This window comes from Cohaesibacter haloalkalitolerans (assembly GCF_003574655.1).
Taxonomy (GTDB): domain Bacteria; phylum Pseudomonadota; class Alphaproteobacteria; order Rhizobiales; family Cohaesibacteraceae; genus Cohaesibacter; species Cohaesibacter haloalkalitolerans.
The window spans coordinates 115,344-173,014 of record NZ_QNUM01000007.1 but is presented as its reverse complement, the minus strand read 5'-3'; the positions used below and the strand labels follow the sequence as shown (position 1 = coordinate 173,014).

The 57,671-nt window shown below is 58.5% G+C and carries 49 protein-coding genes (2 of these 49 cut by a window edge); 33 read left to right on the top strand and 16 right to left on the bottom strand.

Features of this window, described 5'->3' with window-relative positions; genetic code table 11:
• A protein-coding gene (gene nqrF / locus DSL70_RS17810) for an NADH:ubiquinone reductase (Na(+)-transporting) subunit F (RefSeq protein ID WP_119309315.1) crosses the window boundary here: on the top strand, positions 1 to 992 show its 3' portion. It extends 229 nt beyond the left edge of the window; the window shows 992 of its 1,221 coding nt (coding positions 230-1,221); its start codon lies beyond the left edge, outside the window; its stop codon occupies positions 990 to 992.
• Positions 993 to 1,080: 88 nt separating this feature from the next.
• Here the strand turns inward: nqrF and DSL70_RS17805 are convergent, their stop codons facing one another.
• Together DSL70_RS17805 and DSL70_RS17800 are read right to left on the bottom strand one after the other, a co-directional pair.
• Positions 1,081 to 1,740, bottom strand: a complete 660-nt coding sequence (locus tag DSL70_RS17805; RefSeq protein WP_119309314.1) for a hypothetical protein — start codon at positions 1,738 to 1,740, stop codon at positions 1,081 to 1,083.
• Between the two features lie 110 nt (positions 1,741 to 1,850).
• Positions 1,851 to 2,279, bottom strand: coding sequence for a GFA family protein (locus DSL70_RS17800; RefSeq protein ID WP_119309313.1), 429 nt, complete (start codon positions 2,277 to 2,279; stop codon positions 1,851 to 1,853).
• Between the two features lie 401 nt (positions 2,280 to 2,680).
• On the opposite strand from DSL70_RS17800, the gene DSL70_RS17795 reads away from it, so the two are divergent.
• Positions 2,681 to 3,379: a GntR family transcriptional regulator gene (locus tag DSL70_RS17795; RefSeq protein ID WP_119309312.1), complete on the top strand. Its 699-nt coding sequence runs from the start codon at positions 2,681 to 2,683 to the stop codon at positions 3,377 to 3,379.
• Here the strand turns inward: DSL70_RS17795 and DSL70_RS17790 are convergent.
• The 3 genes from DSL70_RS17790 to gcvP form a co-directional block, all read right to left on the bottom strand.
• Entirely contained in the window at positions 3,376 to 3,624 is a 249-nt protein-coding gene (locus DSL70_RS17790) for a hypothetical protein (RefSeq protein ID WP_119309311.1), read from the bottom strand. The two genes, DSL70_RS17795 and DSL70_RS17790, sit on opposite strands and share 4 nt — an antisense overlap.
• Before the next feature lie 783 nt (positions 3,625 to 4,407).
• Entirely contained in the window at positions 4,408 to 5,823 is a 1,416-nt protein-coding gene (locus DSL70_RS17785; RefSeq protein WP_119309310.1) for an L-serine ammonia-lyase, read from the bottom strand.
• A gap of 113 nt (positions 5,824 to 5,936) precedes the next feature.
• Complete coding sequence (gcvP, locus tag DSL70_RS17780) at positions 5,937 to 8,804, bottom strand: aminomethyl-transferring glycine dehydrogenase (protein WP_119309400.1); 2,868 nt, start codon at positions 8,802 to 8,804, stop codon at positions 5,937 to 5,939.
• Positions 8,805 to 9,111: 307 nt separating this feature from the next.
• Here gcvP and DSL70_RS17775 point away from each other — a divergent pair, with 307 nt between their 5' ends.
• Positions 9,112 to 9,789, top strand: coding sequence for a helix-turn-helix domain-containing protein (locus DSL70_RS17775; protein ID WP_205563324.1), 678 nt, complete (start codon positions 9,112 to 9,114; stop codon positions 9,787 to 9,789).
• Positions 9,790 to 9,823: 34 nt separating this feature from the next.
• Complete coding sequence (locus tag DSL70_RS17770) at positions 9,824 to 10,318, top strand: GNAT family N-acetyltransferase (RefSeq protein WP_119309309.1); 495 nt, start codon at positions 9,824 to 9,826, stop codon at positions 10,316 to 10,318.
• 15 nt (positions 10,319 to 10,333) lie between these two features.
• On the opposite strand, the gene DSL70_RS17765 is transcribed toward DSL70_RS17770, so the two are convergent.
• Complete coding sequence (locus tag DSL70_RS17765) at positions 10,334 to 11,293, bottom strand: DUF4424 family protein (RefSeq protein WP_162916876.1); 960 nt, start codon at positions 11,291 to 11,293, stop codon at positions 10,334 to 10,336.
• A gap of 299 nt (positions 11,294 to 11,592) precedes the next feature.
• Complete coding sequence (locus DSL70_RS17760; RefSeq protein WP_119309307.1) at positions 11,593 to 12,408, bottom strand: tellurite resistance TerB family protein; 816 nt, start codon at positions 12,406 to 12,408, stop codon at positions 11,593 to 11,595.
• Between the two features lie 274 nt (positions 12,409 to 12,682).
• On the opposite strand from DSL70_RS17760, the gene DSL70_RS17755 reads away from it, so the two are divergent.
• The 10 genes from DSL70_RS17755 to DSL70_RS17710 all read left to right on the top strand — a co-directional run bounded on the left by DSL70_RS17755 (position 12,683) and on the right by DSL70_RS17710 (position 24,796).
• Positions 12,683 to 12,904 carry an RND transporter gene (locus tag DSL70_RS17755; RefSeq protein ID WP_119309398.1) on the top strand — a complete coding sequence of 74 codons (222 nt, stop codon included), beginning with the start codon at positions 12,683 to 12,685 and terminating at the stop codon, positions 12,902 to 12,904.
• Positions 12,905 to 13,478: 574 nt separating this feature from the next.
• The gene (locus DSL70_RS17750; RefSeq protein ID WP_119309306.1) at positions 13,479 to 14,348 is read left to right on the top strand and encodes a LysR substrate-binding domain-containing protein; all 870 of its coding nucleotides are present in this window, start codon (positions 13,479 to 13,481) and stop codon (positions 14,346 to 14,348) included.
• Between the two features lie 139 nt (positions 14,349 to 14,487).
• On the top strand, positions 14,488 to 16,542 hold the full coding sequence (locus DSL70_RS17745) for an ABC transporter substrate-binding protein (protein ID WP_119309305.1): 2,055 nt from the start codon (positions 14,488 to 14,490) through the stop codon (positions 16,540 to 16,542).
• A 100-nt stretch (positions 16,543 to 16,642) separates the two neighbouring features.
• Positions 16,643 to 17,638: an ABC transporter permease gene (locus DSL70_RS17740; protein ID WP_205563323.1), complete on the top strand. Its 996-nt coding sequence runs from the start codon at positions 16,643 to 16,645 to the stop codon at positions 17,636 to 17,638.
• Positions 17,639 to 17,640: 2 nt separating this feature from the next.
• A complete protein-coding gene (locus DSL70_RS17735) occupies positions 17,641 to 18,816 on the top strand; it encodes an ABC transporter permease (RefSeq protein ID WP_245418262.1) in 1,176 nt (391 codons plus the stop codon).
• A 19-nt stretch (positions 18,817 to 18,835) separates the two neighbouring features.
• Positions 18,836 to 19,837 (top strand): ABC transporter ATP-binding protein, encoded by a 1,002-nt coding sequence (locus DSL70_RS17730; protein WP_119309304.1) that lies wholly within the window; start codon positions 18,836 to 18,838, stop codon positions 19,835 to 19,837.
• Entirely contained in the window at positions 19,834 to 21,015 is a 1,182-nt protein-coding gene (locus DSL70_RS17725) for an ABC transporter ATP-binding protein (protein ID WP_245418261.1), read from the top strand. Before DSL70_RS17730 ends, DSL70_RS17725 begins: the two co-directional genes overlap by 4 nt.
• A gap of 140 nt (positions 21,016 to 21,155) precedes the next feature.
• Positions 21,156 to 22,370, top strand: coding sequence for a 2-aminoethylphosphonate--pyruvate transaminase (locus tag DSL70_RS17720; protein WP_119309303.1), 1,215 nt, complete (start codon positions 21,156 to 21,158; stop codon positions 22,368 to 22,370).
• 23 nt (positions 22,371 to 22,393) lie between these two features.
• Positions 22,394 to 23,167: a phosphonoacetaldehyde hydrolase gene (gene phnX, locus DSL70_RS17715; protein WP_119309302.1), complete on the top strand. Its 774-nt coding sequence runs from the start codon at positions 22,394 to 22,396 to the stop codon at positions 23,165 to 23,167.
• 24 nt (positions 23,168 to 23,191) lie between these two features.
• The gene (locus DSL70_RS17710) at positions 23,192 to 24,796 is read left to right on the top strand and encodes a sulfatase-like hydrolase/transferase (RefSeq protein ID WP_119309301.1); all 1,605 of its coding nucleotides are present in this window, start codon (positions 23,192 to 23,194) and stop codon (positions 24,794 to 24,796) included.
• A 36-nt stretch (positions 24,797 to 24,832) separates the two neighbouring features.
• On the opposite strand, the gene DSL70_RS17705 is transcribed toward DSL70_RS17710, so the two are convergent.
• Complete coding sequence (locus tag DSL70_RS17705; RefSeq protein WP_119309300.1) at positions 24,833 to 25,654, bottom strand: metallophosphoesterase; 822 nt, start codon at positions 25,652 to 25,654, stop codon at positions 24,833 to 24,835.
• An 84-nt stretch (positions 25,655 to 25,738) separates the two neighbouring features.
• On the bottom strand, positions 25,739 to 26,104 hold the full coding sequence (locus DSL70_RS22320; RefSeq protein WP_162916874.1) for a hypothetical protein: 366 nt from the start codon (positions 26,102 to 26,104) through the stop codon (positions 25,739 to 25,741).
• An 81-nt stretch (positions 26,105 to 26,185) separates the two neighbouring features.
• On the opposite strand from DSL70_RS22320, the gene DSL70_RS17700 reads away from it, so the two are divergent.
• The 14 genes from DSL70_RS17700 to pntB all read left to right on the top strand — a co-directional run bounded on the left by DSL70_RS17700 (position 26,186) and on the right by pntB (position 41,042).
• Positions 26,186 to 27,004, top strand: coding sequence for a DeoR/GlpR family DNA-binding transcription regulator (locus DSL70_RS17700; RefSeq protein WP_119309299.1), 819 nt, complete (start codon positions 26,186 to 26,188; stop codon positions 27,002 to 27,004).
• Complete coding sequence (locus tag DSL70_RS17695; protein ID WP_119309298.1) at positions 27,001 to 28,086, top strand: ABC transporter ATP-binding protein; 1,086 nt, start codon at positions 27,001 to 27,003, stop codon at positions 28,084 to 28,086. Before DSL70_RS17700 ends, DSL70_RS17695 begins: the two co-directional genes overlap by 4 nt.
• A gap of 52 nt (positions 28,087 to 28,138) precedes the next feature.
• Positions 28,139 to 29,419, top strand: a complete 1,281-nt coding sequence (locus DSL70_RS17690) for an ABC transporter substrate-binding protein (RefSeq protein WP_119309297.1) — start codon at positions 28,139 to 28,141, stop codon at positions 29,417 to 29,419.
• 90 nt (positions 29,420 to 29,509) lie between these two features.
• Positions 29,510 to 30,379, top strand: a complete 870-nt coding sequence (locus DSL70_RS17685; RefSeq protein ID WP_119309296.1) for a carbohydrate ABC transporter permease — start codon at positions 29,510 to 29,512, stop codon at positions 30,377 to 30,379.
• Positions 30,376 to 31,209, top strand: coding sequence for a carbohydrate ABC transporter permease (locus DSL70_RS17680; protein WP_205563322.1), 834 nt, complete (start codon positions 30,376 to 30,378; stop codon positions 31,207 to 31,209). The genes DSL70_RS17685 and DSL70_RS17680 overlap by 4 nt, the downstream gene beginning before the upstream one ends.
• Positions 31,210 to 31,262: 53 nt before the next feature.
• A complete protein-coding gene (locus DSL70_RS17675; protein WP_119309295.1) occupies positions 31,263 to 32,084 on the top strand; it encodes a sugar phosphate isomerase/epimerase family protein in 822 nt (273 codons plus the stop codon).
• A 415-nt stretch (positions 32,085 to 32,499) separates the two neighbouring features.
• Positions 32,500 to 33,249 carry an energy-coupling factor ABC transporter ATP-binding protein gene (locus DSL70_RS17670; RefSeq protein ID WP_119309294.1) on the top strand — a complete coding sequence of 250 codons (750 nt, stop codon included), beginning with the start codon at positions 32,500 to 32,502 and terminating at the stop codon, positions 33,247 to 33,249.
• Complete coding sequence (locus tag DSL70_RS17665) at positions 33,249 to 33,902, top strand: energy-coupling factor transporter transmembrane component T family protein (protein WP_119309293.1); 654 nt, start codon at positions 33,249 to 33,251, stop codon at positions 33,900 to 33,902. Before DSL70_RS17670 ends, DSL70_RS17665 begins: the two co-directional genes overlap by 1 nt.
• Before the next feature lie 20 nt (positions 33,903 to 33,922).
• Entirely contained in the window at positions 33,923 to 34,468 is a 546-nt protein-coding gene (locus tag DSL70_RS17660; RefSeq protein WP_119309292.1) for a biotin transporter BioY, read from the top strand.
• Positions 34,469 to 34,723: 255 nt separating this feature from the next.
• Positions 34,724 to 35,206, top strand: coding sequence for a GNAT family N-acetyltransferase (locus DSL70_RS17655; RefSeq protein WP_119309291.1), 483 nt, complete (start codon positions 34,724 to 34,726; stop codon positions 35,204 to 35,206).
• Positions 35,207 to 35,411: 205 nt separating this feature from the next.
• Positions 35,412 to 36,419: a glucokinase gene (locus DSL70_RS17650; protein ID WP_119309290.1), complete on the top strand. Its 1,008-nt coding sequence runs from the start codon at positions 35,412 to 35,414 to the stop codon at positions 36,417 to 36,419.
• A gap of 339 nt (positions 36,420 to 36,758) precedes the next feature.
• Positions 36,759 to 37,457, top strand: a complete 699-nt coding sequence (pgl, locus tag DSL70_RS17645; protein ID WP_162916872.1) for a 6-phosphogluconolactonase — start codon at positions 36,759 to 36,761, stop codon at positions 37,455 to 37,457.
• A 591-nt stretch (positions 37,458 to 38,048) separates the two neighbouring features.
• A complete protein-coding gene (locus tag DSL70_RS17640) occupies positions 38,049 to 39,620 on the top strand; it encodes a Re/Si-specific NAD(P)(+) transhydrogenase subunit alpha (RefSeq protein WP_119309288.1) in 1,572 nt (523 codons plus the stop codon).
• A 15-nt stretch (positions 39,621 to 39,635) separates the two neighbouring features.
• Positions 39,636 to 41,042 (top strand): Re/Si-specific NAD(P)(+) transhydrogenase subunit beta, encoded by a 1,407-nt coding sequence (pntB, locus tag DSL70_RS17635; RefSeq protein WP_119309287.1) that lies wholly within the window; start codon positions 39,636 to 39,638, stop codon positions 41,040 to 41,042.
• An 88-nt stretch (positions 41,043 to 41,130) separates the two neighbouring features.
• On the opposite strand, the gene DSL70_RS17630 is transcribed toward pntB, so the two are convergent.
• A complete protein-coding gene (locus DSL70_RS17630) occupies positions 41,131 to 42,045 on the bottom strand; it encodes a LysR family transcriptional regulator (protein WP_119309286.1) in 915 nt (304 codons plus the stop codon).
• Positions 42,046 to 42,167: 122 nt separating this feature from the next.
• On the opposite strand from DSL70_RS17630, the gene DSL70_RS17625 reads away from it, so the two are divergent.
• Positions 42,168 to 43,019 (top strand): SDR family oxidoreductase, encoded by an 852-nt coding sequence (locus DSL70_RS17625; protein ID WP_119309285.1) that lies wholly within the window; start codon positions 42,168 to 42,170, stop codon positions 43,017 to 43,019.
• Positions 43,020 to 43,476: 457 nt separating this feature from the next.
• Positions 43,477 to 43,818, top strand: coding sequence for a DMT family protein (locus tag DSL70_RS17620; protein WP_119309284.1), 342 nt, complete (start codon positions 43,477 to 43,479; stop codon positions 43,816 to 43,818).
• A 13-nt stretch (positions 43,819 to 43,831) separates the two neighbouring features.
• On the opposite strand, the gene nagA is transcribed toward DSL70_RS17620, so the two are convergent.
• The 3 genes from nagA to DSL70_RS17605 all read right to left on the bottom strand — a co-directional run bounded on the left by nagA (position 43,832) and on the right by DSL70_RS17605 (position 46,952).
• Complete coding sequence (nagA, locus tag DSL70_RS17615) at positions 43,832 to 44,992, bottom strand: N-acetylglucosamine-6-phosphate deacetylase (RefSeq protein WP_119309283.1); 1,161 nt, start codon at positions 44,990 to 44,992, stop codon at positions 43,832 to 43,834.
• A 171-nt stretch (positions 44,993 to 45,163) separates the two neighbouring features.
• Positions 45,164 to 46,066 carry a GntR family transcriptional regulator gene (locus DSL70_RS17610; RefSeq protein WP_162916870.1) on the bottom strand — a complete coding sequence of 301 codons (903 nt, stop codon included), beginning with the start codon at positions 46,064 to 46,066 and terminating at the stop codon, positions 45,164 to 45,166.
• Positions 46,023 to 46,952, bottom strand: a complete 930-nt coding sequence (locus DSL70_RS17605; RefSeq protein ID WP_162916868.1) for a glucosamine kinase nucleotide-binding domain-containing protein — start codon at positions 46,950 to 46,952, stop codon at positions 46,023 to 46,025. The genes DSL70_RS17610 and DSL70_RS17605 overlap by 44 nt, the downstream gene beginning before the upstream one ends.
• Before the next feature lie 385 nt (positions 46,953 to 47,337).
• Between DSL70_RS17605 and guaD the strand changes: the two genes are divergently transcribed.
• The gene (gene guaD, locus DSL70_RS17600) at positions 47,338 to 48,642 is read left to right on the top strand and encodes a guanine deaminase (protein ID WP_119309280.1); all 1,305 of its coding nucleotides are present in this window, start codon (positions 47,338 to 47,340) and stop codon (positions 48,640 to 48,642) included.
• A 9-nt stretch (positions 48,643 to 48,651) separates the two neighbouring features.
• On the opposite strand, the gene DSL70_RS17595 is transcribed toward guaD, so the two are convergent.
• Positions 48,652 to 49,905, bottom strand: a complete 1,254-nt coding sequence (locus tag DSL70_RS17595; protein WP_119309279.1) for an NAD(P)/FAD-dependent oxidoreductase — start codon at positions 49,903 to 49,905, stop codon at positions 48,652 to 48,654.
• A gap of 367 nt (positions 49,906 to 50,272) precedes the next feature.
• Between DSL70_RS17595 and purU the strand changes: the two genes are divergently transcribed.
• Both purU and DSL70_RS17585 read left to right on the top strand, forming a co-directional pair.
• A complete protein-coding gene (gene purU, locus DSL70_RS17590) occupies positions 50,273 to 51,145 on the top strand; it encodes a formyltetrahydrofolate deformylase (protein WP_119309278.1) in 873 nt (290 codons plus the stop codon).
• Positions 51,146 to 51,624: 479 nt separating this feature from the next.
• Positions 51,625 to 52,266 (top strand): TetR/AcrR family transcriptional regulator, encoded by a 642-nt coding sequence (locus DSL70_RS17585; protein WP_119309277.1) that lies wholly within the window; start codon positions 51,625 to 51,627, stop codon positions 52,264 to 52,266.
• Positions 52,267 to 52,317: 51 nt separating this feature from the next.
• Here DSL70_RS17585 and pbpC read toward each other — a convergent pair whose 3' ends face one another.
• Together pbpC and DSL70_RS17575 are read right to left on the bottom strand one after the other, a co-directional pair.
• Positions 52,318 to 54,426 (bottom strand): penicillin-binding protein 1C, encoded by a 2,109-nt coding sequence (gene pbpC, locus DSL70_RS17580; protein WP_245418260.1) that lies wholly within the window; start codon positions 54,424 to 54,426, stop codon positions 52,318 to 52,320.
• 48 nt (positions 54,427 to 54,474) lie between these two features.
• On the bottom strand, positions 54,475 to 57,671 hold the 3' portion of the coding sequence (locus DSL70_RS17575) for an alpha-2-macroglobulin family protein (protein WP_119309276.1). Its footprint extends 2,353 nt past the window's final position; 3,197 of the gene's 5,550 nt are visible here — the last part of the coding sequence; its start codon lies off the right edge, out of view — the gene reads right to left on this strand; the stop codon is at positions 54,475 to 54,477.

Genomic DNA, 57,671 nt, shown 5'->3' with positions numbered 1-57,671 from the left:
GCCGGTGTAAGGTCTTCGAAGGCGGCGGGTCCATCCTGCCGACCGAAGAGGCGCACATCACCAAGCGCGAAGCCAAGGAAGGCGCTCGCCTTTCCTGTCAGGTCGCTGTCAAACAGGACATGAAGATCGAAGTGCCTGAAGAGGTCTTCGGTGTCAAGAAATGGGAATGCACGGTGCGGTCCAACGACAACGTTGCGACCTTCATCAAAAATCTGGTGCTCGAACTGCCGGCTGGTGAACATGTTCACTTCCGCGCCGGTGGTTACATCCAGATTGCTGCTCCGGCTCATCAGGTTGCCTACAAGGACTTCGATGTTGCTGAGGAATATCGTGAAGACTGGGACAAGTTCAATCTGTGGCAGTATGTTTCCAAGGTTGATGAGCCCATCGAACGCGCCTATTCCATGGCCAACTATCCTGAAGAAGAAGGCATCATCATGCTCAACGTACGTATCGCTTCGCCTCCTCCGGGGCAGCCGAACGTACCTCCGGGGCAGATGTCCTCCTATATCTTCAACCTGAAGCCAGGTGACAAGGTCACAATTTCCGGTCCGTTCGGCGAGTTCTTCGCCCGCGATACCAAGAAGGAAATGATCTTCGTCGGTGGTGGCGCCGGTATGGCTCCGATGCGTTCGCACATCTTCGATCAGCTCAAGCGGATCAAGACCGATCGCAAGATCACCTTCTGGTATGGTGCCCGTTCCAAGCGCGAAATGTTCTTTGTTGAAGATTTCGACCAGCTGGCAGCCGAAAATCCGAACTTCACTTGGCATGTTGCCTTGTCGGATGCGCTGCCGGATGACAACTGGACCGGCTACACCGGCTTCATTCACAACGTTCTCTACGAACAGTATCTGCGTGATCATGAAGCACCGGAAGACTGCGAATACTACATGTGCGGTCCTCCGATCATGAACCAGTCCGTGATCAACATGCTGCTCGATCTGGGCGTTGATCGCGAAGACATCATGCTCGACGACTTTGGCGGCTAACGCCGGTCCAAGAGAAGAGACAAGGAAGGCCGGAGCAGAGATGCTTCGGCCTTTTCTTTTGGGCTCCCGGGGAGGGGCTGGCCGCCGATCAAGGCTTGCCAAGGCCTGCGTTGCATAAAACATCGACTTCATAGACTTCGCCGTCCCGTTGCCATGCTGTGCTCTTGAAGTCCCAGTTGTGGTTCTCTGCCTTCTTGCGCTTGGCGGCCACGGCATCAAGGCTGATCTTGGCGTAGGCCTTGACGTGACGCGGCTGGCTAAGAACCTGCATCGTGGTCATGCCCTGCTTCTTGAGATGTTGCAGGTTCAGCTCGCACCGTTGTCTCGGGTCGGAGCCGTTCCACTTGACTTTGCTCAGAGGCACATTCTTGGCGATGAAGTCACGGGAGACAGTGCGCTTGGTCCCTGCGCCCACTTCGCGGTTTTCAAGGCGCGTGGACCATGTATCCGCAGGGCTGCCTTCCCAGTACCGGGCGCCGTGGGACATCATCACCTCCATCGCGACAATCCGTTCGCCGTTGGTGGCCTTGGCGTAAAGGTGCAGGATGAAGTCATGGTGGGTGCTCTTGATCGCCGTGTAGCCGGAGGCATTGGCTGAGACCTGAACCTGGGCCAGATCAATCCCGGTTGGCTTGATCTCGACTTTTTCGATCCAGTCGGCGGCATTGGCCGCGACCGGCAGCAGGGCTGCGCCGCTGAGGACAGAAGTGGCGACGAGGGCGGTGAAAATGAATTTCTTGCTGGACATTGTATTTCCTTTTCGGTTGCTCGCTATACCCAGTGGACGCGATGCAACCGAAAAAGGTTCATGTCGAATTCATTTTTAATTCAAAAATCGTCTTCTTTGTTGAAAATGGCTTATTCATCATACCGTTTATAGCGCAAGATACCTGCCAGCCGCGCCTTTCCAGCATTGTCTCTTGGATGGTTGACACCGTCATGAACCAGGATTTCGTCAAAGTCGAACGGGCTGACGCCCTCTATGCAGGCGACGTTGATGCCATATTCGTCCGGATTGGAGCGACGCTTGTGATGGGTGTAGATGCCGCATTTTGAGCAGAAATAATGCTCCGCTGTCATGGTGCCGAATTGATAGAGGGTGAGGAACTCTTTCCCTTCCAGAAACTCGATGCCATCGAGTGGTGTCGAAACCGCAGCAGCTCCACGCATCCTGCATATGGAGCAGGTACAGCGACGGGGTGGCTTGTCATCCTTGGAAATGGTGACCCTGTATTTGATGCTGCCGCAATGGCAGGCGGCGTTGTAAGTATGTCCCGGCTTGATCAATCCCGGTCTCCTTCTGTCAGTGAGTTGCGATCAAAGTCTGCCGCCAATGGGAAGCAAAAGCAAGCCACGGCGAAAGGGAAGGGGCGGGCTCATGGAGATGACGCCGACACCTGCCGCGCTTGATGCCAATCCTTCTTTGGAGAGCCAACCAAGGTGAACCTGACAGCTCTCTTATGATTGGTATGAGAATAAGGAGAGTAAATCATACCACATTCAGAGATTTGGCATAGTCATTCTCTAATGCATCGCTGCAATTGATGATTGTCAAAAATTGAATTGACGTAACTCATAGTAGAAGAGATGCAAGTCTGTAGAATGACGCCCAATTGACCGCTTCATATACTTTGCTCCCGGGTGCTAAAAGCCACCCGGGACTGGCTCTCACAGGAAGCATCATTCTGGTGAAAAAGAACGGCTATCATGAGATCAAGGAGCATGTCGCAGCCATGATCCGCAGCAAGCAGTGGCCTCCGGGTTATCTGTTGCCCTCGGAGATCGATCTTGCAGCGCAATTTGACTGCGCCAGAGCGACGGTCAACCGCGCCTTGACCGAGTTGGCGGATGAACAGATCATTGATCGCAAACGCAAGGCCGGAAGCCGGGTACGCGATGGCAGCGAACGGATCGTCAATCTGAGATTCCAGTTTCCCTGTCGCGAGGTGACGTCTACGGGCAAGACTCACAAATATGTATCGTTGAAGCGGGAAGCCTGCCCCTTGCCGGAAATGCTACAGGACGAAGGCGCCACTGGTGAAGCGCCCGAGGCTCTCAAGCTGGAAGGGGTACATTATGCCAACGACCAGCCATTCCAGTTTGAACAGACCTGGATCCGCCGTGATGCTTCTTCGGGGAGAGAAGGAGAGATGCCAGACCATTCGGCGCCCTGCCTGAGGCTGTTGCAGAAAAGCCCCTATTTTCATGGCAGCATAACCATTTCCGTCGCTCGGGCGACGCAGGAGGAGGCCCGATATCTCGGGATCAGAACCGGCGATCCGCTGTTGATCAAGGATCTGGTCCTGACGGAAGGGCAGGGTGGTACGCCGGTCGCCCGTATGCGAATGAGCTATCGGGCCAGCTATACGTTTGCCGGAACCTTTTAGCGGCAGGCCGCCTTGTCTTCGGCAATAACCTGCTCAATGGCACCCATCAGTACGGGATAGTCATAGCCAACGGCACCACTGTTCACGCGGTCGCGGCCAATGCTGTAGGCGAGGATTTGCGTATCAAGTTTTGCAAAGGTTGCTTCGACGCCCATTGTGCAGGTGCTAGATGAAATTGCTTCCGCATCCAGTGCGATGGAACGGGCTGCTTCCAGAAGCTCGAGGTCTTGTGGTGCGATTGCCATAGTATTCTCCTACTTTTGTATAAGAGTACTTACTGAATTTTACGGAGGGACGCATCTAAAAATCGGAGCGATCATCGTTTTTGCACTGCAAAATGATCAACTTCGCAAGAACAGGAAACCAGGCGGCTTAAGGGCGTATCTATCTGGACAGATTGATAGGCCGCCGAAGATTTGCGGAGGCGATAAGCCTATCGATAGGACGGAGAGCGAGGCGGGTTTTGCTCTGCGCTAACACTCCGGCAGGTTGACGGCCAGCCCGCCGCCAGATAGGCCGCCGAAGCTTTGCGGAGTCGATAAGCCTATCGACAGAATGGAGAGCGAGGCAGGCTTTGCGCTGCGCTAACACTCCGGCAGATTGACGGCTAGTCCGCCGCCAGATAGGCCGCCGAAGCCCTGCAGAGGCGATAAGCCTATCGACAGAATGGAGAGCGAGGCAGGCTTTGCGCTGCGCTAACACTCCGGCAGATTGACGGCTAGTCCGCCGCCAGATAGGCCGCCGAAGCCTTGCTGAGGCGATAAGCCTATCGACAGGACAGAGAGCGAGGCTTGCTTTGCGCTGCGCTAACACTCCGGCAGGTTGACGGCCAGCCCGCCGCCAGATAGGCCGCCGAAGCCCTGCTGAGGCGATAAGCCTATCGACAGAATGGAGAGCGAGGCAGGCTTTGCGCTGCGCTAACACTCCGGCAGATTGACTGCCAGCCCGCCGCCAGATAGGCCGCCGAAGCTTTGCGGAGGCGAAAAGCCTATAGACAGAATAGAGAGCGAGGCGGGTTTTGCTCTGCGCTAACACTCCGGCAGATTGACTGCCAGCCCGCCGAGCGACGTCTCCTTGTATTTCTCGTCCATGTCGCGGCCGGTTTCCCTCAGGGTTTCTATGCAGTTGTCGAGCGGCATGAAATGGGAACCATCGCCATATAGGGCAAGGGAGGCCGCAGACACTGCCTTGATGGCGCCAAGGCCATTGCGCTCGATGCAGGGTACTTGCACGAGGCCCTTGACCGGATCGCAGGTCATGCCGAGGTGATGTTCAAGGGCGATCTCGGCGGCATTCTCGATCTGTTCGTTGCTGCCTCCGAGCGCGGCGCAAAGGCCCGCAGCTGCCATAGCCGCTGCAGACCCGACCTCGGCCTGACATCCAGCCTCAGCCCCCGATATGGAAGCATTGTGCTTGATGAGGCCGCCAATGGCGGCGGCCGTCAACAGGAAGGCTGTGGTGCCGTCGTCGTTGGAACCCGGGCAATGGTCGCGGTAATAGCGCAGCACGGAGGGGACGACGCCCGCCGCTCCGTTGGTCGGAGCCGTGACGACCCGACCGCCAGCGGCATTCTCCTCATTGACCGCCATCGCGTAACAGCTCAGCCAATCATTGACCTGATGCGGCATCGGCATGTTGTTGCCATGTGCGCCAAGGAGTTGCTGGTGAATATGTCGAGCTCGCCGTTTGACCTGGAGCCCGCCGGGCAGAGTTCCATCCCGCGCGAGCCCGCGGTTCATCGCCGACAGCATCGCTTTCCAGATGCGTTCAATGCCTGCATCAAGGGCTTCGCGGCTGAGGCTGACTTCTTCATTGGCCCGCTTCATCGCGGCAATGGAAAGGCCCGAGCGCTGGCCCATCGCCAACATTTCCGATGCCGAGCCGAAGGGATAGGGATAGCCCGCCTCGGCCTGAGCCTGATGCAGGGCGTCCGGCTTGTGGCTGATCTTTTCTTCCATCTCGCTGGCGGTGACGATGAAGCCGCCGCCTATGGAATAGTAGGTCACTGTGGCGAGTTGGCGATTGCCCTCGCCATAGGCGAACAGCCGCATGCCGTTGGCGTGGCCGGGCAGGGGCGGGCCATAATCGAAGACCAGATCATCCTCCGGATGGAAGCGCAGGCGTGGGAAGCCCTCCGGCTCAATGAATTTTTCCTCGCGCACCCGTGCTTCCTCAGCCTCGGCGGCGTCCGGGTCCAGAGTTTCCGGCCGGTAGCCGATGAGGCCGAGAATGACGGCGCGGTCCGTCGCATGGCCCTTGCCGGTAAATGCCAGCGAGCCATGCAGCGAGCATCCAACGCGCCTTACCTGATCGGCGGATACGCCCATGAACCGCCCGGCCCTGAGATCGTCCATGAACTGCACCGCCGCATTCATCGGCCCCATGGTGTGTGACGATGATGGGCCAATGCCGATCTTGAAGATGTCGAAGATGGAAAGGAACATGGCGATGACCTTGGCAGAGTCCGAAAGTGGCAGAGACGATGCGATAGAAGAATGGCAGGAAGATGGGCCTTCCTGCCATTCTCAATGTCTTTCAGTGCAGCAACCGGTTGAGGTTACTCCCCGTCTTCCTCATAGGCGTCCACCGGTGGGCAGGTGCAGATGAGGTGGCGGTCGCCATAGGCGTTGTCGACGCGGTTGACCGGCGGCCAGTATTTGTCGACCTCGAAGGCACCCGCCGGGAAACATCCCTGCTTGCGGGAGTAGGGCCGATCCCACTCGCCGACAAGGTCACGCACGGTGTGCGGGGCATTCTTCAGCGGGTTGTTTTCCTTGTCGATCTTGCCGTCCTCGATATCCTGAGCCTCGCGGCGAATGTCGAGCATGGCGGCGATGAAACGGTCCAGCTCGGCCTTGGGTTCGGATTCGGTCGGCTCAACCATCAGCGTGCCCGGAACCGGGAAGCTCATGGTTGGTGCGTGGAAGCCGTTGTCCATCAGGCGCTTGGCGATATCGTCAACGGTCACGCCGCAGCTGTCCTTGAGCGGGCGGGTTTCCAGAATGCATTCATGGGCCACCCGGCCAGTCTCGGACTTGTAGAGGATATCATAGGCGCCCTTGAGGCTGGCTGCGATATAGTTGGCGTTGAGGATCGCCACCTTGGTGGCCTGCGTCAGACCGGCGCCCCCCATCAGCAGGCAATAGGCCCAGCTGACCGGCAGGATCGATGGCGAGCCGAATGGAGCCGCAGACACCGGACCGATGGCCGCGTTGCGTTCTGGATGGCCGGGCAGGTAAGGGGCGAGATGCGCCTTGACACCGATCGGGCCCATGCCCGGACCGCCGCCGCCGTGGGGAATGCAGAAGGTCTTGTGCAGGTTGAGGTGGCTGACGTCACCGCCGATGTCGCCGGGGCGGGACAGGCCGACCATGGCGTTCATGTTGGCCCCGTCGATATAGACCTGACCCCCATGCTGGTGGGTGATGGCACAGACATCCTGCACCGTTTCCTCGAACACGCCATGGGTCGAGGGGTAGGTAATCATGCAGGCGGCCAGATTGGCGCTGTGCTTTTCCGCCTTGGCGCGGAAGTCTTCAAGATCGATGTCGCCATTCTCGGCCGATTTGACCACGACCACATCCCAGCCAGCCATGTGGGCCGATGCCGGGTTGGTGCCGTGGGCCGACGTCGGGATGAGGCAGACATTGCGATGCCCCTGACCATTGGCAATGTGGTAGTTGCGAATGGTGATGAGACCGGCATACTCGCCCTGTGCGCCGGAATTCGGCTGCTGGGAAATGGCGTCATAGCCGGTGACCAGACAGAGCTTCTTGTTGAGATCCTCGATCATCTCCTTGTAGCCCAGCGCCTGATCGTCCGGCACGAACGGGTGCAGGTTGGCAAATTCCGGCCAGGTGATGGGGATCATCTCGATGGTCGCGTTGAGCTTCATCGTGCAGGAGCCAAGCGGGATCATCGCTCGGTCGAGCGCCAGATCGCGGTCGGCCAGACGCCGCATATAGCGGGTGATCTCGGCCTCGGCGCGGTTGAGATGGAAGATCGGATGGGTCAGATAGTCGGTCGTGCGCAGGTTGGCCGTCGGCAGTCGATAGGGGATGTCCTGCTCGCGCTCATGCTCGAATGCGCCATAGGTCAGCTCGCCGCCAAAACTCTTCCAGACCGCTTCCACGGTTTCCGGACGGGTCTGCTCGTCAAGGCTGATGCCGATCTTGCTGGTACCGACCTTGCGCAGGTTGATGCCATTGGCAACGGCAGCATTGAGGATGACGCCCTGCAGCGCGCCGACTTCAACGGTGATGGTGTCAAAGAACACATCCGGCTCTGGCTTGAAGCCGAGCTTCTCAAGGCCGTCGACCAGACGCACGGTCTTGCGGTGGACGTATTGCGCAATCGCCTTGATGCCGTCCGGACCATGATAGACCGCATACATCGAGGCGATGACGGCCAGCAGCGCCTGCGCGGTGCAGACGTTGGAGTTGGCCTTCTCGCGGCGGATATGCTGTTCGCGGGTCTGAAGGGCAAGGCGATAGGCCTTGCGGCCATGGCTGTCGATGGTCACGCCGATGATGCGGCCCGGCATCGAGCGTTTGAATTCATCACGGCAGGACATGTAGGCAGCATGCGGGCCGCCATAGCCCAGCGGTACGCCGAAGCGCTGGGTCGAGCCGACAGCGATATCCGCGCCCATTTCGCCCGGGGATTTGAGCAGCGCCAGCGCCAGCGGATCGGCAATCACGATGCCGAGCGCCTTGTTGGCGTGCAGGGCTTCCATGGCGCCGGTGAAATCGCGCACATGGCCGTGGGTGCCCGGATACTGGAAGATCGCGCCGAACACCTCGGTGGCGTCAAGGTCTTCCGGTGCGGCAACCTTGACCTCAATGCCCAGCGGCTCGGCACGGGTCTGAATCACGGCAATATTCTGCGGGTGGCAGTTTTCGTCAACGAAGAAGACATTCGCCTTGGACTTGGAAGCCCGCTGCGCCATGGTCATGGCCTCGGCTGCGGCGGTGGCTTCATCAAGCAGCGATGCGTTGGCGATTTCAAGACCGGTGAGGTCGGAGACCATAGTCTGGAAGTTGAGCAGAGCTTCAAGGCGACCCTGACTGATCTCTGGCTGATAGGGGGTGTAGGCTGTGTACCATGCCGGGTTTTCAAGGATGTTCCGCAGGATCACCGGCGGCGTTGTGGTGCCATAGTAGCCCTGACCGATCAGCGAGGTCAGCAGCTTGTTCTTGGAGGCAACCTTGCGCATGTGGTGCAGGGTGTCGCCCTCGGTCAGCGCCCCGCCAAAGCGTAGCGGCTCCTTCTGACGAATGGAGGCGGGAACCGTCGCATCGATCAGCTCGTCGAGGGTGGTAAAGCCGATGACCTTGAGCATTTCGGCCATCTCGGAGGGAGACGGACCGATATGGCGTCGGTTGGCAAAATCATAGGCTTCATAATCGGTCAGTTTGAAGGTCATCGCCTGCTCCTCAATCCTTGTTCCTGCCTTGTCCATGTCTTTGGCTGTCACGCCCCGGATGGTGACAGGCTCGGCATGAAATTCAAGGAAAATAATCGGCAAGGGCCTTACAGGAAACAGACGTTAGGCCCGGGAAACTGCCGATTCTCACGCATTGTTGTTGTAAAGTTTCTTATAGGGGAATTTTCCCCTATATGCAATAATGATGCATAGACTTGTCAAAATCTATCAAGAGAAGGTTTTTGACCTCAGCTGAGATTCGTGCGATTTTGTCGGCAAATCAGCCGTAAAGGGAAAGGATGCGGGCATGGGTGATCTGGAGCGTGGAGAGTTTGGCACCATCGAGAGCCTTCAGGACGACACATCCGTCACGGAAGCCGTGCCCGGAGCCCTTGCGCCTGCCGGTGCCTCGGCCCCCAGCGCTCCCGGCATGGACGAGCTTGGCCAGATGGTGCGCGAGGCGCGCAAGAAGAAGGGCTGGACCCTGGAAGAGACCGGCCGCCACGCCGGTATCGGTCGGTCGACCCTCTCCAAGATCGAGAACGGCCAGACCAGCCCCGGCTTTGATATCGTCCGCCGCCTGACGCAGGCCCTTGAGCTGGAGACCCCGAACCTGTTTCTGCAAAGCGGCAAGAGCGATTTCACCGGCCGCCGGGACGTGACACGCAAGGGCGAGGGCGAGACCAAGGTCACTGCCACCTATTCCCATGAGCTTCTGTGCAATGAACTGACCAGCAAGGCGATGTTGCCCTATGTCAGCACCATCAAGGCGCGAGATATTTCCGACTTTGGCGACTGGATCCGCCACCGGGGCGAGGAATTCATGTTCGTGCTGTCCGGTGAGCTGGAACTGCACACCGAGCATTACCGCCCTCTTGCCATGAAGGCGGGGGACAGCGTTTATTATGACAGCTCCATGGGGCACTGCTGCGTGACAACTGGCGAGGAAGATGCCGTCGTGCTCTGGGTTAGTCTGGAACGCTAGGCTGCGGGCCTCTTATCAGGAAAGAGATACCGTCATGAAAATCAGAACCGCCAGCACGGATGACGCCGCTGCCATTGCCGCGATCTATAATGATGCCGTGCGCAATACGACAGCCATCTGGAATGACGACACGGTCTCTGTCGGGAACCGCGCCGACTGGATCGCCGCCAAGCTGGCCGATGGCTGGCCGCTGCTGGTGATCGACGATGAGGCGGGTCTGCTGGCTGGATACGCCACCTTTGGCCCCTGGCGGGCATGGGATGGCTATCGGCATACGGTCGAGCATTCGGTTTATGTCGAGAAGGATCATCGCGGGCAGGGGATTGGCAAGGTGCTGATGGTTGCCCTCATCGAAGAGGCGCGCAAACGCGATTTCCATGTCATGGTCGCAGGCATCGAGGCTGGCAACACCGCTTCCATCCGGTTGCACCAGAGCCTTGGGTTCAGCGACGCCGGGCTGTTGCGCGAAGTTGGGACCAAATTCGGCAAATGGCTCGACCTCGCCTTTCTGCAGCTTACCCTCGATTAGACATCCTGCCAGGCCCTACCAGTCCGGCATTTCGACAACCATCATGTCGATGTCCCGATCGGGCACGAAATTCTGGGCGCGAAACTCGAACTGTGTCGGTGCGATCTTCTTGATGCCGTTGATGCAAAGAGTGATCAGGTTGTCCGGCTTCTCCTTGTCGAGGACAAGGCGGAAGTCGCCGATCGGACCGAGCCAGTTGTTGGCGGTCTGCAGGATATAGCGCACTTCCTTGCTGATGGTTTCCGGATGTCCCCCCTTGACCAGAAGCTTGCGGAAGCCGCGAATGAAGCTGTCCTCAATGCAGAAGCGGTCGACATTGTTCAGCACGCCATATTGTTCATTGACGATGCCGCCGCCGACCACCGGCGTGTAGCTGTGGTCGAGAACCGTACGGCTGTTGGCCGGAAATTCCTGCCACCAGTAATAGGTTGCCTTGACCTTCCAGTTCTTGCCGTACCATTCCTCGCCCGGTGTCCAGTCGATGAGTCCCTGATCGGCCAGCAGCTTTCGGGAACTCACGGGAATGTTTTCCACCTGATCATAATAGTCCGGCGAAAAGCGATGCAGTGGCACGCCATTGTCGACCAGCAGCTTTGTATAGTCCCGGCCGTTCATCGTCAGCTTGATTTCCAGATCAGGCGGCACCGGACGCCCGTTGGACAGCACCGTGAAGCCGAGGAAATTGACCGGATCGCTGTTGTCGATGCCATAGTTCTCTTCCGGCTCGGCGGAAATTTCCGGCACGGGGAAGGCAACCAGCATGCGCTTGCTTTCGCTCGAATGATTGAAGAACTCATAGTGGATGCGGATCTGGCTGGGGCTGATATAGAGATCTTCCACATCGAGCGAAATATCGGGCGTCTCCACCAGCTCGATGCCGCCCGCTTCGATCATTGCTGTGGAGTCATTGGCGTGGGCACCCTGTGGCATGGTCACCCCGGCGGCCAGCAGGGCTGACGAAAGGACTGTTGGCACGAGGGCGCGTCTGGAAAGGGAAGCGCAAGGGAGAAATGAGCAGAACATGGCAGCCTCACTCGAATACAACAAAAGAAATGCTCAAGGAGGGGCCTCCTGTTGGGATCGGCCCCCCGGCAATGTGTTGTATGAAGCTTAGCCGCAACCGCCGGGGCAGACCAGACGTTTTGCAAGGTGAACAGCGCCTTTTTCCCCGATGGAGAACAGGAATGTTGCGCTGGCACGTAAATGTCCTGCGACAGAACGCGAGGGCTATGGCGGAGCCGGCCTTTTAGCTACCGGCGCCGGGGGTGAAGGTGTCAGTCCTGCGCTGACAGAAGGGTCTGATGGATCTGTTCGGTCAGCTCCGGCTCCAGGCCCAATCGGGCCGCCAGCAAGGTGAGATAGGCCTGCTCGGATGGCGTGTCCGGCTCGATCGCCAGCAAGGAGGCCAGATAGACCTCCATCGCCTGTTCCCGGCTTTGAACTTGCGAAACAAGACTGTCGATATCGAGGGGCTTGTTGAGCTGATCGAGAAGGAAGGCCTTTTCTTCGGCGCTCAGATCCTCCTGACCGATTTTTTCGAATATCGCCTGCTGTTCGCTGGCGTCGATCTGGCCGTCCGCCTTGGCAGCAGCAATCATGGCGCTAACCAGCGTTGCCCCGAAGCCGGAAGCACGCTCAGTCATTTCGTTGACTTCAAAACCAGAGCCCATCGGCACAACGGGAACATGGGTCAGAGTGCGGCTTTCCTCTGCAGGAACGTGCAGATGAGCCGGGATGGATTGCTCTCCCGGCCCCACCTGACCATCAACCACAGGCACACCTGCCTGCTTGCCCTTGTAGTCGGAATAGGCCTTGTAGGCGAGCCCCGCCACCAGCGCCAGGCCGCCATAGGTCGCGGCTTTCTTTGCCATCTTGCGCCCCTTTTTGGAGCCCAGCATGTAACCGGCAAGCCCTCCGGCCAGAGCGCCACCGCCAATGCCACCGGCATTCTGGGAAAGATAGTCCTTGCCCCGTTGCAGCAGGTCGCCACCATCGGCACCCGAACTGCCCTTGCCGTTGGTCGGGTTGCCGGATCCCATCGATCCGGCCGCCCCTAGAAATTCATTGATTAGCTTTGATGCATCAAACATCGTGTTCCCCTCTTGCACTTGTCTGTTTTACGTATCCTTGAGAGATATAGGAGCGGAATTTGCGAGGGCAAGTCGACGCACCTGACTTCGCTTGACCGGCGGTATGATGGGCGATATCAAACGAAAGCATTCTTGCGATTTGTGCCAAATAGCTTTAGCCAAGCCTCCTGCCTCCCCTTGTGGGCGATGCAATCGGGGCGTCAGTCTTGCGAGGCAAGAGCAATCAAGATAGCTGGCAAAATATTTGGCAAGAAAAATGAAAAGGTTCAAGGCAATGACTTATCTGGACAAATTTCCAACGGCAACCCTGCTGGTGATTGCATTGACCCTTGGCCTTGCCCCCTTTGTGCCAGAGCCCCATATCTGGGAAAAGATCAAGATGCTGCTGGCCGGAACCCTTGCGAGGCCCGTCGATATCTTCGACCTCCTGTTTCACGGCTTCCCCTGGATACTGCTGGCGCTGAAACTGACAAGGCAGGCAACCAGACCAAACTAGGCCTCTTCACCTCGTCTCTTTCGGACCTGTGGTGTCTACGCGCAGTGCCAATGCGTTCCTCGTCAGGGCCATGATGGGAACTACGTAGAAGGAAGAAATTCGGCTTGTGCATTGATTCTCAAGGTAAAAAGTTACTTATAGGTCGCTGTGGAATAGTCTGACATTTGCGCCGAAAATGCACAGATTGATTCCTTCATTCGTTCAAATATTATTTATTCCATTCAAATAAAAATTTTGGCCAATCCGAGACGAAATCCCAATTTATTACCATTCTAGTGTGCTCAAGCCAGCGGGCAGGAAATGGAGTGTAGAAAAGGTTAAAAATTTAACCAATAAAATTTTTTCAATTGCGTATTACTACTTTAAAGAATGAAAGAAGCTGCTGTCTAAACGCGTTGGTTGCGAGAAAAACCGGTCTCATAACGAAGATGCTCCCGGTTTTGAGCGGTTTTGTCAACTTTTTCGTCGACCTTTCTGCAAAAATCCACACAGTCACCCCAGAGCACCAAACTTGTCATCTTGGCGTCATTTGTGATCCACTATTTTCCGCAAAGTGACTAGTGGGTGATGGGAAATGAAATTATCAATCAATCAGATGCGAGCAGTGGAGGCCGTTGTTCGCACTGGCAGCTTCTCTGCCGCAGCAAAGGAGTTGGGTATTTCCCAGCCTTCTGTCTCCAACCATCTTTCGGCGTTGGAGAAGCATTATCGGACACAACTGGTCCATCGCAATGGTCGACAGGCTGAGGCCACCGAAACCTGCCGGGAAATTCTTTCCCGCATCCGCTCGGTTCTCGCCATGACAGATGAAATCGAACATGCCCTCGAAGGACGGCGGCGCATGCAGGCCGGGTCTTTGCGTCTAGGCTATTCGACCTACCAGTTTGCCATGCCGATTCTGTCGACTTTCATGACGAAATTTCCCGACGTGGAAATCGAGGCCCGCGCCATGGCCTCATACGACCTGTTGCCTCTTCTGGAAGACGGCAAGTTCGATGTCGTCTTCATCACGGCCAAGGAACCGCCACAGGGGCTCCATGTGCAGAAGATCCGAACAGAGCCGATCGTCGTCGTTGTTCCCGAAGGTCATCCGCTCAGTGAGCGGCAGACGGCAAGCTGGAAGGATTTGGCCAACTATCCGCTGGTACAGCGTGAGAACAGCTCCGGAACCCGCCGGGTGTTCGAGAAAGCTGCGCTGAATGCCGGTGTCAGGCTGAACACGGTATTGGCGCTTGGTTCCTGGGGGGCAATCGTTTCCACAATCAACGCCGGAATGGGCATTGGTGTCGCAATGGCAGGTGAGGTGTTGCCGTCGAACAATCTGATCCCCATCCCGATCGATGACGAGGCACTCAACGTCTCGCACTATCTCGCTTGCCTGCCGGAAATGCAGCACGTTTCGGCAATTCGGGCCATGTTCGATGCGGTCCACGCCTTGCAGTGAAGAACGGGTTGCAGATTGTGTGACCCTTTTATGTCAGGGTTGAAGCTATAGCCAAAAGCTATATAATTCGGATGTTCATAAAACTGTTAAATAGCCACTCTAGGAAGGTTGTGCTCGATCCAAACAGGGAGACCTTCCAATGAGCCTCAAATCCGTATTTCTCGCCGGTGCTGCTTATGTGGCACTGAGCGCTTCTGCCTTTGCCGCCTGTCCGGTGGCAACTGTTGCAGACATGAAAGGCCTGACCTCCGCCTACCCTGAGCAGTTTGAACTGGCTGAATTCCAGAAAGCCGGTAGCTGCACCTTGTCCTTCACGCAGAATCCGGACATGGCCGGGTTCAACGCCCGTATCCTTGGCAACAAGGATTTGCCAGCTGTTGCTGATCGTCTGCCTGCCGAGCCGCTGATTGTTGCGCCTTATGATGCTGTCGGTGTTTATGGCGGCGTGATCACGGGGCTGTCCAAGGGCACCGAGTCCGGCACCTCCGACCTGCTCTCCGTCCGTCACGTCAATCTGGTGCGCTATGCCGATGATCTGCAGACCGTCGTGCCGAACGTTGCCAAAAGCTGGAAGTGGAACGACGACTACACCAAGCTGACCTTCACCCTGCGCAAGGGCCACAAATGGTCGGATGGCGAGCCTTTCACGGCGGCGGATATCGAGTTCTGGTACAACGACATGATCCTGAACAAGGACGTGTATGAAAAGACCCCGGGCCGCTGGCTGTTTGCTGGCAAACCGGCTGTCGTCAAGGCCGAGGACGACGAGACCGTCTCCTTCACCTTCCCGGTTCCGACGCCGGGTATTCTCAATCGCTTTGCCGTTGATTATGGACAGGCCTTCCAGCCCAAGCATTTCCTTGCCCAGTTCATGCCGAAATACAACAAGGACGCCGACAAGCTGGCCCAGTCCATGGGGCTGGAAAATGGGGCCACTGCGGTCAAGATGTATTACGGCGGATCGGACTGGAAGGACGTTCCGTCGCCGCTGCTCAAGGATGCGGAAATCGTCACCAAATTCGGCCGCGCCGTGGTGCCGACGCTGGAATCCCACATTGTGGTTGAAGAGAATGCCGAGGGTCGCAAGCTGGTCGCCAACCCATATTTCCATATGGTTGACACCGCCGGCAATCAGCTGCCCTACATCCCGGAAATTTCCGAGACCTACGTCAAGGACAAGGAAGTCCAGAATCTCAAGATCATGAACGGTGAAGTGGTCTGGAAGCAGCAGGCCGTGTTCCTTGAAGACTTCCCGCTGCTCAAGGAAAACGAGGCCAAGGGTAACTACACGGTTTCCTACGCCCCGACCTTCGGCGAAAATATCTTCTTCTCCTTCAACCGCACCCACAAGGATCCGGTTCTGGCCGAGCTGTTCAACGACATCCGCTTCGAACGCGCCATGTCAATCGCTCTTGACCGTGACGAAATCAATGAGATCGTCTATCTGGGGCAGGGTGTGCCAGCTCAGGGCGTACCGGCCGAGCCGAAGACCGTGTCCTTCGTTTCCGAAGACATCCTTAAGCAGGACATCGAATTTGATCAGGACCGCGCCAAGGCGCTGTTGGCTGAAATCGGCCTCAAGGACGCCGATGGGGACGGCACGCTGGAACGCCCGGATGGCAAGCCGCTGGTCATCCGCCTGATCTATTCCTCGCAGGGTGTGCCTGTGAAAATGATGGAACTGGTCCGCGATTACTGGTCTGCCGTTGGCGTCCGCATCGATCTCAAGGAAGTCACCTCCGATGAGTATCGCGCCGGGGCCAACAACAACGATCTTGACCTCACCACCTGGAAATATGACGGCACCTCCGGTCCGGCCATTTCCCAGGACGTGACCGCCTTCATTCCACCATTCGGCGACGTCTTCAACCCGGGCACCGGTTTCGCATGGGCCCAGTGGAAGGATAGCGATGGCAAGGAAGGTGTCGAGCCACCTGCCTATGTCAAGGATCTCTACGGCCTTTCCGAGAAATTCCTGCAGGTTTCCATGGGCTCTGATGAATCCAACAAGCTGGGCGCCGAGATCGTCAAGATCCACGTCGACAACCTGCTGAAAATCGGTACCGTCGGCGATATCGTGGCGCCGTTCCTTTATCGCAACGACCTGAAAAACGTCAAGCCGATCAAGGCGAAGTCGTATGACTTCTACTGGACCTATCCATACCGCCCACAACAGTGGTTCCTTTCCAAATAGGCCATCGGCACGACCAATCCAAATCATGAGGCGCGGGGGGAATTCCCTCCCGCCCCATTCCCCCCCGTGAGAGCGGGGGACTACCGTGTGGGGACACGACATGCTTCGATTCACGCTTGAGCGACTGGTTGGCATGATTGTCACGATGGTGCTTGTTTCCATGATGGTCTTTCTGATCATGGAAATTCCACCCGGCGACTATGCGGACCGCTATGCCTTCCGGAAATATTCCGGCACCGGCATCGCCATCACCGAAGCGGACATCGAGGCAATCCGCCACGACTTCGGCCTCGATAAGCCGATGGTGCTGCGCTATGTCGACTGGATCGGCAATATCGTCCTGCATGGCGATTTCGGGCAGGCCTTTGCCTTCGAGACCGACGTCATCAAGGTCATCGGTGACAAGGCTTGGCTGACAATGGCGATCCTGTTCGGAACCCTGCTGCTGACCTATCTGGTCTCGATACCCATCGGCATCTATGCCGCCGTCAGGCGCGCGTCGGCTGCGGACTACGGACTGACCATCTTTTCCTATCTCGGGCTGGCGCTGCCCAACTTTCTGCTGGCGCTGATCATGCTCTATTTTGCCAACCTGCGGTTTGGCGCCGACATTGGCGGCCTGTTTTCCGCAGGCATGGCTGATGCCTCCTGGTCCTTTGCCAAGGTCTGGGACCTGATCAAGCATCTATGGCTGCCAGCCTTCGTGCTGGCATGGTCAGCGGTGGCCTACCAGATCCAGACCATCCGCGCCACCATGTCGGATGAGCTCAACAAGCTTTCGGTGACGGCAGCGCGCGCCCGCGGTGTGCCGGAGACCAGACTGCTGATCAAATATCCGGCCCGCCTTGCCATCAACCCGGTGGTTTCCACCATCGGCTTCGACGTCAACCGCATCTTCTCCGAGCTGCCCATCGTTGCAGTGGTGCTGGGGCTCACCGAACTGGGCGAACTGCTGCTCAACGCCTATCTCGATCTCGACATGTATGTCGCCGGGGCCATTCTCCTGATGCTGACATTTGTCATCGTGGTCATGAATTTCATCTCGGATATCCTGCTGGCCTGGCTCGATCCGCGCATCAAACTGGGGAACAACTGACCATGACAGACATGATTGAAAACAGGGTGCTGTCCGGATCGTCGGGCAAGGTCAGAAAAGAGAGTGCGAAGGCGCACAAAAAGCGCCTCAAATATTATTCCGCCAGTCAATGGACGCTGATCTGGTGGCGGTTCCGCCGTCATCGCGCTGCCATGGTGGCCGCCACCGTCCTGTTGTTGATGGCGCTGCTTGGTGCCTTCGCCGAATTCGTTGCGCCCTATGGGCCAACCAGCCGCGACACAAAATACCTTGATGGTGCACCGCAGATCCCGCTATTCTGTGATCAGAACGGCTGTTCCTGGCGCCCCTTCGTGCATGGCGTGACGACGAAACGGGATCCCGTCACCCTGCGAGCCATCTCTGTGCCGGACCCGGACAAGCGTGTCTATCTGACCTTCCTTGCTGAAGGAGAGAAGACCGATCTGCTCGGCTTCATTCCAACCAGCACCCATCTCTTCCTGCTTGATGACAAGCGGGCCAAGCTGCATCTCTGGGGCACCGATGATCTGGGGCGGGATGTTTTCTCACGCACCATCTATGCGACCCGCACTTCACTCTCCATCGGCGTCATCGGCGTGCTGATCTCCTTCGTGCTGGCGCTCGTCATCGGTGGCGTGGCCGGATATGCCGGGGGATGGGTGGACAATGTCATCCAGCGCGTGACCGAAGTCATCCGTGTGGTGCCCATCATTCCGCTCTACATGGGGCTTGCCGCCGCCATGCCCAAGGAATGGTCGACCACCGAGGTTTATTTTGCCATGACGCTTATTCTGGGGCTGTTCGGCTGGCCGACGCTGGCGCGCCGCATCCGCTCGCAGCTGCTCTCCATCCGCTCCGAGGACTATGTGATCGCTGCCCGACTGGCCGGAGCGCGCCCCTTGCGCATCATATCCCAGCATATGCTGCCCAGTTTCACCAGCTTCATCATCGTCGATCTGGTGATCTCTTTTCCCTACATGATCCTCAGCGAGACGGCCCTGTCCTTTGTCGGGCTCGGTCTTCGCCCACCGACGGTCTCCTGGGGCGTGCTGCTGCAACAGGCGCAGTCGGTGCGGGTGATAGAGCAAACCCCGTGGCTGTTCATTCCGGCTGTGTTCGTCGTGCTTGCCGTGCTGGCCTTCACGGTGGTGGGGGATGGCTTGCGCGATGCTGCCGACCCCTATTCGGATGTGCGCTAGGCACGGGAAGGACAGAACCATGCTGAAAGTCGAAAATCTCTCCATTTCCTTCCGCACGGATGAGGGCCTCATCACGCCGGTTGAGGATATCTCGTTTGAAGTGAGGCCGGGGCATACGCTGGGCATTGTCGGCGAATCCGGCTCGGGCAAATCCATTTCCACCAAGGCGGTGATGCAGCTTCTGCCCGGCAACGGGATCATTTCCAAGGAAGCGAAAATCCTCTACACCGACAAATCCGGCAAGGTGATGGACATCAACAAGCTGGGCAAGAAGGGCCGCGCCATCCGTGCCATTCGCGGCGGCGAGATAGGCATGATCTTTCAAGAACCCATGGCCTCCTTCTCGCCCGTCTACACCATTGGCAACCAGATGGTCGAGACTATCCGGCTGCACCGCAATGTCGGCCGCAAGGACGCCCGGCGCATCGCCATCGGGATGCTCGACAAGGTCGGCATCTCGAATCCGGAGGCCCGCATCGATCAGTATCCGCATGAAATGTCCGGCGGCATGCGCCAGCGGGCGATGATTGCGCTGGCTCTGTCGGCAGGTCCGGCCCTACTGATTGCCGACGAGCCGACCACTGCGCTCGATGTGACCATTCAGGCGCAAGTGCTCGACCTGATGCGCAATTTGCAGCGTGACCTGTCCATGGGTATGATCTTCATCACCCACGATCTGGGCGTTATCTCCCATATCGCCGATGATGTCGCGGTGATGTATCTGGGCACCATTGTCGAGCGTGGCCCGACTGACAAGGTCATTCATGAACCCGCCCATCCCTATACGCAAGGTCTGATCAAGGCCCTGCCGAGTGTGGATCGCCTGCATGATCGCCTGACCCCCATCCCCGGCGATATTCCGAGCCCCAATGAACGCCCGACGGGCTGTCCGTTCCACACCCGGTGCTCCAAGACAATCGTAGGCCTTTGTGATCGCCATCAGCCGCAAATCCTGCAGGTGGGAGAGGATCACACGGTCCGTTGCTTCCTGCATGAAAAACAGGGGAGGGCAACCGCATGAGCCCCGATATGACCGACATGAAGCAGCCGGATGATCAGCCGGTTCCCTCCAGAAAGGCCACGTCAGGCGAGCAGGGAGGTGAGTTGCTGATCGAGGTGAAAAACCTTGAGGTTCGCTTCCCGATCCGCAAGAAGAAGCTCTTCTCGTCCGAAACCGCCTATCTGCGGGCTGTTGATGATGTCAGCTTTGATATCCGCCGCGGCGAGACCGTCGGGCTGGTGGGGGAATCCGGTTCCGGCAAGACCACCGTTGGCCGTGCCATCCTGAGGGCCATCGACCCGACAGCAGGCGACGTGATCTTTCACACCCGTGAGCATGACATCTATCTGGGTGAGCTTGAGGGCGAGGAACTGCGCCACTTCCGCAAGAAGATGGGCATGGTCTTTTCCGAAGGCCCCCATTCCATCGCCACTATGACAAGCGATATCCTGCGGGCCTTCCGTCCGCGCATGAGCCTTGTCTTTCAGGATCCTTATTCCTCGCTCAACCCGCGCATGACCGTGCGCGATATCATCGCCGAACCATTGGTCGCTTCGGGCATGATGAAGAACCGCGAAAAGATCGATGAACGGGTGCGCGACATCGCAAGCCGCTGCAAGCTCAATCTGGAGCATTTGCGCCGCTTCCCCCATGCCTTCTCCGGTGGTCAACGCCAGCGCATCTGCATTGCCCGTGCTCTGGTGACGTGTCCGGATTTCGTGGTCTGTGACGAAAGCGTCTCGGCGCTCGACGTGTCCATTCAGGCCGAGATCGTCAATCTGCTGAAGGATCTGCAGGAGGAGATGGGCGTCGCCTTCCTGTTCATTGCTCATGACCTTTCGGTGGTGGCGCAGATGTCGCATAGGGTGGCGGTGATGTATGTGGGAAAATTCGTCGAATATGCCCCCACCGAAAGCCTGTTCTACACGCCGCGCCACCCCTATACCCACGCCCTGCTGTCGGCCATTCCGACCATCGACCCGGACGAGACCTTCGATCCGATCCGTCTGGAAGGGGAGATCCCCAATCCGCTGGCGGCCCCTTCGGGCTGTCGCTTCCACACCCGTTGCCCCTATGCCACGGAGCAGTGTGCCAGTGCGATCCCCGAATGGCAGGAGGTGGCACCGGAGCATTTTGTCGCCTGCCACAGGGTGGCCGAATTTGATTTCTCCCGGCAGCGCAAGGATGCTGCCGAGTGAGTTTGAAGCGAGTGAGTTTCATGCATCAAAGGGCCAGACAAGTGCAAGGATGCTGAGGCATCCGTCTGCATATGGTCCCGCAAACAAGACAAGAAAATCAGATAACAACAAAAGCAATTTGAGAAAAAGAGGAACGTCCTATGTCTGAACAGGACACACTGAACCCGCTCCACACTTCCCCCTGCGGGCTACCAGATCCGCAACTTGGTGAGCCTTTTCTGCTCACCCCCGGGCCGCTGACCACCTCCTTCGCCGTCAAACAGGCGATGCTGAAGGACTGGGGGAGCTGGGATGGCGATTTCCGCGCCATGACTGCAGACATGCGCCGTCGTCTGCTCGATCTGCTGGGCAATGATAAGGACGCCTTTGAATGCATCCCCATGCAGGGGTCCGGCTCCTATCTGGTCGAAGCGATGCTCGGCACTATGGTGCCGAAGGATGGCAAGCTTCTGGTGTTGGCCAACGGTGCCTATGGCCTCAGGGCTGCCAGGACGATGGAGGTGATCGGCAGGGCCTGCCATCTGCTGGACAAGGGCGACTATCTGCCCCCACGCGGGGCCGAAGTTGCCGAGATCCTCGCCAATGACCCGGCCATCACCCATGTGCTGGCGATCCATTGCGAAACCAGTTCGGGCATTCTCAATCCGGTCGCCGAGATCTCCGAGGCTACCTACGCGGCGGGGCGCAAGCTGCTGGTCGATTCCATGTCGGCGTTTGGTGCCGTGCCGATGGAGCCGGGCACGATCCGCTATGAAGCGCTGGTCTCCTCGGCCAACAAATGTATCGAAGGCGTGCCGGGCTTCGGCTTTGCGCTGGTGCGCCGCAGTGAACTCATCGCCACCAGGGGCAACTGTCATTCCCTCAGCCTTGATCTTCATGCCCAGTGGGAAAACATGGAGAAAAGCGGCCAGTGGCGCTTTACGCCGCCGACCCATGTGGTCGCCGCCTTCCTTGATGCCCTCAAGGCCCATGAAACCGAAGGGGGCGTAGCCGCAAGAGGGGCACGCTATGCCAACAATCGCGACGTGATGGTGGCCGGCATGCGGGCGCTGGGCTTTGAAACCCTGCTTGACGAGCGCTGGCTGTCGCCGATCATTGTCACCTTCTTCTGTCCGGCAGATGTGCGGTTCGAGTTCGATCGTTTCTATGGCTTGATGAAAGACAAGGGCTTCATCATCTATCCGGGCAAGCTGACGGTCGTGGACAGCTTCCGCATCGGCTGCATCGGCCAGATGGACGCCGCCATCATGCGCCGCGTGGTCGCCGCCGCCCGACAGAGCCTTGAGGAAATGGGCGTGACATCGGCAGCGCCACCCGCAGCAGCGTTTGAAGAACGCAAGAAACTGAACGCCTGAAGGCCACACAGAGGAGAAGCCTCATGAAAGAGATCAAGGCGGTTGTGTTCGACTGGGCCGGAACGCTGGTTGACTTTGGCAGCTTTGCGCCAATGGGCGTGTTCGTCAAATGCTTCGAGCAGTTCGGCATCAAGGCCTCCATCAAGCAGGCTCGGGCTCCGATGGGCCTGCCGAAGTGGGCCCATATCCGCGCCATGATGGACGATGAAGCCATCGCAGCCCAGTGGCTTGCAAACTATGGCCATGTCCCGACCGATGCGGATGTCGACAGCATCTATGAGATCTTCGTGCCAATGAACGAAAAGGTCGCTGCCGACTATGCCGGCCTCGTCCCCGGCGCGCTTGAAACCATCGCCTGGCTGCGGGCGCGCGGCATTCGGATCGGCTCGACCACCGGCTATACCCGATCGATCATGGAGCATGTGCTGCCTGTGGTCAAAGCGCAGGGTTTCGAGCCGGACAATCTCATCTGCGCCGATGACCTCGCCGAAGGACGCCCGGGCCCGCTCGGCATGTATCAGACCTTTGTGGATCTGGCTGTCTATCCGCCCTCTGCGGTCATCAAGGTTGACGACACGGTGCCCGGCCTCAAGGAAGGTGTCGCCGCTGGCTGCATCACCGTTGGGTTGGCGCTGTCGGGTAATTTCGTCGGCCGGACGCCGGAAGAACTGGACGCCATGCCGGAAGAGGAAATTGCCAGCTTGCGACAGGCGGCAACCGTGCTACTCAAGGAGGGCGGGGCAGACCATGTCATCGATACGGTGGCCGATCTGCCAGCCCTCATCGAAACACTCTGATCGTTACCTAAGAGAGCTCTCATCATGTCGAGACCGAATATCATTCTCATCACTGCTGATCAGTGGCGCGGCGACTGTCTGGGGGCCGTAGGGCATCCGACGATCAGGACCCCCAATCTTGATGCGCTGGCCGCCGATTCTGTGCTGTTCCGCAATCACTATTGCACCACGGCCCCCTGTTCTCCGGCGCGGGCCTCGCTCTATACGGGGCTCTATCAGATGAATCATCGGGTGGTGCAGAACGGTGCGCCATTGGCCGATGGCCTTGATACGCTGGCAAAGGCCGGGCGGCGGGCTGGCTACAGGCCGACCCTGTTCGGCTATACCGACACCGCGCTCGACCCGCGCGTTCTGGCACCGGATGATCCGGCACTTACCACCTATGAGAATGTGCTGCCCGGAATGGACGTCCGCCAGTTGCTGCTGGAGGATGACAAGGCATGGGTGTCATGGCTGAAAAAGCGCGGCCATGATATCGAAACCCGCTTTGACGCTCATACCCCGCCGATGGAGCCGGGTGAGCGGGTCTCGATGCTGCCCCCCTGTTATGGCGCAGACGAAACGCCCACGGCTTTCCTGCTGGAGAAGATGGAAGACTGGCTGGATGAACAGCAGGGTGAAGATGCCCCCTTCTTTGCCCATCTCTCCTTCATCCGCCCGCACCCGCCATTTGTCGTGCCCGAACCCTACAACAGCATGTATGACGGCTCCCTTGATTCTGAGGGAGATGATTCTGAGGGAGATGATTTGGAGGTTGATGGTGCCGGGCATAACAGCACGCCGGGCTTTGCCCGTCACGCCAGCCCAACGGCGGAAGCGGCCAGCCATCCTTTCGCCGAACTGATGATGGCGCATAACCGGCTGTCGAGTTTCCTCACCTATGATGAAGAGGGCAATCCGAATCCGGATGGTCTGGTCAGGGATCTCTCAGCACACGATGTCAGCCGGATCCGGGCTCTTTATTACGGCATGATTTCGGAAGTCGATGCCGCCATCGGTCGCCTGATCGCCAGCCTCAAGGCGAGAGGGCTATGGGAGAATACGGTTTTCATCTTCACCTCCGACCATGCCGAAATGATGGGCGACCACTGGCAGTTGGGCAAAGGGGGCTTTCATGCCCAAAGCTATCACATCCCGCTGATGATCCGCACGCCCGATGGGGGCAGGGGCGAGACGGTCAGCGCCTTCACTTCCAGCGCCGACATCTTTCCGACCCTGCTGGAGATCTTCGGCGAAGAGGCGACCAATGCGCTTGATGGCACATCCCTGATGGAACATGTCTGCGGCAACCCGGTGAGCGGCTGGCGCGATGCGGCCTTCTATGAGTTCGACTTCCGCGCCCAGCGTTCAACGAGAGCCGATCTTAAGGCTCGCCTCAGGCAGGAGGAATGCTCGCTGGCCGTGCTGCGCGACGAGACGTTCCACTATGTGCACATACCCGGCTTTGCAGCGCTGCTGTTCGATCTGCAAAAGGACCCGAGGTGTCTTGTCAATGTGGCAGAGGAGGAGGCCTATCTGCGCACGCGGCTGATCTATGCCGAGAAACTGCTCGATCTGCGCGCCCGCCATATGGACGAGACGCTGGCCCGCTACGTGATGACACCCGATGGGGCCATCATCACCGATTGATCGGGGTGAGGCGCGCGCGAACGGGGCTTCATGGCGCTAGACGGCAAAGCGCACCTCATGTGCCATGAAGGACTGCATGTGCACCATGGTCTGTTCCGTGCTCACCATGACCACCCCATAGGTTGACGCTGCGGGGTGGTGCTTCAGGCCCTGTTGGTCCTTCGCACGGGCAGCGCCATGAACTGTGCCACGAACACCATGGGCATATCCACGCATGGAGGTTACGGCGAGCCCGTGCCAGCTGTCTGCCGCAACGGGCAATGCATCGCCGACAAAGACATGCCGGATGCGTTGGCGGTGGGGCTCAAGCAGCCGCCAGAAGGCGTCCTCATCGCCGAGCTGCCGGTCTTTTCCCCCCGATGCGCCAATGGCAAACGGCAGATGGTGCATGAACAGCATCACCGGTCCGTCGGTTTCCCTCAGAACGCCCTCTAGCCAGGTGCGTCGCGCTTCGCAATAGTGTCCACCAGTGCTGCCGGGCTGGCTGGTATCGAGAAACAGGCAAAGCCCGAAAGGCGTCCACTTGGAGCCCTGAATATAGCCACAGTCACAACGCTGGGCTTCAGGGAAATGGAAGCGGAAGGTGCGCACATCGTCCCGATTGCCCAGCAACAAGTGAGAGGGAACGGATAACCGGCGCAGTTCCCGGGCGAAGGCCTCATAGGAGGCATCGTCGCCATGCGAGGTGAGGTCGCCGGTGATGACGACGAAATCGGCGTCATGATGATCATTGTTGATGCTGTCGATTGCAGCCCGAAGTCTGGCCGAGGCCCCGTGTTCCTCATGGGCACGTCCGTTGCTGGCCACCTGACAGTCGGTCAGATGGATGAATTTCAACATGTCCGGGTTCTTGATCATCGTAATGCACCTGTGCTCGATTGGCTTCGGAGACGAAAGTGCAGGGCTCCGAAGTCGCGCGACTATGCCGCGACAAGATGACAATCAGATAATGGAATGACGACTCTTTGCTGACAGCGCCTGAGGCTTTCGGAGCAGAGGCTTGCGCCGTTCGTACGGTATGGTCGATGGCATCAGGGCTGGTTTGCCAGTCACAGAGCCTTCATGTTCAATGTGCGAATTTTTGATCAATTGAGCATCATCCATAAATCCACATTCTTGAAAAAATGCAGAGATTACAGAGGATAAGGGATTTTCTCTGAATTCCCTGCGTTCACTCTCAATTTCATTTGAATGACACATAACGTTCAAATAGCTGAAACAATCCCCACCTACGGTCCCCTCACGAAACGTCCAGTCAGGCAATTGGCCTCTCCAGGCTGAAGAGGTGCGGACAGTGGTGAAAGCCATGAACCGCACCTCTCTTGGAGAGGGCGTCGCCGGTCTGGACCCGCACTTTTCGACGCAATCTGAAAACCGGTTCGGGGCACAATGAAACACTATAGCGAACGGCAACTGGAGATCATCCGGACGGTAACCGAAAGCGGCTTCTCTGCCATTGATGCCCTGTCGGACCAGTTCAATGTCTCCACTCAGACCATTCGCCGCGATGTCAACGCCCTGTGTGAGCTGGGCGAGTTGCGTCGGGTCTGGGGTGGTGTTGAGCCGCCTCCGGTCAGCGGCAACCTGCTCTATGCCAAGCGCAAGATCATGAATGTCAAGGCCAAGCGGCAGATTGCCCTTGAGGTGGCCCGCCACATTCCGGACGGCAGCTCGATAGCCCTGTCCATTGGCACCACACCGGAAATGGTCATCGAGGCGCTACAGGAGCGGGCCAATCTGAAGGTCTTCACCAACAACCTCAATGTTGCCATGCAGGCAAGTGAACGCCATGACTGGTCGGTGACGCTGGCGGGCGGTTCCGTGCGCCCCGGCGACAAGGATATTCTCGGGCCGGAAGTGGAAGCCTTCTTTGATCGCTTCGAGGTCGACTTCGGCATTTTCGGCGTCGCGGGGGTCAGCCCCGACGGCGGTCTCCTCGATTTCTCCGAAGCCGAGGTGGGCAGCCGCCGCGCGATCCTCAAGAATTGTCGCCGCTCCTTCCTCGTCATGGATCACAGCAAGTTCAGCCGGACGGCCCATGTTCGTGGCGGTCACCTGTCTGATGTGTCCTGCATTTTCTGCGACGAACCCATTCCGCACCAGCTGCAAGGCGGGCTTGGCGCAGCAGACCTGATCATCGCCCGCCAGACGAGGCGTGACGATCAGGCCGAGGCCGGTCGCCCTATTCATGAAAGAGTCAAGCAATGACCGCTGCACATCCATCCCACCACGGGCGTTCCATCGAACTCAGAGGTATTTCCAAGCGCTGGGACAAGGTGCTGGCTCTCAACAGCGTCAGCCTCACCATTCCCGCCGGGTCCTTTACTGCGCTGCTGGGGCCTTCGGGCTGTGGCAAGTCGACCCTGTTGCGCATCATTGCCGGTCTTGAAGCAGCCAGCGAAGGCCATGTGATGATCGGCGACGAAGACGTGACCCGTCGCTCGCCGGACAAGCGCGACCTGTCCATGGTGTTCCAGTCCTACGCATTGTTTCCTCATCTCAATGTCGCCGAGAACATCATTTTCGGTCTCAAGACCCGCAAGGAACCCAGACCGCAGCGCGACGCAAAATTGCAGGCCGTGGCCGAACTGATGGGCCTTCAAAACCTGCTTGAGCGCAAACCGGGCGAGTTGTCTGGTGGGCAACAGCAACGCGTGGCGCTGGCCCGCGCCGTCATTGCCGAGCGCTCCATCTGCCTGATGGACGAGCCGCTATCCAACCTTGACGCCAAGCTGCGCCACGAAATGCGGGTCGAGCTGCGGGCCTTGCAAAAGAAGCTCGGCTTCACCATGGTTTATGTCACCCACGATCAGGCCGAGGCCATCACCATGGCCGATCAGGTGGTGCTGTTGAATGCCGGGGAGGTGGAGCAGATCGATGCCCCGCGCGCCCTTTATGACGAGCCGCGCACCACCTTTGCCGCCCGTTTCATCGGCACGCCGCCCATGAGCCTGTTTGAGGCTTCTGCCCTCGGGTCGATTGGCGAACGGCTGGAACGCGAGGCTGGTACCGGCCTGATGCTCGGTCTGCGGCCAGAAGCGGTTTCCCCGTCGGAAGACGGTCGTCTTGCCGCCACCATCGTCGCCGCCGAATTTCAGGGGGCCGACACCATGCTCGATTGCCGCATTGGCGATGAGCTGATCACCGTGCGCGCTTCCGGGCGCAGCGACTTTGCCGCGGGCAACGCGGTTTCCCTTTCCTTCGCCCCTGAGGAGCTGGCCTTGTTCGACAAGGCATCAGGGGCACGTCTTGTCAAGTCCAAGCAACTGATCGCGGCTTTTGAGCCTTGATCGATAACCAAATCCATTTCTTTCAGTCAAACAGATAACAAGGACCATACCCATGGCTTCCCATTTTCTGAAATCCACACTTGCTGCTGCTCTGCTTTCGGCGATCGCCGTTCCGGCATTTGCCGTTGATCTGCAGTTCTATTTTCCGGTCTCCGTTGGTGGCAAGGCGGCTGACACCATTCAGTCGCTGACCGAAGATTATGTTAAATCCCACAAGGATGTGACGATCGATGCGATCTACGCTGGTTCCTACACCGACGCCCTGACCAAGGCCATGACGGCAGCCCGCGGCGGCAATGCCCCGCAGCTTTCCGTGCTGCTCTCCACCGACATGTTCACCCTGATCGATCAGGACCTCATCCAGCCGTTCGATGATTTCGTGTCGGCTGACGAAGGCAAGGCATGGTTTGGCTCCTTCTATCCGGCCTTCATGCTGAACAGTCAGACCGGCGGCAAGACCTGGGGCATTCCGTTCCAGCGCTCGACCCCGGTGATGTACTGGAACAAGGAAGCCTTCAAGGAAGCCGGTCTCGACCCGGACAAGGCGCCTGCCACCTGGGAAGAAATGGTGGAATACGGCCACAAGCTGACCAAGAAGGACGCCAGCGGTAACGTCACCCAGTGGGGTCTGCGCATTCCGCTCGACGGCTTCCCATATTGGCTGTTCCAGGGTCTTTCCACCCCGGCCGGTGCCATCCTTGCCAATGCGGACGGCAACAAGACCGACTTTGCCAACCCGAAGGTTGTCGAAGCCCTGACCTTCCTCGTCAAGATGGCCAAGGAAGAGAAGATCATGGAAGAGGGCGTGACCGCTTGGTCGGCAACGCCGAAAGCCTTCTTCGAGCGGGAAGCCGCCATGATCTGGACCACCACCGGTAACCTCACCAACATCCGAACCAACGCTCCGTTTGACTTCGGCGTCGGTTTCCTGCCGAAACACGAACGCTATGGCGCACCAACCGGCGGCGGCAACTTCGTTCTGTTCAAGGATGCTACCGAAGAGCAGAAGAAAGCCGCCGTCCAGTTCGTCAAGTGGATGACCGAGCCGGAACAGGCTGCCAAATGGTCCATCGCAACCGGCTATGTCGCTCCGAGCCCGGCTGCCTGGGAAACCGAAGCCATGAAAGCCTACGCCAAGGACGTGCCGCAGGCTGCCGTTGCCCGCGACCAGCTTGAGTATGCTGTCGCCGAGCTCTCCACCTACGAGAACCAGAAGGTGACCAACTTCCTCAACGATGCCATCCACGCAGCGCTGGCCGGTGAAAAGACCCCGGAAGAAGCCCTGAAGGAAGCCCAGGAAAAGGCCGAGCGGGTTCTCAAGAACTACCGCTGATTCAGCCTTGCCGATTGACCCATCGCGAGGGGAGGAGACTTCCCTCGCGTCTGTTTGACTTGCGCGACATGCTCGCAATTGAGGCCAGAAATGAAACGCGACTGGATATATGCCCTGCTGCTTCTGCTGCCCGCGATGGTGCTGCTCATGGGCTTTACCCATATTCCGGCCATTGAAACCGTCATCAGCAGCTTCTTCTCCACGCCCCATGGCCGTCGCCCGGCTCATTTTGTCGGGCTTGAGAACTACCGCTATCTGCTTGAGGACGATGTCTTCATTCGCTCCTGCTGGAACAACCTGATCTATTCGGCCATCACCATTCCGGCCTCCATCATCATCGCGCTGGTCATGGCACTGTTCGTGCACAACCGCATGGCCGGGCTGTCCTTTCTGCGCATGGCGTTTTTCACGCCAACCGTGCTACCGATGATCGCCGTCGGCAACATTTGGCTGTTCTTCTACACGCCGAGCTTTGGCCTCATTGACCAGATACGCGGGCTGTTTGGCCTGCCTGCCCAGAATTGGATGGGTAGCACCGATACGGTGCTCTACACGGTGCTGGTGGTTGCTGTCTGGAAGAACGCAGGCTTTTTCATGATTTTCTATCTTGCAGCGCTTCAGACCATCCCCACCCAGCTGCGCGAGGCGGCCAGCCTTGAAGGGGCAGGGCGTTGGACCTTCTTCCGCCGCGTGACTGTGCCGTTGATCATGCCGACGACCCTGTTCATCATGGTCAATGCCATTATCAATTCGGTGCGGCTGATCGACCATATCTTCATCATGACGCAGGGCGGGCCGAACAATGCCTCAAGGCTGCTGCTCTATCACATCTATGAGGTGGCCTTCGAATATTGGGACACCGCGCCGGCCAGCGCCATGACCGTGGTGATCCTCGCCGTCCTCTCCCTTCTGGCCATTGGCCAGTTCTTCTGGCTCGATCGTAAGGTGCATTACAGATGACCGCTCAGGATATCACTCTAGCTGCCCGTCTGGACCGGGCGCTGCTCACCCTTGGCGCGTGGCTTCTGGCCATCCTCTGGATCCTGCCGCTGGCCTATGCCGTCTGGACAGCATTCCACCCGTCCGCCTATGAGACGAATTTCTCGCTGACAGCGCCCCTGACCCTTGAGAATTTCCCGAAGGCATGGGTGCAGGCACCGTTTGCCCGCTATTTCCTCAACACCATGATGCTGGTGGCGATGACGCTCACCGCCCAGCTCGTGCTCAGCACGCTGGCGGCCTATGCCTTCGCGCGGTTGAAATTTCCCGGCAAGAACATCCTCTTCACGCTGGTACTGTTGCAGCTGATGGTCACGCCGGACATCCTTCTGGTCAAGAACTACGAGACCATGAGCATGCTCGGACTGGTCGACACCATTCTCGCAATCGGCTTGCCCTATTTTGCTTCGGGCTTCTGCATCTTCCTTCTGCGCCAGACCTTTATGACCATCCCGAAAGAGCTGGACGACGCAGCACGGATCGAGGGGGAGGGGCTGATCGGAACGCTCTGGCGGGTCTACATTCCGCTGGCCAAGCCTACCTATCTGGCCTTCGGCCTAGTCTCGGTCTCTGCCCACTGGAATGATTTCCTCTGGCCGCTGATCGTCACCAACTCGGTCGAAACCCGCCCTCTGACAGTCGGCCTGTCGGTCTTCTCCATGACCGAGTCCGGGGTGGAGTGGTCGGTCATCAACGCCGCCACGCTGATGACCTCCGGGCCGCTTCTTGTGGGCTTTCTGCTTTTCCAGCGCCAGTTTGTTCAAAGTTTCATGCGAGCTGGTATTAAATAGGTCAACACAACGAGTCGGTCCGCTTCGGGCCGGATAACAAGGAACAATACGCCATGTCCCCATTGCCAGTGCTGGGTGCTTCCCTCAAGTATGATGAACTTGTCTCCCTCAGGGACTGGATCTTCGAGAAGAACCGGCCAATCGAACTGCAGGATTTCTGCATGGTCGACGTGCTCGATGACGATCAGGACGACCTGATCGCGGCCTACAAGGACCTGCTTGATGGATTTGGTGGTCTGCATGGTATCCATGGACCGTTTTTCAGCCTTGATCTCGCGGCGACGGATCCGCTGATCCAGCAGGTTGTCACGGTCCGTCTGCTCGATGCCCTCAACAAGTGCGAGAAGCTGGGCGCTACCCACATGGTCGTCCATAGTCCCTTCACCTTCTGGCACAGCCTCAATTTCACCAACTACAGCTTCCTCAAACCGTCCATCTTCGAGGCCGCTCAGAAGATGCTGGCTCCCGTCATTCAGCGTGCCGAACAGATCGGCTGTTGCCTGATGCTTGAGAATATCGACGATGCCGACCCGACCCTGCGCTGCGATCTGGTCGAAATGATCAATAGCCCGATGCTGCAGGTCTCGATTGACACCGGCCACGCCCAGCTCGCTCACGGCCAGTACAAGGCGCCTCCGGTGCCGGATTACGTCACGGTCGCCGGTTCATTGCTTGGCCATGTCCATTTGCAGGATGCCGACGGCTATGCCGACCGTCACTGGCATCCCGGCGAAGGATCCGTTCCATGGGGCGGCGTCTTCAAGGCGCTCTCGGAGATCCACGCCAGACCGCGGCTGATCATCGAGGCTCGTGATCGCAAGCTCCGTCTGCCCCAGACCGTCAAACGCCTCGAAGCCCTCGGGCTCGGCCAGTAACGGCGCGCCCTCCACGGCATTTCAGCAAGACAAACGAGAGGCGGTGGCCAATGGCGCATCGCCTTTTTTGCTATCCGGCATGGTTGGCAAGACCGGAAGGGTGCCTCCATGACTTGCGACGGTTTTTACCTTCAGGCTGCACGATCATGGCGCTTTGGGGCGTTTCACATGTACGATTGCGCTTTTTCTCCACAAACTGAACCATTGGGATTATCCTTGCCGCTGGTTTTTATTTCCATTCTTGGCTATGACCTTCACCAACCCGCACGCTGTCGGGGTTTGGCATGGAAGCCGACAAGACCGAGACAGCGCGCAGAGTCCGGGCCATATGGCACGCGTGATCTGGAGTTGACCTATCGCTGATCTCGTAAAATCCCCCGCAGAGGCTCATTCCGGCGCCGATGAGCGCGATGAGATGGACAATGCCATTGTTCTTGACGGGGTAGAACATACTCTCAATGACCAGCCTTTCTTTCGCGGCCTCTCCGTGCAGCTGAGTGAAAAGCGCATCGGCCTCATCGGGCGCAACGGGTCTGGCAAGTCCACTCTGGCACGCATGATCTCCGGCCTTATCGAACCCGAGGCGGGGCAGGTGCGGGTCCATGGTGTCGACATCGCCAAGGATCGCAAGAATGCCATCCGGACCATCGGTCTCATTTTCCAGAACCCGGATCATCAGATCATCTTTCCCACCGTGGAAGAGGAAATCGCTTTCGGTCTGGAAAGCCTCAGCGGTGATCGCAAGGCAGCTAGGGTCAAGGCGCGGGAGTTTCTGCAGTCATTCGGGCGGCTGGACTGGGCCGAACGCGGCACCTTCACGCTCTCGCAAGGCCAGCGCCATCTGGTCTGTCTGATGGCCGTGCTGGCCATGGAGCCGAAAACCGTGCTGCTGGATGAACCTTTTGCCGGGCTCGACTGGCCGACTACCCGGCGTCTCTATCGTTGGCTCGATGCGCTGGACCAGCAGGTCGTTCTGGTTACCCACGATATCGACCATCTGGAAAGCTATGACCGCATCATCTGGCTCGAAAAGGGCCAACTGGTCGGAGATGGCACCCCGGCAGAAATCCTGCCTGCCTATCGGGAACAGATGGAGCGGCTGGTTTTCACAGATGATGAAGTGCTGGGGGCGGGATTGCCTTCGGGCACGGAGGGCCGTGGCTGATGCTGTCGCTGACCGTCGAGCAGAGAAGCTGGATGCATGGATGGCCCGTCTCGGCCAAGCTGGTCATTCTGTGCCTGTTTACGCTGGTGCTCTGGCCGCTCAATGACTGGCGTCTGCTGCTTGCAACCAATCTGCCGGTGGTCGTGCTCTACCTGTCGGCCGGGCGCAGCTTTGCAAAGGCTGGAGCCCAGCGGCTCAAGCCGCTTCTCTATCTCATCGCCATCATTTTCGCCTATCAGCTGGTGACCGGACGCGTGGAGGAGGGGCTGGCCATCTGCTTCAAACTCGTCGCGACGGTCAGCCTTGCAAATTTGGTCACCATGACCTCGCGACTTGATGATATGATGGCTGTCATCGAAACACTCGCAAAGCCCTTCCGTTTCCTTGGCCTGCCACCGCGGGCGCTGGGCTTTGCCATGGGGCTGGTCATTCGCTTCACGCCATTGTTCCTGCAACGGGGGTCGCAGCTCAATCAGGCATGGCGGGCGCGCAGCCCGAAGCGGACAAGCCCGCGGCTGCTGGTTCCTCTGGCGCTCAGCGCCATTGATGATGCGGACAGGGTTGCCGAAGCGCTACGCGCTCGGGGCGGATTGCAACAAGAAAAAACAACCAAATCTCAGTCGGAGAGTGCGCCTGAAATGCGCACTGAGTAAGAAAAGGGAGAATACCGAAAATGGAACGCCAAGTCGCCTTCATTGCCCTGTTTGCAGCACTCGTTGCCGCCCTCGGGCTCATGCCGCAGTTCATGTTGCCGTTCGGTGTGCCGGTCAGTGCACAGAGCCTCGGCGTCATGATGGCCGGTGTCGTGCTCGGATCGCGCCGCGGCGCCCTGTCCATGATCCTGTTCATCGTGCTGGTGCTGGCAGGTCTGCCGCTGCTGGCCGGTGGTCGCGGGGGCCTCGGCGTGCTGGCCGGACCGACCGTTGGCTTCTTCCTCGGCTGGCCTTTTGCCGCCTTTGCCACGGGCCTCATCGTTGAGAAATGGGGCAAGGGCAATCTGCTGATCGCTGGCACCTTTGCTTCCATCGTCGGTGGCATCTTCGTGCTCTATCTGCTGGGCGTGCTGGGTATGTCGATCCGCCTCAACAAGTCTTTCATGGAAGCCACTTCCATGGTGCTGGTCTTCATTCCGGGCGACGTCATCAAGGCCTTCGTTGCCGGCTTCGTCCTGCAGGGCATTGCAAAAGCTCGTCCGAGCGCCCTGCTGTCGCGTAGCTAGTCGCGCTCTGCCGGAAGCTTGAGAGCCTGATGATGATCTACGCACGCTGGAGCGAGCGAGGGTCTGAATGGGGCCTGATGGATTTCAGATCGGCAAACAGTCACATACAAAAGAGGGGTGCCATCCGGTGCCCCTTTTTCTTTGCTGCAAACAGGCGGGAGACTTCGTTGTCCGCATGTTGGTGCAACGTGCCATAGACAAGGAGACAGCCTTCACGCATGGTTGGGCTTTACTTGTTGATGGACAGGAGTTCCGATGGATGAATCATTCCGCATTGTGTCACTCGAAGACGGGCGCAATGCCATTCCGGTGATTGCCCAATGGTTTTGTGATCAATGGCCAACGTGGTACGGGCCCGATGGACCGGGTGATGCCATCGCGGATCTCGAAGGCTGGGCGGATGGCTCGGGGATACCTCTGGCGCGAATTGCCCTGTCCGAGACCGGAGACCCGATGGGCATTGCGGCGCTCAAGCCAGACGGGCTTGGCGAGGAGCTGGGGCTCGGGCCATTTCTGTCGGCTTTCTATGTGCGCCCGGATTGCCGCCGACGTGGGGTCGGCATGGCGCTGACCCGTGCCATAGAGGACGCGGCCCGGTCACTGGGCATTGCCTCGGTCTATGGGGTGACTGATGGGGCGCGCGGTTTGCTGATGCGGGCAGGCTGGCTGGATACCGGTTTGACGGCACAATCGGAGCGCGGTGTCCTGCCGATCTTCTGCAGGAATCTCGCCTCGTGACCGTCTGTAGAGAAGCCCCGGAGGAACCGTTGCCAATTGAAAATCAAATCAGAGGGTAAAAAGCCGGATATTCGAATAGGAAATTTATTTTGGGGGATGAAAATAAAGCTGATTCCCTGTATGCAAGGCCTGAAACGGGTGGGCTCCCGTATCGGGATCGGACGTTTGTCACTTATGTTACAACTGAAATAGTGAGGGTAGCGTTATGCTTTGGGATCTTGTGGCCGATGTTGGTGGAACCAACATGCGATTGGCCGCCGCCGTCGAGGGGCGCATCAAGGAACAGCACACATTCGATACCACCGGCACGATGCATCTGACCGATGCTGTCAAAACCTTTGTCGGCAAGATCGGCTCATCGCCGCGACAGGTCGTTGTTGCTGCTGCCGGGGTGATTGAAAATGGCTATGTCACACTCACCAACGCTGGCAACCAGCAGTTTTCGCAGGCTGACCTGATCGTTGCCGCCGGAGCGGAAGGTGCCCGTATTCTCAATGATTTCGAAGCCGCCGCATGGTCCCTCGTCACCGCTGACCCGGATGATCTGACGGTCATTCAGGGCACGCTGCCGCCGCCACGCCAAACGCCTCCGTTGCCCACTGCACCACGTCTCATCATCGGTCCTGGTACTGGCCTCGGGGTCGGCACCCAAGTGTGGGCCGGGCACCAGCCCGAAGTGCTTCAGGGCGAGGGCGGCCACGTCCGCGTCGCACCGCATACCCTCGACGAAGTCGCGGTCTTTGCCAAGCTGGCCGAACTGTGGCCGGAAACCCAGATGGATGATCGCTCCTGTCTGGCGCTTGAGGCCGAAGCCATCCTGTCGGGAACCGGCATCCCCTATCTGATGAAGGCGCTGGAACTGCTTGAAGGTCAGGAGCCGTCCGAGATGTCCGCCCGTGACATCTTCGATGTTGCCCGCACCGAGGGCAATCATCTTGCCGTTCGTGCCATCAGCATGTTCGCCCACCATCTGGGCGCCGTGGCTGGTGATCTGGCACTCTATATTTCTGCCTACGGTGGCGTCTTCCTCACCGGTGGCGTGCTGCAAAAGAACGACTGGATCTTCCAGAACCCCGAGTTCCTCAGAGGCTTCAATCAGGGTGGGCGCCACACCAAGTTCCGCGTCAAGATGCCGATCTATCTCTATCGCAACAGCAACTTCGGCCTCGAAGGTGCCATCAACGCCATGAGCTTCGATCCGGATCTGCAATAGGCCGGATTGTTTATGCTAGAATCCCGCTCCCGGCGCCTTCCGAGCGCAGGCGAGACATAGAGATTTTATAAGGCAGCTTCCGCCGGGGAGCTGCCTTTTTCTGTGCCCTTTGCCCCCTCCCTCGCTCTTGTGCCTTTCAGCGGTCGCTGCTCGGTGTGGGGTGCCTTCATTGCCTCTCTGATAATCATAAAACTGCAATGTGCCGACCCTATTAAGCTGAAGAGAAGCTTGAAGAATCGAGTCGGCCAGCCAGTTTTTCGCAGTTGGTGGACATTGGAGAAAGACAACAGGACGTCAGCCATTTAGATGTGGCCGGGGTCATGTGCGCAGGAGAAAACCGTGACTGAAACCCGAGTGTATCCCGATCGAGGCAGTTTGGCTGCCGGTCTCGCAGAACAGGTTGCGTTCGAGTTGAACAAGGCCATCAAGAAGCGTGGCAGGGCGACCCTTGCCGTGCCCGGTGGTGAAACGCCTCATGATTTTTTCCGCTCTTTGAGCGCACAACCTGTCGAGTGGGACTGTGTCTCGATCATCCTGACCGATGAGCATCTGGACCCTCAAGTGCCGGATCACACCAACGCCCACAAGGTGCAAGAGCTGCTGCTGCAGAATCTGGCGGCCGAAGCAGAGTTCCATGCCTACCACCGTGATGGAGCACCGGATGGTGATGACGCCGAGGTTGTGCTATCGGCCATTACCTCAGATCTGCAGGCCATTCTGCCGATTGATGTCTGCGTTCTGGGCATGGGAGCGGACACGCGTATTGCCTCGCTGTTTCCTCAAGCTGATGATCTGGAAGAAGCTCTCGGCCTCTGGGCACCCACGGTCATGATCGTGCGCGGGCATGAAGACGGCAATCCCCGCCTGACCTTGACGGCTCCCGTACTGGAGCGGGCACGCAAGGCCCACGTGCTGATCGTCGGGGAAGAAAAGAAGCATGCCCTGCGCGAAGCCCAGAAGATCGGTCTGGTGGAAGAGGCACCCGTGCGGCTCATTCTCAACCGGGCCAGAGCCACGACGATCCATTACGCCGACTAGGCCGACATCAGAGAGTCGGCAGGCCTCTCTGTCGACTTTTATCGATAATGATTAAAAATTATCGTGGAAAAATAGTGATTCTGAGGCACGCAATTGGCAATTTCTGCAGTTCGATACAGAAAAGCTGGCCTCTCGGATCACTTCCCTATCTTTCATAAACAGCTACAATCGTCTAATGTGCGCGCAGTGCTTTGCAGTGAGAGTCCACTTTCGGGTAGCGTGGCACTGCCGCACCAAAAGGTGTTTCCATATTGGCTCAAATGGAGAATGCCACATCTGCCATCCTTCAGGATGACAACTCGTGCAAACGAGGTTGGAGATGGTTGCCGAGGATCCGCTGTCCAGATTCCGGCTCTGTCGGGAGTATGTCAAATCGCCTGATTTATCTATGTAAATTTGCGTAAATAAGGGAAAATTACCACGATGCGGGACAAATTTTGGCAAATCGCACCGGATAACGCGCAACTGATTTACAATGGAGACTTGGCAATTTGACTTTCGTCTGCACTATAAGAGCCGGAGGGTAGTTTGCATTTGGTTCGGGGTCTCCGGGCTGAAGGCATCAACATTTTTGTTAGAAGGGAGTCTGTCGTGAAGATAGGTACACCTAAGGAGCTGTTCGAGGGAGAGGCGCGCGTTGCCATGACGCCGTCTTCGGCAAAACAGCTTCAGAAATTGGGATTTGATTGCGTCCTGGAAAGCGGTGCTGGTGCGCTGGCTGGCTTTTCCGACGCAACTTATGCAGAAGCGGGCGTCGAAATTGTGCCAGACGCTGCTGCTCTGTGGGAGGCTGCAGATATCGTTGCCAAGGTACGTCAGCCCGAAAGCGAAGAGCTGAAGTATCTTGCCAAGGGCAAGACGCTTATCTCCTTCTTCAACCCGGCTGGCAACGAAGAAGGCATGGCTGCCGCCAAGACGGCTGGTGCCAATGTCATCGCAATGGAAATGGTGCCACGTATTTCCCGTGCCCAGAAGATGGACGCTCTGTCCTCCATGGCGAACATTGCCGGTTACCGCGCTGTTATCGAAGCTGGCAACAACTTTGGCCGTTTCTTCACCGGCCAGATTACGGCTGCCGGTAAGGTACCGCCTGCGAAGGTTCTGATTGTTGGTGCCGGTGTTGCCGGTCTTGCTGCAATTGGTACATCCGTTGCACTCGGTGCGATCACTTATGCATTTGACGTGCGTCCGGAAGTGGCCGAACAGGTCGAATCCATGGGCGCCGAATTTGTCTATTTGGATTTTGCAGAAGAACAGCAGGACGGGGCTTCCACCGGTGGTTATGCTTCTGTTCAGTCTGAAGAATTCCGCAATGCCCAGCTCGCCAAGTTCCGCGAGATCGCAGGTGACATGGACATCGTGATCACCACTGCGCTGATCCCGAACCGGCCGGCTCCCAAGCTGTGGCTTGCAGACATGGTTGCTGCCATGAAGACCGGCTCCGTCATCGTTGACTTGGCTGCGGAACGTGGCGGCAACGTTGAAGGCACTGTCAAGGACGAGAAGGTTGTTACCGAGAATGGCGTGACCATCATCGGCTACACAGACTTCCCATCCCGCATGGCTACCCAGGCTTCCGAACTCTATTCGACCAACATCCGTCACATGATGACCGACCTGACCCCTGAAAAGGACGGCCAGATCGTGCACAACATGGAAGACGATGTGATTCGCGGTGCGACTGTGACCTATGAAGGTGAAATTACCTTCCCACCTCCGCCTCCAAAGATCAAAGCCATTGCCGCCAAGCCGAAAAGCGACGTCAAGGAAAAGACTCCTGAAGAGAAGAAGGCCGAAGAAGAGGCAGCCCTTCGCAAGGCTGGCCGTCAGCAGATCAGCCTTCTGGTCATTGGTGCCGTGGTCATGGGCCTCATCGGTCTCTATGCTCCTGCGGCCTTCATGGGCCACTTCATCGTGTTCGTACTCGCCGTCTTCATCGGCTTCCAGGTCATCTGGGGCGTCAGCCACTCCCTGCACACGCCGCTCATGGCTGTGACGAACGCAATCTCGGGGATCATCATCCTCGGTTCGCTCTTGCAGCTTGGTTCTGGGTCATGGATTGTTTTGCTTCTGGCATTCATTTCCATCCTGATCGCCACAATCAACATCGTCGGTGGCTTCATGGTTACCCGTCGCATGCTGCAGATGTTCCAGAAATCCTGATAGGCGGAGGGTATAATGAACGCTGAATTGCAAACAGCCGCCTACATCGCGGCAACCGTGCTGTTCATCCTGTCTCTGGGTGGACTGAAGGATCAGGAAAGCGCAAAGCGTGGCGTCTGGTTCGGCATCGTCGGTATGGCGATCGCTGTGCTGGCCACCATCTTTGGCCCGATCAACCCACATGACATCTCGCTTGGCACCGTGCTGGCTGCCAGCCCGATCGTCCTGCTCGTCGCAGTCGTTATCGGTGCTGTGATTGGTAGCGTCGTCGCCAAGCGCGTTGAAATGACAGGCATGCCGCAGCTGGTTGCCATGCTGCACAGCTTTGTCGGTCTGGCTGCGGTCTTCATCGGCCTCAACTCTGATCTGACGGCACATGCCTTCCCGACTCCTGCGGAAGAGGTCATCCACGAGATCGAAATCTTCCTTGGCGTGTTCATCGGTGCCGTGACCTTCACTGGTTCCCTGATCGCCTATGGCAAACTGGCTGGCCGCATCGACGGCAAGGCCATGCTGCTGCCGGGTCGTCACCTGCTGAACCTGGTCATGGTGGTCGTGTCCTTCATCCTGCTGATCATGTACATGAACGGCCTTGGATCCTGGACCCTCTATCTGATGACCCTGATTGCCTTCGTCATCGGTGTCCACATGGTCATGGCTATCGGCGGCGCCGACATGCCGGTTGTTGTTTCCATGCTGAACTCCTATTCGGGGTGGGCTGCAGCCGCAACGGGCTTCCTGCTCGGTAACGACCTGTTGATCGTGACCGGTGCTCTGGTGGGCTCCTCGGGTGCGATTCTGTCCTACATCATGTGTAAGGCCATGAACCGTCACTTCGTGTCGGTGATCCTGGGCGGCTTTGGCAACTCCACTGGCCCGGCCATGGAAATCGAGGGCGAGATGATCGCCATTGATGCCGATGGCGTTGCTGCCGCCCTCGAAGATGCTGACAGTGTCATCATCGTTCCTGGCTATGGCATGGCCGTTGCTCAGGCTCAGCAGAATGTTGCTGAACTGACCCGCCGCCTGCGCGCCAAGGGCAAGGAAGTCCGCTTCGCCATCCATCCTGTGGCTGGTCGTCTTCCTGGTCACATGAACGTGCTGCTGGCTGAAGCCAAGGTGCCTTATGACATCGTGATGGAAATGGACGAGATCAACGAAGACTTCCCGAACACGGACGTCGTCATCGTTATCGGTTCCAACGACATCGTGAACCCTGCTGCTCAGGAAGACCCGAACTCTCCAATCGCCGGCATGCCGGTTCTGGAAGTCTGGAAAGCCAAGCAGGTCTTCGTGTCCAAGCGTGGTCAGGGCACCGGTTATTCCGGTATCGAAAACCCGCTGTTCTACAAAGAAAACACCCGCATGTTCTATGGCGATGCGAAAGCCTCTCTGGACACCCTGCTTCAGCAGATCCAGTAAGCCGCACGGCCATCAAGACATCTCGCAGAACGCCCGGGGCATTGCTCCGGGCGTTTTGTTTTGCAAAGGGTGCAGGGAGTGTCAGACATCAGCCCGATGTGTCTGGCGCGTCGAACAGACGAGCCGCCAGAAGATGGTTGATGAGGGCACGGGTTCTGAGCGGCATATGCTTGCGCGAGGGATAGACCAGCGAGAAGATCATGGTCTCGCCACTCAGCTCCGGCATGATAGGAACAAGGCGCCCTGAGGCAACATCCCTGCGCACGGTGGAAGGGAACAACTGCGCCACCCCCATGCCTGCCAGCGCCATGGCAATGACCATATGGGGCGAGTTGCACAGCTCGTAGTGCGGAGCGGGTACCGAAATCATTTCCTTGCCGCGGAACAGCCGGTTGACACCGCCCGGACTGACGTTGGACAGGCAGACCCAGCGATGGGCATTAAGGTCGCGGATCGTGCGCGGTGTGCCATGGGCTTCCAGATAGTCCGGACTGGCATAAAGGCCGAAGCGATCCTCATACAGCACCCGTCCGATCAGGCTGTCATCCCTCGGCAGGCCGATGCGGATGGCCATGTCGATGCCCTCGGCGACCAGATCAAGCCGCTTGTCGCTGAGCAGGATATCAAGTTCCACATCCGGATAGAGTTTGCGGAAGCTGGCGATGGCTGGCGGCAATTGGGTGTAGCCGACATCATGGGTAGCGGTGATGGAGACACGGCCGGAGGGCTTTTCCTGTGTGGCGATCTCGACAGTCTCTTCGAGCAGACGCGGCAGGGCGCGCACCTTGTCGTAGATCCGCCGCCCTTCTTCGGTGAGCGAAAGCTTGCGTGTCGAGCGTTGCAACAGGCGGACGCCGAGATCATCCTCAAGTTGGGTGATCTGCTCCGAGATGCGAGACCTGCTGCTGCTCAGGTGGCGTGCCGCCGCCGCAAAGCTACCCTCGTCGACCACACAGACAAAAATCGCCAGTGCGCGCAGGTGCTGATATCCAATTGTACTCATTTTCCGAACTACTCATTCTGAAATTACCTTCTAGTGATAACAATGCCAAAGCGCCATATTGACGTCAATGCAATTGACAAGCCGCCAGCCCAAAACATGATTGGCGGGGAAAGGAAACAAAAATGATCGCAGTAACCGGGGCATCGGGCCATCTTGGCCGTCTGGCAATCAAATCCCTTCTGGAAAAAACGGAAGCTGGCAATATCATCGCACTCGTCCGCAACCCGGAAGCCGTGGCCGATCTGGCTGCTGCCGGTGTCGTTGTCCGCAAGGCCGACTACGACCAGCCGGAAAGCTATGTTGAAGCCCTCAAGGGTGTCGACAAGCTGCTGCTGATCTCCGGTAGTGCCGTTGGCCAGCGTATTGCACAGCACACCGCTGTCATCGAGGCGGCCAAGGCCAATAGCGTCGGGCTGATTGCTTACACATCGATCCTCAAGGCCGACAAGTCTCCCATCCTGCTGGCACAGGAACATGTTGCCACCGAGAAGCTGCTGGCTTCCTCCGGCGTTCCTCATGTCATCCTGCGCAATGGCTGGTATGTTGAGAACTACACCGAAAACATGGCGGCCGTTCTTGAGCATGGTGCCGTCATCGGCGCTGCTGGCGAAGGCCGCGTTGCAGCTGCATCGCGGGCCGACTATGCCGCCGCTGCCGCTGCTGTTCTGACCAGCGACGAAGCTCAGGCTGGCAAGATCTATGAACTGGCTGCCGACGAAGATTTCTCCATGGCCGATTATGCTGCGGCTATCGCCAAGGCGTCCGGCAAGGCAATAGCCTATGTCGATATGACCGAGGCAGACTATGTCAAGGCACTGGTCGGGGCTGGTGTGCCGGAAGGCTTCGCCCAGGTTCTGGCCGATGCTGACAGCGCCATCAAGGCTGGTTGGCTGACTGATGCCAGCAAGACCCTGTCCGGCCTGATCGGTCGCCCGACAGTATCTGTCGCGGACAGCATCAAGGCGCATCTCTAGGCCTTCATCGCATTGCATAGATATCTGACCTTCAACTGAAGAAAGACCGGAACGCACTGCGGCTCCGGTTTTTCTTTGTCCGGTAGCAAAGGCTGCCCGTTGAATCAGAATGTGAGGTGCGGGGAAGGCCTCATTCTCTTTCTCAACAAGAACCGATGAATCAATCTTTGAAGGAAAATGGATAACCATTTGAAATGCTTTTGTTAAATTGCATAACTTCACCCGTCAAACCATCACTGGAAGCACTTGAATCAATTTGTGAGATCGCGTGGTAAAGCTCATCTGCCGGGCTCAGGTCGGGATCGATGTCTGCCAGCCATGATGACGAGAGATGTGCATAATCCGGAGCGAAACATTGCACCGGTTTGCGGGCGTGCTATGGACTGATGCTGTCCGGCCGCAGCACCTCATCCGCTCTCCAGCCGCCTCCCGTTTTCTCCTTTTCTGTGATACTCCGATGTCCCTTCAGGCTCTTCTTACGCCAGCCATGCTGCTCGTCTCCAACGTCTTCATGACCTTTGCATGGTATGGTCATCTCAAGCACAAGGGCTCTGTTCTGATGCTTGCCATTCTCGCCAGCTGGTCCATTGCCTTCTTCGAATACTGCATTGCCGTTCCTGCCAACCGCTGGGGCAGCGACTATTTCAACACCGCCCAATTGAAGACCATGCAGGAGGTCATCACGTTGCTGGTCTTCACCTGCTTCTCGGTTTTCTGGCTGAAGGAAAGCCTGACCATCAATCATCTGATCGGCTTTGCCCTGATCGCGGCAGGCGCAGCTTTCGTCTTCCGGGGCTGAAGAGGCTGATGGCTCAGTGAGCCTTGTGGAAGCCGTTGATCCAGCTGTGCCGCACGGTCCATGTCGTCGGGTCGAAGGCCACCAGATCAGCAGCAAAGCCCGGCGCGACGGAGCCCAGCGATGTGTCCATGCGGATGAACTGCGCCGGATAGCGTGACGCCATGCGCAGGACCTCTGGCAGGGGCAGCCCGAGCAGCTCGACCCCGTTGCGAACCGCGCCGATCATCGACAGGTCCGACCCGGCAATGGTGCCGTCTTCCAGTTGGCACCGACCGTCCTTGGCCGTGATGGTGGTGCCGTTGAGGGTGAAGCTCTTCTTCTCGGCCCCAACCGACGCCATGGCATCGGTCACCAGCATGATCTTGCCCTTCGGCTTGGCCCTGATGGCATTGCGCATGGAAGCCGGGTGGACATGAAAGCCGTCCGCGATGAGGCCGCACCAGCTGTCCGGATCATCAAGGGCGGCACCGACCACCCCGGGTTCGCGGCTGCCCATCGGGGTCATGGCGTTGAACAGGTGGGTAAAGCCACGCAAACCTGCGCGGAGCGCTGTGGCGATCTCCTGAAAGCCCGCTGCCGTGTGCCCGGACGAAACAAGCGCACCACTGGAAACACAGTCTCGGATGAAGCTGGGGCCGACCTTTTCCGGAGCGACCGTTATCAGTCGGACGCCAAGGTCGGGATGGGTCATCAGTTCCAGCGCACCATCGTCGATTGCCCTCAGCTGCTTTTCCGGATGCACGCCCTTGCGGTCGACATTCAGATAGGGGCCTTCGAAATGCACGCCCTTGACGGCGGACAGCGAGCTGTTCTCGCCCCAGTGGCGATGGGCCTGACGGATCAGGCGCGCGACATGTTCCATACTGCTCCAGCTATCGCTGATGAGGGTTGGCAACATGGACGTCGTTCCGAAACAGCGGTGGGCATCGGCCATGCGCTCCAGACCTTCAAGGTCTGTCTGGCCGTTCAGCATGACACCGCCGCCGCCATTGACCTGCGTGTCGATAAAGCCCGGAGCCAGCACGAGGCCGGTGAGGTCATAAGGTTCATAGCCGCCCAGACTGCCCGGCGTGTCGATGATGCCGTCAATCTGGCCATCCTTCAGCGTCACAGCCTTGCCGGCGTGGAACTGGTCGCCGTCAAACAGGCGGGCATGCATAAGGATCTGCTTCATGGGGTCTTCCTGTCGGCAGGCATAAGGGAACCGGACGGGGGCTGTTCGCATTCGTCGTTGCCTGCCACCTTATCAGCATATTGCCGATCCTCCACGCCGAAAGCACGCACCGGTCTATCAGGCGACCCGGCGGCGTGAATAACCGGCTCGGCAGGCCGCCTGCTGACCGTTCTAGATGACCGACTCGGAGACGAACTCATAAAGGTCGCCGCGAAAATGGGCGCGGACAAACTCGATGGGGCGCTCGATCTGCTTGACCAGTCCGATTCTGGGCGAGGGGAAAGGCCGTCCGTTGCTCGGCTCGCTGGCATGGACCACGCCTCTTGCCTCTGTCTCGAAATGATCTGGCATCACATTCTGCTTGAGGAAGGATCGCCGTTCCACATAGAGACAGGCCGACCCGGTCGGCACTTCCAGCAAATGGGCGTGACTGACATCAAGCAGTCGGGCTGAAAGCTTCTGGAGACAGCGAGTCGGCCGCTGGTGGTGGGTTTCCAGCCACGAATACAGTGATGTTTCGATCATCGCGGGATCCGGCAGGACGCTCTTGGGCAAAACCGCATGTTCCAGACACACCGGCTTGCCGTCGACGGTGCGCAGCCGATAAAGGCGGCTCACCGCGTCGTCGGGCATGATCTCCAGTGCCTCGCACTCTTCAGGGGTCGGTGTGCCACTTGAGCGATCCAGCCACAGGGCACTTGTCGAAAGCCCCCGGATCTGCATGTCTTCGGTAAAGCCGGTTATCTGGCGAGGCCGTTGCGCCACCCGTGAGGCGACGAAGGTGCCGGCACCGTGGCGTTGGACCAGAATGCCCTTCTGAACGAGAACCCGCACCGCATTGCGGACGGTCACGCGGGAGACGCCCAGGGCATGGGCCAGCTCCCTCTCCGCAGGCAGGGCATCATTGATAGCGACCAGCCCGGCTTCAATCGATTGCTCGATCCCCCGCTCGATCCTCAGATAGAGGGGGGTGGCGCTTTCCATTTCGAGATCGGAGACTTTTCTGACATGCTGGATGAGATGGCCGAGATCAACCATGTCCGTAGCGCTCTTTGTACCCCATGTCCTGCTCATGTCCCGGTTCCAGCGGCGGCAGGGTTCCCCCGGCGAGCAGAATAGCACCGTCCCGTGCGTCATGGAGCCTTGGGACGAGCAGGGTGGTGGTTTCCACTTCCAGCCATGGCTCAACCGCTTCAGCGAAGTTGCCCATCAGCGCAATCCTGTTGACCCCGCGCCATGCAAGCGCCCGCAACATGGCGCTGGCCTGACTGCCGCAGTCAGCCATCAGCTTCATGGCAACAGGGTCCTCACGCTCGGCGAAATTGACCACGACATGGCCATAGCCAGCGAAATCCGGCGGCGTGGCGGTGCTGGCCCACAGCACCATTTCTTCCTGGCTGTCTCCGAACATCGCCATGATGTGGTCTGTCATCGGACTGACTTCATAAATCCCGTCGAGCGCGGCCATGGCGAACCGGAGGGCCTGTATCCCCACCTGTGCTGAACTTGCCATGTCCGAAAGCTCAAAGCCCCAGCCCCCGACATTGACCGGCTGGCCCTTGATCAGGCCGTAGCCACAGCTGCCGGTACCGAGAATGAGGATACCGCCATCCTGATCATTGCCATGCCCGCCAAGGCAGGCGATATGGGCATCGCTGGCCACTCGAAGCGAGGCGAAGGGATGTTCCCAGTTGCGGAAAGCTTCCTTGTCGGCGCTGATGTGAAGCTCGGCAAGGCCGATGCCCACGTGGGTCTGACCCAGCACTTCCGCGCCAAAGCCCGCGTCCTTCAGGGTCTCCCGCGCCACCTTGGCGACCTGCTCCTGAGCGGCGAGAATGCCGTTGCGTGCATTTGCCGGTCCGCTGATTGCCTCCCCAAGCAGCGTCCCGTCTTCATCTCTGAGGCGTCCGCGGCAGTTCGAGCCGCCACCGTCAATTCCCATGTAAAGTGAATTTGCCATTGCCCAGTCTCCTCCCATAGGCGCCGCACAGCGCCTGTCCCTGTCATGCAATGAACTGGCCAGATGAGTCTTGAGATAAGCCAACTCAACGTAAACGAGTAGAAGACCAATAAGAGCCAATTTCAATTGGCCTTACGGATTATAGAGGCTTTTTGGGATAAATGGGATGCCTGTCACATTTACTGGTCAGGTGGTACTAAGGTGGTATTGTCAAAACTTGAGCAAAACCAAACGGCAGCCCAAGGGCCTCACCCGCAACAATGGCAGATTGAAATTGCTCATAGATTGGGGCTGGCCTCACCGGGGGCAATGGGGCATAGTGTGCGGCGCTGCCGATATGCTACCCTTGGCGCAGCCGCTGTCATAGACGACTATAGGACAAACAATGGCCGAAACGATCCTGCGCGGAAGACTGCTGACCTTTCATGGCGAACCGCAAACCCCTGCGGATAAAACCGCCCATCTCTATATCGAGGATGGCGCGCTGCTGCTGGACGGCGGCCTGATCAAGGCGCGGGGCACTTTCAGCGACGTGCAGTCCAAGGCGGCAGAAGGCACAAAGACCATTGATCATCGTCCCCATCTGCTGGTGCCGGGCTTCATCGACACCCACCTGCATTTCCCGCAAGTGCAGGTGGTCGCCAGTTGGGGCGCTCAATTGCTCGACTGGCTGGAGAACTATACCTTCCCGGCCGAGGCGCTCTACGCGGATGCAGGGCATTGTGCAGCCATGGCCGTGCGCTTCTTTGACGAGGTCATTGCCAACGGTACCACCACCACGGTTGCCTATTGCTCGTCGCACAAGACCTCCGCGGTTGCCTACTTCACGGAAGCGGCCCGCCGCAACATGCGCGTCATCGGCGGCAAGGTGCTGATGGACCGCAACGCCCCCGAAGGCGTGCGCGACACCCCCCAGTCCGGCTATGACGACAGCAAGGCGCTGATCGCTAGCTGGCATGGCAAGGGCAGGGCGCATTACGCCATCACGCCGCGCTTTGCCATTACCTCGACGCCCGAACAGATGGACACCGCCCGGGTGCTTGCCACAGAACATCCGGACTGCTTCATCCAGACCCATCTCGATGAAAACCATGACGAGATCGCTGAGACCATGGCGCTCTATCCGGACGCGCCGGACTATCTTGGCATCTACGAGCGCTATGGCCTGCTGAGGGCCAACACGCTGCTCGGCCATTGCATCCACATGCAGCCAAGGGAAGTTGACATGCTGATTGAGACGGAGGCCCGGCCGGTCTTTTGCCCGACGTCGAACCTCTTCCTCGGCTCAGGTCTGTTCGATTACGAGGGGCTACGGGCACGCGGCGCCAAAAGCGCCATTGCAACCGACATCGGCGGCGGTACGTCCTATTCCATGCTGCGCACCCTGCACGAGGGCTACAAGGCGCTTGCCACCCGCGACGGCACCAAGATGCACCCCTTGCGGGCCTTCTACTGGGCGACCCTTGGTAATGCCATCGCCCTTGGTCTGGAAGACCGGATCGGTACGCTCGACGAGGGATCGGAAGCAGACATCGTGGTGCTCGACAGCCGCGCCACCTCCGCCATGGCCCTGCGTATGGAAACCTGCAAGAGCCTCTCCGAAGAACTCTTCATCCTGCAGATCATGGCTGATGACCGCTCGGTCGCTGAGACCTACGTCGCCGGAGAGCCGATGAAGAAAAAGGACTAAGTGCAGACATTATCCCCGCTTCATCAAGACTTTGAGATCGACCGAGGGGTCGGTGATGATGGCCGGGTCGGCGCTCTTGCCCGCTTCTATGAGTCGCTTGCCGACCATATAGGCGCGGCCGTCGTTCATCGCGTCGACCGCCAGCAGTTCGTCGCCACGGTAGTACCAATGGGAAACGGCGCCGTCTCCTCCATCCCGAATGACCACATGGTCATAGCCGGTGTTGAGGCCTGCGATCTGGAATTTTACATCATACTGATCCGACCAGAACCACGGTTTGGCGATATAGGGTGTCAGCTCTTCGCCGTTGAGACTGGCGACGATATTGGTTGCCACTGCCTTGGCCTGATCGATGGCATTGCCGACGCTTTCAAGCCGGATGCGCCCGCCACGATAGGGAAAGCTCGTGCAGTCGCCAGCAGCCCAGACATGGGCATCGGAAGTGCGGCCGTGTTCATCGGTCCAGATGCCGTTATCCAGCGTCAATCCTGCCATCTCCGCCAAAGTGACCGATGGCGTAAGGCCGATGCCGATGATGACGAAATCAGCCTCAAGCGACAGGCCGTTGCCGAGTGTCGCGCCGCAGACTTGTCCGGATCGACCCTCTTCGGTATCCCCGATCAGAGCAACCGAACCGGCTCCCTCTATGACGCGTACCCCGTGTCCCTTGTGCAGGGCACGGAAATAGTCCGATGTTTCGGGAGCAGCAACCCGCCGCAGGACACGCTCGGAGGCAACCACGAGCGTGACATCAAGGCCGCGCTTGGCGCAGACGGCAGCCGCTTCCAACCCGATGTACCCGCCGCCAACGATCAGCACCTTCCGCCCGGCGATGATCTGCGGTTCCAGCCGGTTGATATCGGCGATGCCGCGAATGGAATAGAGGCCCTCAAGCGCACCGCCTTGCTCTGCAGGCAAGCTGGCGGCATCGCCTCCGGTGGCCAGCACGAGATGGTCATAGGCGATGATCTCGTCGCCCAAGGTCACGGTCTGATTGTCCCTGTCAATGGCGGTGACCGGCTTGCCGAGCAACAGCTGGATGTTCTGGTCGTCATAAAAACTCTGCGGACGCAAGGTCAGGCCTTCCAGATCCATGCTACCCAGCAGGTAGGCCTTGGAGAGGGGCGGGCGCTGATAGGGTAGATAAGGCTCTGCGCCGATCAGGGTCAACGCGCCATCGTATCCCAGCTCACGCAGTCTCTGCACCAGAGTGGCTCCGGCCTGTCCGGCTCCCACGACGACGACGCTCTTTGTCTTGCTCATTACTTCTTCCTGTCCTGCTTTGCCTGACGCTTGGCTCCCGTGGGATACATCTGCGTGCGCTTCAGCTTGGCTACCTTTGCAAGGATGGCAAGTCAACGCATTCCCTGTATCAAAGTGCATCCGAATGTCGCTGGCCCCCGTGCCGGGGCGTTCAGTTCGCAGCAAATCACAGTCGGCAGGCAACAAAAGCCGGAATTACGAATTTTTCACGGAAAAACACCTTAAACAGCACAAACTTGCCCGCTCTGACCCTTTTCTATCCTGCAACAGTTGTCTAATGTCCCCCTCGATCTTTACCGGTTGGCCCGACTGCCGTTTTTGCAAGGCAGGCCCGGCCCTTCCTTGTTTGATGAAAAGAAACAGACCCATGAGCATGATTTTGAAAATGACCTGCCCGGATCAGCCCGGTGTCGTCGCCGACCTCAGCGCGCGTCTTCTGGCCTTCGGTTGCAACATTCTGGAGAGCAATCAGTTTTTCCAGCCCGCGGCGAATTCCAATCGCGAAGACGGTCTCGGTTCTTTCTTCATGCGTGTGGTTCTGGCGACCCCGGAGGGGATCGATTTTGTAGCCTTGCAGACCTCGATTGACGAGTTTGCGGCCAAGTTCGACGCCGTCATCTCCTTCTGTCCGGCTGACAAGAAGGTGGCGACCGTGCTGATGGTTTCCAAGTTTGACCATTGCCTGCAGGACATCCTCTATCGCGTTCAGAAGGGCACCCTGCCTCTCGACATCAAGGCGGTCGTCTCAAACCATGCCGACAGCCGCAACACGGTAGAACGTCTGGGCATCCCCTTCTATCTCTGGCCGGTGACCAAGGAGAACAAGAAGGAACAGGAAGCCAAGATGGATGAACTGGTCGATCGCACCGGAGCCGAGCTGATTGTTCTGGCCCGTTACATGCAGATTCTGTCGGACGACCTGTCCAGAAAGCATTTTGGCAAGGTCATCAACATCCACCACTCCTTCCTGCCGGCCTTCAAGGGTGCCAAGCCTTATCATCGCGCTTGGGAACGCGGCGTGAAGCTGATCGGTGCCACTGCGCATTATGTGACGCCGGACCTCGACGAAGGCCCGATCATCGAGCAGGACACCGAACGGGTGAACCACGCCTACAACCCGGACGAACTGGTCAGCCGCGGGCGCGACATCGAAGCCCGGGTGCTCTCCCGCGCGTTGCGCCTTCACTCCGAAGGACGCGTGTTCATTGACGGCAACCGCACAGTGGTCTTCAGCAAGTGACAGGGTGAGGAACACCGCCCATCATTGCTGATCAGGCATAGAAAATTGCAATCGGTTCACATGGTCAAATGTGGGCCGATTTTTTTTGAAAGTTCAATTATTTCTAAAATTGTAACGTTACAGGTAAAAGGGCGACCATACCGCACCATATCTGGGGGAAGGTGCGGTATGGTCTTTGGCATATTTCCGTGGGTCTAGTGGGGACTAAATTGGGAATTATGCCAATGCTGGTCAATCGCCCCTATGCTGGTCAAAAAATGATGACTGACGCCTAACACGTTCTGGCAACCGGAAACATTTCCGTTCCGCGGAGAAAACTCCAGACGAATCCTGTTATAACTTGGAAATAGCTCCAGTCTGCCGACCTGACTATCCCAAGGACGATTTGAAGGGGCGATTTGAAAGGAAGAATACCCCACCCATTGGTTCAAACCACGAGTGGTTTAGACCGAATGGTCTAGCGCTGTAAAGTGAAATTAATGGAACATTCCACATATCAGAAGTTGATGATCGCTGCGGCTGATCTCCTGCGTCAAAAAGGCTACGCGGCAACAGGTATATCTGACATCCTGGCACAGGCGAATGTTACACGGGGATCGCTTTATCATCATTTTCCCGGTGGCAAAAGCGACCTTGCGGTTGCTGCTGCCCGCTATTCCTGCTCTCAACTGGTCAAGCACATCGAGACAGCCTGCGAAGTGGCGCGCACCAATGGAGGCGATTTTCACGATGCCATGGTCGAGTTGTGCAAGCGGGTCTATCAGCTTTTTGAAGAGCATGGCAACTGGCGGTTCCTGACCGTTTCGGCAACGCTGCAGGAGGGGGGAGAGCGAAACGCCTTCTTCAGCAACGAGGCCCGGGCTCTCTATGCCCGGCTCAAAAGCAAGGCGGTCGAGGAAGGGGCAACATTTGGCCTGTCCGAGCGGGACTCCTTCATGGCCCTGCGCAAGGCGTTGCTGCTTGTTGAAGGGGGCTGGATGCTGGCCCGGGTTGTCGATGATCCCATGCCAATCCGTTCATCCATCCAGTTCATGGAAGAAGAGAAACAGGTTTACCGGTATCGCAAACAACTGGGGCTTTCCTGCCCGCCCTTCGACACCGAGATCGATCCTCTTTTCTGAATGTTCCCATTGAAGGCGCTCCCGTTGAACGCCGCTCATCCTCTCCCTCTTTCAGGGGGCCGGGGCCGGTCGCTGAAGGAACACGCTGACGCTGTCGGCTCGCCCTGCGGCATCAATGACGGTGAGGGTCGACTGGCCCTGACCATCTGGCAGCCAACTGATGGAACGTTTGTGGCCATTGGCCTTGAAGACCTGCCCGTTGCCGAGCCAGCGGAACGGTGGTCGCCCATCCTGCAGTTTGACGATCAGCGGCATGGGGGCACCGTTGGCCGTGGCGTTGAGCTCGATCTTGGCCCCGTCAGGTGGATAGCTTATGCGAGGAGCTGGCTCGGGGACAGACGAGGCCTCACTCCAGAGCGGCGACAGCCGGAAATGTTTCTGCGTCGGTGGCAGCTCGGCAAAGCTCTGCCGTTTGACACCAAGCGGTGCCGGGGCAAAGGGTTCGATTGTCAGGCCCGTGCGGGCAAAGGCATCATAAAGGATCGGGGCAGCCGCCGTACGTCCGGTTATGCCCGGCACGGCACTGTTGTCCGGCTTGCCTACCCAGACGCCAATGACATAGCGACCATCAAATCCGACCGACCATGCATCACGATAGCCATAGGAGGTGCCGGTCTTGTAGGCAATGGCCAGCTTTCCCGATCCTTCTGGCGGCGTGGCATCCTGAAGGATATCGCTCACATGCCAGACTGCGGTCTGATCCAGCAGGGGTGCTCTGGGGTCCTGCGCATCATCGCCATTTGGTGGGATGTCTCTGAGCGGTTGGACACGGCCATCATTGACAAAGGCCGTGTAGAGCTGGGTGAGATCCTTGAGCGTGATGCCGAGACCGCCAAGTCCGATGGCCAGCCCCACATCGCTGCCCTTGGGTAGGCTAACCTCCACATCGCCGCGCTTCAGGCGCTCCATCAACCGGGCCGGCCCAACCGCATCGAGCAGGGCGACCGCAGGCACATTGAGCGACATGAGCAGGGCGTCGTGGATGCTGACATCGCCCTGATAACCCATGTCGAAATTCTTTGGCCGGTAGCCGCCGAAATTGACCGGGCTGTCGGTGATCAGGGTTTCGGCCTGCACGAGACCTTCCTCAAAGGCCAGTCCATAGATGAAGGGTTTGAGCGCCGAGCCGGGAGAGCGCATTTTGCGTGTCATGTCAATCCAGCCGGAGCGTTCGGCGCTGAGATAGTCAGGCGAGCCGACCTCCGCCAGAATGTCGCCATTGCTGCCATCGGCTAGCACGAGCGCAACGGACAGATTGGGGGCGAGCGCCCCAGTGGCATCCCGCACAACGGCTTCCATCTTTTCCTGCAATGCGCGATCAAGGGTTGTCGGGTGACGTTGCCGGTCCGGCGCCTCGGCAAGCATACGGTCTGCGGCATGGGCGGCCAGTTGCGGCATAGGGTGGCGCGGGGCATTCAGCGGCTTTGACGAGGCCCGGTCGACCTCGCTCTGCGGCATGACACCGGCTGTTGCCATGCGTTCAAGCACGGTGTTGCGGGCGGCAAGTGCCCGCCTTGGCGATATGTCCGGCCTGCGGGCTTCCGGTGATTGGGGCAGGGCGACCAGCAGCGCCGCTTCGGATAGGCTCAGCTCCTTTGGTTCTTTGGCGAAATAGGCCAGCGACGCCGCCCGGATGCCTTCAAGATTGCCGCCATAGGGTGCCAATGTCAGATAGGCGGTCAGGATTTCCCGCTTGCTCATCCGGTCTTCCAGTTGCAGGGCGCGCAACATCTGCCAGAATTTGGCGGTGAAGGTCCGTTTCTCGCGCGGTTCCAGCAAACGGGCAAGCTGCATGCTGATGGTGGAGGCGCCGGATATGATCCGCCCGTTGGTCAAGAGCTGCCAGCTGGCGCGCAGGATGGCCTGAAGGTCAACCCCGCCATGGGTCCAGAAGCGTTTGTCCTCATAGGCAAGAAGGATCGACACAAACTCGGGGTCAAGCTCATCGAGATTCGCGGCAAACCGCCATTGTCCGGCCTCGTTGGTATAGGCGCGCAGCAACGCGCCATCGTGGTCGACGACCTCGACCGACAGATCGGAGAGCTTGCCAAGGGGCGGAGGGTTGAACCGGTCGAACAGGGCAAAGCCGCCCCAGCTACAAAGAGCCACCAGCAGCAGGATCCCCAGAGAAAGAACCATGCCGAAGAGGGGCATCGGCATGGTTTTGATCTTGTTACGCAAGGACAATACGCATCTTTCCGCTTCGGTCTAACGGTTCACATTCATGAAGCCGCTCGCCGTACGGGCCGATTTCTCGGGGCGATACATGTCTTCAATGACTGCGGCAGGATGCATGAAGCTGCCCGGAGAGACGGCACGCACCACATAGGCAATCGTGAAGTCCTTCGGGCCGCCCTGTTCGCGGTTGATCGCGGCCAGAACCCGATCCTTGCGGAATTCCACATGGGCAACCTCGGTCTGGGGCAGCCAGTTGAAATTCTGCTGATCGGCACTTTGTACCAGACTTGGATTCTCGACCTCGAGACCGGCTGGCAACAGATCGCTGATCATCAGCCGTGCGGGCACATCTTCGAGCTGGCTGGCATTGACGACAACAACAAACCGCTCATTCTGCTTGATGTCGGCGACGCTGATCGGGCTGCCATCGAGCGCATGATAATTGCGCGAAATGGCAAAGCCGTTGCCGCCTGCAGGAAGCGGCTCCTCGGGCGAGGCGAGGCTGGTCACCAGAGCCACCAGAGGCTTGTCGCCACCGTTGGTGATGGTCACCGGATCCATATCGATGGCCTGTCCCTGATAGGTCTCGACGAGCGTGCCGGTTACGGCTGTGCCATTGACCGAGATGCCCAGATCACCCGCGTTGATCTGCTGTGCGCGGGCGGCCAGCACCATCCATGCCTGTTCCTGGGTGTTGAGACGACGTTCCGGATTGTAGATCCGTCCGGCCAGCTCACGGATACCATTGAGGCTCTCCAGGTCCGGGCTGACTTCTGCGGCAAGCGCCAGCATCCCGGCCACATCCCGCTGCAGGCTGGAATAGTGATAAACCGACTGGGACGACAGGACATAGTTGTCTTCCAGTTTTTCAGCCAGCCAGAGCGCCGAGTGGAAGGCCCGCTCGGCCCGTGTCCGGTCGCCATAAAGGGCGAGCGCCGCCCCCAACTGGGCGCGGGAGAAGGGGCTGTCAAAGCTCTCCAGTTTGGTCTCCAGATAGTAGCGCAGATCGCCAGCCGAAGCCATGCGGTTGCGCGCCAGATCATAGAGACCATAGGCAACGGTGGCAGAATCCTTCTCCAGATCGGCCTGATAGGCGAGCTGGTTCTTGATGCTCTCGAGCGCCTGTTTCATGGCCTCATCCGGCACCTTGAAGCCCTGTTCCCGCGCGCGGGTCAGGAAGTCGGTGGCATAGGCCGTCAGCCACGGATCATCGACATAGCTATTGCCCCATAGGCTGAAGCCGCCCATGTCGCTCTGGTAGGACAGCAGCTTGTCGATGGCCTTCTGAATGCGCTCTTCCATGTCCTTGCCTGAAAGGCCGGCCAGCTCCTGAGGCAGGATGGACGCCAGATCCTTGGCATAGAGTAGCGGCAGGGCACCGCTGGTCACCTGTTCGGCACAGCCGTAAGGATAGCGGTTCAACTGCATCAGAAGAGAGGCAACATCATAGGCCCCCGGTCGTGTGACGGAAACCGACAGGGTCGCCCCTTGCTTGTTGAGGCCGGTGAGCCAGGCAGCATCCAGTTTCAACTCGCCGCCCTTGGCCGCGAGCGGCACGCGGGTGACGTGGGTCACGGGCAGGATGCCGGAGCGGACCGGAACCTGCGCGTCATAGAGGATGCCGACCCCGTCGCCAGCCGTCGATGTCAGTTTGACGGTTACATCGCCCATGCCTTCACTTGCGGCGGTCAGCGGCATGGAAAGGGAGACCATCTGGTCTTTCTTGAGAGCCACCGTTTCCGGTGCATTGGCGGTGTCGGCTGACAGGGCGTCATTGGTCATCAGTTCCATCCGGTAATCCCCCTCGGGGGCTTCCAGATTGGTCAGTTCGATGAGAGCCCGCGAGCTGTCGCCGGGTGCAAGCACCTTGGGCAGGGCCACATGTACGACGATCGGGTCGCGAATGATGGCATCCTTCTCGCCGCCGCCAACAGCTTCCTTGCTCCAGGCCGCGGCCATCAGCCGGGCCGTGCCGTTGAACTGCGGGATGTCAAAGGCGACTTGTCCGGCGCCGTTTTCGTCAAGACGCACGATGCCCGATACGAAGGCCACCAGTTCCTGTGTCGGCACTTCACCGCTGGAGTTCATCTGCGGTCCGCCACCGTCACCACCGGTGCGCAGGGCCCCAAAGGCACCCGATGAGCCATCGATGAGACGCCCGTAGAGATCACGGATCTCGACGCCGAGACGACGCTGGCCGAAATAGCGGCCCACCGGATCCGGGGTCTTGTAGCGGGTGAGATTGAGAATGCCCTCATCGACCAGCGCAACGGTCACATAGGCTTCCTCTCCGGCCTTGAGGCCGTTCACCTTCACCGGAACCACCATCTGTTCATGTGGCCGGATGGTCTCTGGTGCCACAAGAGTGATGGACAATGCCCGCTCTTCAGGCTCCACGCCAAGCCACTCGACGCCGATGGCCCGCATCGGGTTGCGGGAAGCGCCCTTGTCGGACGGGCGATAGAGATTGGCCAGCAGATAGGCTCCGGCTCCCCAGTCTTTGTCGACCGGGATGTCAATTGTCGCCCCTTCCGCCGGGATGTCGTAGGACATGGTGCCGGAAATGCGGTCGGTACCGATGGCCAGAAGCAGGGTGCCTGCAAAGCGCGGCGAAACCTTCAATCTGGCGGTTTCGCCAGCCTTGTAGGATGGCTTGTCAAGGGCCAGTTCGAGCCCGTCCGGCGTATCAAGCGATCCGTTGGCACTGGACCAGCCTGCGCTGAATTCGACGCTTGTGGTATCGCCGAGGGTCAGCCGATAACGGCCCCATTCCACCGGCAGCGACAGCTTGGCCGGATCGGATGTGTCGAGATCGACCTGTCCGTCGGCAACCTTGCTTTCCAGATCCACGGCCTCTGAATACCAGGTACTGCCCTCGCGATACCATTGATACTGCCGGTCGATCTTGACCAGCGACCAGTCCACTGCGCTCATGCTCGCTCGGCTGGCATCCGGATTGACGGCAATCAGCTGGAACTGGGCGTCGCTGTTCTCGCTGACCTCATCGCCTTCAAACTGCGGCTTGATGCCCAACATGACGTTTTCAGGCACAACAGCGTAGCGTGTCCGGCGCTCGATGGCGCGGCCCGAGCCTTCCTGCATGCTGACAACAAGATCGGCGATCTTGGGCCGTGTCGAGGCCTTCAGCTCGCCAAGGCTGAATTCATAGCTGCCCTCGCCATTAGCATCGAGCGGCGGCAGGGCACCTATGGAAACCCGCTCGACAC

Bases quoted from the DNA above. Each gene is read 5' to 3' on its own strand.
- DSL70_RS17805 (WP_119309314.1), bottom strand. From the start codon at position 1,740: ATGTCCAGCAAGAAATTCATTTTCACCGCCCTCGTCGCCACTTCTGTC.
- DSL70_RS17790 (WP_119309311.1), bottom strand. From the start codon at position 3,624: ATGGCAATCGCACCACAAGACCTCGAGCTTCTGGAAGCAGCCCGTTCC.
- DSL70_RS17785 (WP_119309310.1), bottom strand. From the start codon at position 5,823: ATGTTCCTTTCCATCTTCGACATCTTCAAGATCGGCATTGGCCCATCA.
- gcvP (WP_119309400.1), bottom strand. From the start codon at position 8,804: ATGACCTTCAAACTGACCGATTATGAAGCCTATGATTTTGCCAACCGA.
- DSL70_RS17775 (WP_205563324.1), top strand. From the start codon at position 9,112: ATGGGTGATCTGGAGCGTGGAGAGTTTGGCACCATCGAGAGCCTTCAG.
- DSL70_RS17770 (WP_119309309.1), top strand. From the start codon at position 9,824: ATGAAAATCAGAACCGCCAGCACGGATGACGCCGCTGCCATTGCCGCG.
- DSL70_RS17760 (WP_119309307.1), bottom strand. From the start codon at position 12,408: ATGTTTGATGCATCAAAGCTAATCAATGAATTTCTAGGGGCGGCCGGA.
- DSL70_RS17755 (WP_119309398.1), top strand. From the start codon at position 12,683: ATGACTTATCTGGACAAATTTCCAACGGCAACCCTGCTGGTGATTGCA.
- DSL70_RS17750 (WP_119309306.1), top strand. From the start codon at position 13,479: ATGAAATTATCAATCAATCAGATGCGAGCAGTGGAGGCCGTTGTTCGC.
- DSL70_RS17745 (WP_119309305.1), top strand. From the start codon at position 14,488: ATGAGCCTCAAATCCGTATTTCTCGCCGGTGCTGCTTATGTGGCACTG.
- DSL70_RS17740 (WP_205563323.1), top strand. From the start codon at position 16,643: ATGCTTCGATTCACGCTTGAGCGACTGGTTGGCATGATTGTCACGATG.
- DSL70_RS17735 (WP_245418262.1), top strand. From the start codon at position 17,641: ATGACAGACATGATTGAAAACAGGGTGCTGTCCGGATCGTCGGGCAAG.
- DSL70_RS17730 (WP_119309304.1), top strand. From the start codon at position 18,836: ATGCTGAAAGTCGAAAATCTCTCCATTTCCTTCCGCACGGATGAGGGC.
- DSL70_RS17725 (WP_245418261.1), top strand. From the start codon at position 19,834: ATGAGCCCCGATATGACCGACATGAAGCAGCCGGATGATCAGCCGGTT.
- DSL70_RS17720 (WP_119309303.1), top strand. From the start codon at position 21,156: ATGTCTGAACAGGACACACTGAACCCGCTCCACACTTCCCCCTGCGGG.
- phnX (WP_119309302.1), top strand. From the start codon at position 22,394: ATGAAAGAGATCAAGGCGGTTGTGTTCGACTGGGCCGGAACGCTGGTT.
- DSL70_RS17710 (WP_119309301.1), top strand. From the start codon at position 23,192: ATGTCGAGACCGAATATCATTCTCATCACTGCTGATCAGTGGCGCGGC.
- DSL70_RS17705 (WP_119309300.1), bottom strand. From the start codon at position 25,654: ATGATCAAGAACCCGGACATGTTGAAATTCATCCATCTGACCGACTGT.
- DSL70_RS22320 (WP_162916874.1), bottom strand. From the start codon at position 26,104: ATGGCTTTCACCACTGTCCGCACCTCTTCAGCCTGGAGAGGCCAATTG.
- DSL70_RS17700 (WP_119309299.1), top strand. From the start codon at position 26,186: ATGAAACACTATAGCGAACGGCAACTGGAGATCATCCGGACGGTAACC.
- DSL70_RS17695 (WP_119309298.1), top strand. From the start codon at position 27,001: ATGACCGCTGCACATCCATCCCACCACGGGCGTTCCATCGAACTCAGA.
- DSL70_RS17690 (WP_119309297.1), top strand. From the start codon at position 28,139: ATGGCTTCCCATTTTCTGAAATCCACACTTGCTGCTGCTCTGCTTTCG.
- DSL70_RS17685 (WP_119309296.1), top strand. From the start codon at position 29,510: ATGAAACGCGACTGGATATATGCCCTGCTGCTTCTGCTGCCCGCGATG.
- DSL70_RS17680 (WP_205563322.1), top strand. From the start codon at position 30,376: ATGACCGCTCAGGATATCACTCTAGCTGCCCGTCTGGACCGGGCGCTG.
- DSL70_RS17675 (WP_119309295.1), top strand. From the start codon at position 31,263: ATGTCCCCATTGCCAGTGCTGGGTGCTTCCCTCAAGTATGATGAACTT.
- DSL70_RS17670 (WP_119309294.1), top strand. From the start codon at position 32,500: ATGGACAATGCCATTGTTCTTGACGGGGTAGAACATACTCTCAATGAC.
- DSL70_RS17665 (WP_119309293.1), top strand. From the start codon at position 33,249: ATGCTGTCGCTGACCGTCGAGCAGAGAAGCTGGATGCATGGATGGCCC.
- DSL70_RS17660 (WP_119309292.1), top strand. From the start codon at position 33,923: ATGGAACGCCAAGTCGCCTTCATTGCCCTGTTTGCAGCACTCGTTGCC.
- DSL70_RS17655 (WP_119309291.1), top strand. From the start codon at position 34,724: ATGGATGAATCATTCCGCATTGTGTCACTCGAAGACGGGCGCAATGCC.
- DSL70_RS17650 (WP_119309290.1), top strand. From the start codon at position 35,412: ATGCTTTGGGATCTTGTGGCCGATGTTGGTGGAACCAACATGCGATTG.
- pntB (WP_119309287.1), top strand. From the start codon at position 39,636: ATGAACGCTGAATTGCAAACAGCCGCCTACATCGCGGCAACCGTGCTG.
- DSL70_RS17630 (WP_119309286.1), bottom strand. From the start codon at position 42,045: ATGAGTACAATTGGATATCAGCACCTGCGCGCACTGGCGATTTTTGTC.
- DSL70_RS17625 (WP_119309285.1), top strand. From the start codon at position 42,168: ATGATCGCAGTAACCGGGGCATCGGGCCATCTTGGCCGTCTGGCAATC.
- DSL70_RS17620 (WP_119309284.1), top strand. From the start codon at position 43,477: ATGTCCCTTCAGGCTCTTCTTACGCCAGCCATGCTGCTCGTCTCCAAC.
- nagA (WP_119309283.1), bottom strand. From the start codon at position 44,992: ATGAAGCAGATCCTTATGCATGCCCGCCTGTTTGACGGCGACCAGTTC.
- DSL70_RS17610 (WP_162916870.1), bottom strand. From the start codon at position 46,066: ATGAGCAGGACATGGGGTACAAAGAGCGCTACGGACATGGTTGATCTC.
- DSL70_RS17605 (WP_162916868.1), bottom strand. From the start codon at position 46,952: ATGGCAAATTCACTTTACATGGGAATTGACGGTGGCGGCTCGAACTGC.
- guaD (WP_119309280.1), top strand. From the start codon at position 47,338: ATGGCCGAAACGATCCTGCGCGGAAGACTGCTGACCTTTCATGGCGAA.
- DSL70_RS17595 (WP_119309279.1), bottom strand. From the start codon at position 49,905: ATGAGCAAGACAAAGAGCGTCGTCGTCGTGGGAGCCGGACAGGCCGGA.
- purU (WP_119309278.1), top strand. From the start codon at position 50,273: ATGAGCATGATTTTGAAAATGACCTGCCCGGATCAGCCCGGTGTCGTC.
- DSL70_RS17585 (WP_119309277.1), top strand. From the start codon at position 51,625: ATGGAACATTCCACATATCAGAAGTTGATGATCGCTGCGGCTGATCTC.
- pbpC (WP_245418260.1), bottom strand. From the start codon at position 54,426: ATGCCGATGCCCCTCTTCGGCATGGTTCTTTCTCTGGGGATCCTGCTG.